This is a genomic window from Sanguibacter gelidistatuariae, assembly GCF_900096585.1.
Taxonomy (GTDB): domain Bacteria; phylum Actinomycetota; class Actinomycetes; order Actinomycetales; family Cellulomonadaceae; genus Sanguibacter; species Sanguibacter gelidistatuariae.
This window is the reverse complement of record NZ_FMYH01000009.1, coordinates 54995-112665: the sequence shown is the minus strand read 5'-3', so window position 1 is coordinate 112665 and position 57671 is coordinate 54995. Positions and strand designations below refer to the sequence as shown.

Sequence of the window (57671 nt, the reverse complement as noted above, 5' to 3'; positions counted from 1 at the left end):
GACTGCTTGGTCTCGGACGGCCTGGTCTCGTGCTGCCTGCTCGCGTGCTGCCTGCTCGCGCAGCAACGGAGCTGCCTGCGCGGCGTCGGCGGCGTTCGCGGACAGGGCGTTCGTGACCCGCAGGCCGCCCGGTCCCTGGGGCGCGAACGTCTGACCGATCTGGTCGCGAATGACGGGCGGGTGGGCGGCCGGAGCCGGCCAGGTGTGTCCCGGAGCCGACTGCTGCGCCGGAGGGCGTTGCAGCGACGGGCGTTGCGGCTCCGCGAGGGCCGGGCGCAGGCCGGGCTGAGGTGTTGCGGGCTTGATGGCCACGGGCTGAGCAGGGGCGGGGCGCGCGGACATCGGCGGACGACTCGACCCGAGGTCGCGGATCGCGGAGAGCGCACCCGTCTCGTCGATCGTGCGGATGCCGCTCGTCTGAGTGGGCGGAACGATGACGACGCGATGCGACGATGTCTGCTCCCGCAACGAACGACGTGACGGCACCGGGGACTGCGGAGCCAGGCCCGGTGCCTGAACGGGTGCCTGACCTGAGCCAGCCTGGGTGCCCTCGGGCCGCCCGACCCGACTGACCGGCGGGCCTGCGGGGCTCACCGCGCGCTGCGGCAGCGCCGTCGCGGGTCGTGCGCCTTGGGCTGGCTGGGCTGGCTGGACGGGGGCGGAAATGTGCTCCCCCGCTCCGGGGCGCCGGGTCGGCAGCCCATCGGCCTGGGGGTAACCGTGGGGAGCCGTCCGGGTACGCATGGGCTGCTGGGCCGGGGCGATGCCCGGCTGCGTTGCGACACGCGCCGGCGCCTGCTGGTGGGTCGCCGGCTGAGCGGCTGCCGCAGCAACCGGAGACACAGGCGCGACCTGCCCGGCCGGGGCTGCGTTCTGACCGGACGCCTGCGCCGCGAGCTCGCGAAGCTGACGCCGGGTCAGGGGGGCACCGTCGTTCGGATTCGTCATGACGCGACCTTCACAGCTGACTCCCGATACAGTCCATACTTCGCGATGTATTGCACAACACCGTCCGGCACGAGATACCAGACGGGGTCACCGGCCTTAGCACGTGCCCGGCAGTCCGTGGAGGAGATCGCCAGCGCCGGGATCTCCAGCGCGCTGACGACCGACGGCGGGAGCGCGGCGACCGAGAGGGTGTGACCGGGTCGGCTCACCGCGACGAAGTGTGCCATCTCCCACAGCTCCTCGGCATCCTTCCAGCCTGCGATCTGCTCGATCGCGTCGGCCCCCGTGATGAAGAAGAGATCGACGTCCGGGCGTTCGCTGCGCAGGTCACGCAGCGTGTCGACGGTGTAGGTCAGGCCCGCGCGGTCGATGTCCACCCGGCTCGTGGTGAAACGCGGGTTCGACGCGGTCGCGATCACCGTCATGAGATAGCGGTGCTCGGCCGGGCTCACGTCCTGGTCCTGCTTGAACGAGGACTGCCCGGTCGGCACGAATACGACCTCGTCCAGCTCGAAGCGCGCAGCGACCTCGCTCGCGGCCACCAGGTGACCGTGGTGGATAGGGTCGAACGTGCCGCCCATCACACCCACCCGGCGTCGCTGCACTGTCATCGGCCCAGGATCCAGGAGGTCGACGGACGCAACCGTCAGTGACGGGTCCACACGCTGCGGAACGCGTAGGTGACCACGAGCAGGGCCGTGAGGACGACAAATGCCGTAATGCCAAAGGCGATCGGGGGCATCGGGAGGTGGTTCACGACCTCGGACTCTTCAGCGGCGGCCAGAACTGTTGTGAGCACGTCATCCTCCAGAAATCGCTCGTTGAACGAGCCTTCGTTGCGCCTCGCTGCTCACCGTCGGCGAGCAGATCTTGGCGCCCAGTCTCTCACGTTCTCTGTCGGCACATCGACCCTCGGACTTGATGATCGGGCGCGTCAGGAACGGATGTGACCGTCTCCGTTGACGACCCACTTGGTCGTCGTCAGCTCGGCCAGGCCCATCGGCCCGCGGGCGTGCAGCTTCTGGGTCGAGATCCCGATCTCCGCTCCGAGACCGAACTGGCCGCCGTCGGTGAACCGGGTCGAGGCGTTGACCATGATCGCAGCGGAGTCGAGCTCGGCCACGAAGCGCTCGGAGGACCTCAGGTCCGCCGTGACGATCGCCTCGGTGTGTCCCGACGTCCACGTCCGGATGTGCTCGATCGCCTCGTCCAGGCCGGGCACGATCCGGACGGCGAGGTCGAGGGAGAGGTACTCCTTGGCCCAGTCCTCGTCGGTCGCCGCGACGACCGTCACCAGGTCGGGTGAGAGGCCGTGAGTCGCCGCGAGCTCGGCCGTCGCCTCGTCCGCGTGCACGACGACGCCCGCCGCACCGAGCGCCGCGAGCACGCCCGGGAGCACGGTCGGTGCCGCGTCGGCGTGCACGAGCAGCGTCTCGGCGGCGTTGCACACGCCTACCCGGTGCGTCTTGGAGTTGAGCACGATGTTGATCGAGCTCTCCAGCCCCGCGGAGGCGTCGAGGTAGACGTGACAGTTGCCCACGCCCGTCTCGATGACCGGGACCGTGGACTCCCGCACGACCGTCTGGATGAGGTCCGCACCGCCGCGCGGCACGAGCACGTCGACGAGGCCGCGGGAGTGCATGAGCGCGACGGCGCCCGGGCGCCCGTAGGCGTCGATCGACTGCACGAGGTCGGCCGGCAGGCCGCAGCCGGCGAGCGCCTCGCCGAGGACCCGGACGATCACCTCGTTCGAGCTTGCCGCCGCGCTCCCCCCGCGCAGGATCACCGCGTTGCCGCTCTTGAGCGCGAGCCCGGCCGCGTCGACCGTCACGTTGGGGCGGGCTTCGTAGATCATCCCGACAACGCCCATCGGCACCCGGATCTGGCGCAGCCGCAGGCCGTTGGGCAGGGTGGACCCGCGCACCACCTCGCCGACCGGGTCGGGCAGAGAGGCGAGCTCACGCAGGGCGTCGGCGATCGCGACGATCCGTTCCGGGGTGAGCGCGAGGCGGTCGAGCAGTCCGGGTGAGGTGCCGTTCCCGCGTCCGCGCGCGGTATCGACGTCGTTCGCCGCGACGATCTCGCTCGTCGAGGCGACGAGTGCGTCAGCGAGGGCGTGCAGCGCGCCGTCCTTGGTCGCGCGGGTGGCCGTGGCCAGCACGCGCGAGGCGACCTTCGCCCGTCGGGCGATCGCAAGGACCGCCTCCGACACGTCGGTAACCGCGCCGCCCGTCTGAACTGCCACGCCAGCCTGATCCGCAACCTGAGTCATCCCTCCAGGCTAGCGCTTGCGGTGCTGCCGCACGAGCACGAGGTCGTCTCGGTGCACGACGGCGCGGTCGTACCCCGCCCCGTGGGAGTCCCGCAGCGCTCCGGTGGACTGGCCCATGATGCCGGGGATCTCGCTCGCGTCGTAGGAGGTCAGCCCGCGGGCGACGACCCGGCCCCGGCTGTCGACGAGCTCGACCGGGTCGGCCGACTCGAAGTCGCCCTCGACGCCGGTGATCCCGGCGGGCAGCAGCGAGGCCGTCCCGCCGAGGACCGCGCGCACCGCCCCGTCGTCGAGCACGAGGCGGCCACGAACCTTGGCCGCGTAGCCGAGCCACAGGCGATGCCGTGTGGTGCGGCGTCCGGTCGCCACGAACCAGGTACCGACGTCTTCTCCGGCCAGGGCGCGGGCGACGTTGGAGGTCTTGGTCAGCACGACCGGGACGCCCGACGCCGTCGCGATCGACACGGACTCCAGCTTGGTGAGCATCCCACCGGTACCCACCGCGCTGCCGCGCCCGGTGACCTCGATGCCCTCGATGTCGCCGGGTCCGTTCACCTGTGCGATCCGCCGGGACCCGGGACGTGAGGGCGGGCCGTCGTGCAGGCCGTCGACGTCGGTGAGCAGCACCATGGCGTCGGCGCGCACGAGGTGGGAGACGAGGGCTGCGAGCCGGTCGTTGTCGCCGAAGCGGATCTCGTCCGTGGCCACGGCGTCGTTCTCGTTGATCACGGGCACCACGCCGAGGTCGAGCAGACGCTCGAGGGAACGCTGGGCGTTGCGGTAGTGGCCACGCCGGACCGTGTCCTCGGCGGTGAGCAGGATCTGGCCGACGCGCAGCCCGTGCGAGGCAAATGCCTCGGTGTACCGGGCGACAAGCAGGCCCTGGCCCACCGACGCGGCCGCCTGCGCGGTCGCGAGGTCCCTGGGCCGGGCGGACAGGCCGAGGGGGCCGAGTGCGGCCGCGATCGCACCCGAGGTCACCAGGACAACCTGATGACCGTCGGCGCGACGCGCGGCGAGCACGTCGACGAGGGCCCGCAGCGCGGCGACGTCGAGCCGGCCGTCGGGGGCCGTCAGTGACGACGACCCCACCTTGACGACGATCCGGTGTGCGGTGCGCAGGTGGTTGCGGGACAGGGTCTGGGTGACCTGAGGTGAGCTCACCGGACCATTCTCCCGCCTTTTGACCTGTGCCCTACTTGCTGTCCACCTCGGGGTCGATCCAGACGCCCGCCTCGCGCTCGGTCCACAGCTCGGCGCGGGCCTCGGCCTTGGCGTCCATCCGGACTGTGTAGTCCCGGCGCTTCTCCTCGCGGGTGGGGCGCAGCGACTCCGAGATGCGCGCGTCGGTCCCACGGGGACCGCCGAGCAGCTCGGCGCCGGTGATGAGGGTGGGCTCCCAGTCGAAGATGACGGAGTTGTGCTCGGGGCCGATCCGGACCTCGTCGCCGGCCACCGCGCCGGCCTTGAAGAGCTCACGCTCGACGCCGAGGGTGCCGAGGCGGTCTGCCAGGTACCCGACGGCCTCGTCGATCGAGAAGTCGGTCTGGCGGACCCAGCGCTCAGGCTTCGTGCCGCGGATCTCGTAGAAGGGAACGCCGCCCGACTCCTTGCGCTGGACCGTGAAGCCCGCGTCGTCGACCGCCTTGGGGCGGATGATCGTGCGTGCGGCACCCGGCTTGGGCGCGAACTTGCGGGCCCGCTCGACGTATTCCGCCAGCTCGTACGTGAGCTTCTTGAGGCCCTCGTGGCTGGCCGCAGAGACCTCGAACACCTTGACGCCGCGTGCCTCGAGGTCGGGGCGGACCAGCTCGGCCAGCTCGCGGGCCTCGGGGACGTCGATCTTGTTGAGCACGATGAGCCGCGGACGCTCGGTCAGCGGGATCCGCAGGCCGTCGGAGTTGAAGTTGAGGTCAGGGGCATAGGCCGCGAGCTCTGCCTCGATGATCTCGAGGTCGCTCAGCGGGTCCCTGCCGGGCTCGAGGGTCGCGCAGTCGATCACGTGGACGAGAACCGCGCACCGCTCGATGTGGCGCAGGAACTCCAGGCCGAGGCCCTTGCCCTCGCTCGCGCCGGCGATCAGCCCAGGCACGTCGGCGACCGTGTAGCGCGAGCCACCGGCCTGGACGACCCCGAGGTTGGGGACGAGGGTCGTGAAGGGGTAGTCGGCGATCTTGGGGCGCGCGGCGGAGATCGCGGCGATGAGGCTGGACTTGCCGGCGCTCGGGTAGCCCACGAGCGCGACGTCGGCGATGGTCTTGAGCTCGAGGACGATGTCCGCCTCGAAGCCAGGCTCGCCGAGCAGCGCGAAGCCGGGAGCCTTGCGGCGCTTGGACGCGAGGGCGGCGTTGCCGAGGCCTCCGTGCCCACCCTCGGCCACGACGTACTCGGCGCCCAGGCCGACGAGGTCGGCGATGATGTTGCCCTCGGGGTCCTTGACGACCGTGCCGTCGGGAACTGCCAGGACAAGGTCTTCGCCGTTGTGACCCTCGCGGTGGTCACCGGCGCCCTGGGTGCCCGAGGACGCGTGCCGGTGCGGCAGGTGGTGGAAGTCGAGCAGGGTCGTGACCTGGCCGTCGACGCGCAGGATCACGCTGCCGCCACTACCACCGTTGCCGCCGTCGGGGCCGGCCAGCGGCTTGAACTTCTCTCGACGGATCGAGGCGCATCCGTTGCCACCATTCCCGCCAGAGGCGTGCAGGACTACGCGGTCTACGAACGAAGCCATCGATCTACCAATCATCTAGCGCTGTCAGCTGCGAACTCACCAAGGCTGGATCGTCGGCTCCTGCCAGCAGGAAACGCATGAATGAAAGAGAGGGGCGCACCGCACGGTGCGCCCCTCTCCCAAGAACTACGGTGTGTCTGAAGCTCAGACGCCAGCCTCGACGATGTCGATGACCTTGCGGCCACGACGCGTACCGAACTGGACAGCACCCGCGGTCAGCGCGAAGAGCGTGTCGTCTCCGCCACGGCCCACGTTGTTGCCCGGGTGGAAGTGCGTGCCGCGCTGGCGGACGATGATCTCACCCGCGCTGACGACCTGACCACCGAAGCGCTTGACACCGAGGCGCTGTGCGTTCGAGTCGCGACCGTTGCGCGAGGAGCTCGCACCCTTTTTGTGTGCCATGGCCGAACCTGCTTTCCTGCTGAGAAGTGTGTGGAAGAACCGTTCGAAGCAGGCACAGCCCGCCGCGACGAGGAATCACTTGATGCTGGTGACCTTCAGGCGGGTCAGCTGCTGACGGTGACCCATACGCTTGCGGTAACCGGTCTTGTTCTTGAACTTCAGGATGATGATCTTCGGGCCCTTTTCGTCCCGAACGATCTCGGCGGTGACCTTCACCTTGGCGAGCGCTGCCGCGTCGGTGGTCACCTTCTCCCCGTCAACCAGAAGCAGCGCGGGAAGTTCGATGGACTCGCCAGCGTCGCCGGACAGTCGGTCGACGACGACGACGTCGCCAACGGAAACCTTCTCCTGGCGGCCACCGGCCTTGACAATCGCGTACACCACGTGCTGCTCATCTCTCTTAGTCTCTGCGGCGTGCTCATCACCGAGTGAATCTCGGGAGCACACGGGGACCAGCACGCAACACTCACGCGCCGACGTTCAAGATTACGGAATCTTGCGCTCAGGGTCAAATGCCAACGAGGGCATCCTGCTTGCAGGGCCGATCACGCCTTCGGATTCCAGGTGAAACCCTACGACCGCGGACGAACCACTTGCGAACTGAGGACAGAGTGAAACCACAAGGGCTCCGGTGCTAATCATGCCCTACTCCGGGCCATCCGGCGACCACTTGCCTACCGGGAGAGTGTGACGTGCGTTCTCAGCCCGCCCACACAGCCCAGTCCTCGCGAAGCACCCCGTAAACGACCGAGTCGTAGACCTCGCCCTCCACGACCCGGGCCCTACGGAAGGTCGCCTCCCGGACGAAGGCGAGGCGTTCGCCCACCCGGCACATGGCCGTGTTGCCCGACCACGTCGCGAAGTCGAGCCGCCGCCACGCGGTCGCCTCGAACAGGAGAGTCGTCCACTGGGCGAGGGCAGAGGTCCCGGCACCACGCCCACGCAGCCGGGACCGTGCAGGACGATCCCCATCCGTGCCCAGTCGGTCTCCCGCGACTCCCAGTACCACGACACCGTCCCGCAGAAGGAGTTGTCCTCTCCGCTGGCCACGACGAGCTGGGCCGGGGGCAGGCCCTCCTCCCGCATCGGGATCCCTCCGCGCTCGGCGACCGTCTCCGCGAGACGGGCCACCGTGGCGTCGGCCTCCGCTTCCGTAGGCCGGGCGTAGTACGGACCCTCCCAGCGGTGCCAGTCGTGGTGGGGACGCAGCCACTCGCGATAGACCGGCAGGTCCGTCGCCGTCCAGGGACGCAGGACCACCGGCGGGGACGCCGCAGGGGCGGACGACATGGTCGTCCGCCCCTGCGGGTTCTTGGCATGCGGAACTACCAAAACGCTACCTACCCCTGCGCCTCAGGCGCTGCCACAGACTCGCCCTGGGCGGCTTCGTCTCCTGCGGGAAACGAAGCCTCCGCGGGCACCGCCGCCTCAGCAGCCTCCCGCTGGGACGCCTCGACCTCGGCGAAGACGTCGAGTACGTCACGGGACGGCGCAGTGCGCGACGGGGCCGTACGGGTGGCACGGCGGCTGGTCCGCGCCGGGCGCTTGGGGGCTACAGGCGCCTCAGCGGGCTCCTCGACGACGACCGGGACGGTCGCCTCCTCGGGTGCGACCGCGTCGCCGTCGGCCTGCTGCTCGCTCTCGGCTGGCGCCTCGACGACCACAGGCTGCTCGACTACCACAGGCTGCTCGACTACCGGCTGCTCGTCGTGACGAGCGGCGTCGTGGTCGTGGTCGTGAGCATGAGCAGCAGCGGCTGCGATGGTCGCGAGGGTGGCCTTGACCGCCTCACGAGCCTGCGGCAGCACCGGGACGGCGACCGAGGGAGCCTCGACCACAGAGGTGCCGCCACGCTTGCGACGCGACCGCGAGGCGGCGCTGTCGTCGCTCTCCGCCGGCGCGCCGTGCGCCGACATCTGCGCGTTCGACGGCTCGGAACCACCCTGGAAGTGCTTCTCGTTCGGCTCGTCGTGGACGATGAACCCGCGCCCGTTGCAGTGGTCACAGGTCTCGCTGAAGGCCTCGACGAGGCCCTGGCCCACGCGCTTGCGGGTCATCTGCACGAGCCCGAGCGAGGTGACCTCGGCGACCTGGTGCTTGGTCCGGTCCCGGCCCAGGCACTCGACCAGACGGCGCAGCACGAGGTCACGGTTGGACTCCAGGACCATGTCGATGAAGTCGATGACGATGATCCCGCCGATGTCTCGCAGCCGCAGCTGGCGGACGATCTCCTCGGCGGACTCGAGGTTGTTGCGGGTCACCGTCTCCTCGAGGGTCCCACCGGAGCCGGTGAACTTCCCGGTGTTGACGTCGACAACCGTCATGGCCTCGGTCCGGTCGATGACCAGCGAACCGCCCGAAGGCAGGTAGACCTTGCGGTCCAAGCCCTTGGCGAGCTGCTCGTCGATCCGCGCCTCGGCGAAGACATCCTTCTCGCTCACCCAGTGCGTCACGCGGTCGGCGAGGTCCGGGGCGAGCTCGTTGACGTACTGCGAGATCTCCGTCCAGGCGTCGTTCCCGGACACCGTGAGGGAGGAGAAGTCGTCGTTGAAGATGTCGCGGACGACGCGGATCGCGAGGTCCGGCTCACCCTGCAGGAGCGCGGGGGCCGAGGCGGTCTTCGCCTTCTTCTCGATCGCGTCCCACTGGGCCTGCAGTCGGGCGATGTCCGCCCGGAGCTCGGCCTCGCTCGCGCCCTCGGCCGCGGTCCGCACGATGACGCCCGCCGTCTCGGGAACGACCTCGCGGAGGATCTTCTTCAGGCGGGCACGCTCGTTGTCGGGCAGTTTGCGGGAGATCCCCGTCATGCCACCGCCGGGCACGTAGACGAGGTAGCGACCGGCGAGGGTCACCTGAGACGTCAGGCGGGCACCCTTCTGACCGATCGGGTCCTTGGTGACCTGCACGAGGACAGAGTCACCGGACTTGAGCGCCTTCTCGATTCGTCGCGGCTGGCCTTCGAGGCCGGCCGCGTCCCAGTTGACCTCACCGGCGTAGAGGACCGCGTTGCGCCCCTTGCCCACATCGATGAAGGCCGCCTCCATGCTCGGCAGCACGTTCTGCACGCGGCCGAGGTAGACGTTCCCGGCCATCGACGCCTGTGACTGCTGGGAGACGTAGTGCTCGACGAGCACCCCGTCCTCCAGGACGGCGATCTGCGTGCGACCGGCCCGCTCACGAACGATCATCGAGCGCTCGACGGCCTCGCGGCGGGCCAGGAACTCGGACTCGGTGATGATCGAGCGACGACGACCGGCGTCGCGTCCCTCACGGCGGCGCTGGCGCTTGGCCTCCAGACGGGTGGACCCCTTGAGCGCGGTCACCTCGTCCGAGGCGACGCGCGGCGCGCGGGTCCGGGTCGAGGACTGCTGAGTGGTCGACGGCGCAGCGGAATCGGCCTCTCCCCCGCGGGTCCCGCGGCGACGACGACGGCGACGGCGGCTCGAGCTGGCGTCGTCGGAGTCATCAGAGTCGTCGGAGTCATCAGAGTCTTCCGAGTCGTCCCCGGCGTCCTCTTCAGTGGCAGCGGCTGCGCGGCCACCTGAACCGTTGCCACCTGCGCCGCGGGCGCGGCGACGGTTCCTGGACGGTGCGGCGTCGTCTGCGGGCTCGTCCGCGGTCTCCGCGGCAGAGTCGTTGGAGTCCGCAGAGTCATCGGAGTGCTCGGAGTCGTCCGCGTCGTAGTACTCGTCACGCTGGTTGTCCGAGCCGCCGCGGTTGCGACGCCCTCGTCCACCACGGCGACGGCGACGGCGCGGGGCGCCGTTCCCGTCGGAGTCGAGGTCGTTGTCCTCGTCGGACTCCTCCTCGGCGGTGTCCTCGTCGACGAAGTTGTCGACAGCGGCGTCCTCGTCGACGATCGCGTCGGCCGCCGGCGCGGCGTCGGTCGCGAGCGCCTCGGCGGCGTCCTCGTCGAGCTGGTCTTCATCCTCGGCACCGTCGGCCAGGTCGAAGACGGCCTTCGGCGGTCCAGCAGGCGAGACGGCGCGGCGACGACGCGGGGCCGCTGCCTCGGGGTCCGGCGCCTGGAAGAGGAGAGCAGTCGTCCGGCGGACGGGTGCCACCGGGGCGACCTCGGCGACGGGCTCCGCCGCGACGGCCTCGCTGGCAGCGGGCGCCGTGGTCACGCTGGTCGTCGTGTCCTCGGTCGAACGCGTCCGGCTGCCGCGGGCACTGCGACTACGGGTCTTGCGGGGCTCCTCGGCGGCCGGATCGGGGTCGGCCGGGGCGACCACGTCGAGCTCCGGCTGAACGGGCTCGGCCACTGCCGGCTGAGCCGCGCGGGAGGCGCGGGTCCGTCCGGTGGCACGGGTGCGAGGAGCGGGCGCCGTCTCCGGCTCAGGAGTGGTGTCGACCGGGGTCGCAGCGGTGACCTCGAGAGCGACCTCGGGGGCACGGTCGACGGCGACGTCGACCACGTCGGCCTGCGTGGGCGCGGCCGGCGGGCCAGCGGGCTTGGAGGCGCTACGGCTGCGGCGGCTCTTGGCGGCGGGGCGGGTTCCGTCCTCACCAGCCGAAGTCAGCGCCTCGATCGAGGCGACGACATCGAGCGTGGCAACCTCGGCCTCGTGTGCGATGGCGACCTGCTCGGCGGCGCTGCGTGAGCGCGAGCGGCGAGCCACCCGGGGCGCCGGGGCGGTCTCGGCCGCAGGCTCGCTGGCCTCGACGGGAGCCGGTGCGGCGGCCGGCTCGGTGACGGCGGCGTCGGACACCGCGGCAGCGTCGGACACGGCGGTGCGGACGGTGCCGGTGGACGTGGCCCGACGACGGCGCGGCGCCGCCTTGGGGGCTGGCTCCGCGACCGCGACGGCGTCGGACACGGTGGCGGCCGGCGTCGAGCCGGCGAACTCGGAGAGCACGTCGAGCATCGGCGCGTCCGTCAGGGAGACCGGGGCGGTCGACACGGTCGAGGCGCTCCGGGCCCGTCGCGCGCCGGTCTTCTTCGCGGGCGTGGCCGCTGCAGGGGCCGCCGCGGCGGCGTCGGGCTGGGTGGTGTCTGGCTGGGTGGTGTCTGGCTGGGCTACATCTGACTGCGCAGCGTCCGTCTGAGCGGGGGCCGCCTGGCGGGTCACGCGGCGTCGCGGGGCCTTCTTTGCAGGAACTGCGGGAGCCGCAGAGGATTCGGTTGAGGATTCAGGGGTGTTCGAGCTGTCGAGCGTCACGGGGTGTGCTCCATGTGCCCTCAGAGGGCTCCGCCCCACACGTGCGGCGCCCCAAGGGCGGTTCAGTCGTCGTCGGCGCCTGATGCGCCGCGACGGAAGTCGTCGGTTTCGGCTCGAGGCAACGGCGAGCGACGGTGTGCGCCAGGCGGTCGGGCCATTCTCCCGACTGCGGCGCGCCACAATCCGCGATTCGCGAATGCAACGAGCAGAATCTCAGCATCGAAGGCATGTGGGGTCCTTGAGCCTTGTCCAGTATCGCACAGAGGCCCTTGGCGAGGGCTGCGCCCGTTCCGCCAGGGCGTGTCGAAGTCAGACTGTGAAGATAGTGTCGAGACAACGCAGCTCCGAACACCGGCCGCGGAGACCTAGGTCACACGGCATCCAGCCTGCGATCCGGGCCAGCGGGACGTAGGTCCTACCGTGAGAAATCTTCGCGTCATAGCGTCAGATCCAGCAATTCTCGATCACTTCGCCGCAGCCTCCCCCCATCTTCCACACACGAGCACTCAGGAGCACCGTGGACGTCCTGGACATAGCACGGTGGCAGTTCGCCATCACGACCGTCTATCACTTCTTCTACGTACCGCTGACGATCGGGCTCGCCCCCATGGTCGCCATCATGCAGACCGCCTGGGTACGGACGGGCAACGAGCGTTGGCTCAAGCTGACGAAGTTCTTCGGCAAGCTGCTCCTCATCAACTTCGCGATCGGTGTCGTCACCGGCATCGTCCAGGAGTTCCAGTTCGGCATGAACTGGAGCGACTACTCGCGCTTCGTCGGTGACGTCTTCGGGGCACCGCTCGCCATGGAGGCCCTCGCCGCGTTCTTCATCGAGTCGACCTTCCTGGGTCTGTGGATCTTCGGCTGGGACAAGCTCAACAAGAAGATCCACCTCGCGTGCATCTGGGCCGTCGCGCTCGCCTCGAACCTGTCCGCGTTCTTCATCCTCGCGGCCAACTCCTGGATGCAGCACCCGGTCGGGGCGGTCTACAACCCCGAGACCGGGCGCGCGGAGATGACCGACATCGGCGCCGTGCTCTCCAACTCCACGCTCATGGCGGCGTTCCCGCACACCCTCACGGCCGCGTGGCTGACCGCGGGCACCTTCGTCGCGGGCATCGCCGCGTGGTGGATGGTCCGCGAGATCCGCAAGGGCCGCAAGGACGTGGCTCGCGACGTCTACCGCCCCGCGGTGATCTTCGGCCTCATCGTCATGATCGTCTCCGGGATCGGCATCGCTGTCTCCGGTGACTTCCAGGCCAAGCTCATGTTCCAGCAGCAGCCCATGAAGATGGCCGCCGCCGAGGGCCTGTGCCAGACGGAGACAGGTGCGTCCTTCTCGATCCTGACGATCGGCGACCTCTCCAACGACTGCGACGGCGTCACCCGGATCATCGAGATCCCCAAGCTCACGAGCTTCCTCGCCGACGGCACCTTCGACTCCGTCGTCAAGGGCATTCCCGAGCTCCAGGAGCAGATGACCGAGCGGTACGGCGACGTGGACGCGGCCGGCAACCCGGTCGACTACTCCCCCAACCTCGCCCTGACGTACTGGAGCTTCCGGCTCATGATCGGCCTCGGCGTCGGCTCTGCGGCCCTCGCGGTCTTCGCGCTGTGGCTCACCCGCAAGGGGCGGATCAGCGGCAACAAGTGGCTCGCGATCGGCGGCCTGGTCGCGATCCCGACGCCGTTCCTGGCCTCGTCCTTCGGCTGGATCTTCACCGAGACCGGGCGCCAGCCGTGGGTCGTGGCTCCGAACCCGAGCGGGATCGACGAGATCCGGATGCTCACCGAGCGTGGGGTCTCCACGGCCCAGGGGCCGGGGGTGATCCTCGCCTCGATGCTCATCTTCACGCTCGTCTACACCGTGCTGACCATCGTGTGGGCCCGCCTCATCTGGCGGTACATGGTCGAGGGTGCACCCGAGACGGTCCACGACGACTCCCCCGAGGCCCGCGACGACTCCGACGACGACGTGGACCGCCCGTTGTCCTTCGCCTACTGACCTGCCACCGAACGCGCGAGAAAGGCAACAGAGATGGATCTGCAGATCCTGTGGTTCGTACTGATCGCCGTCCTGTGGACGGGTTACCTGGTCCTGGAGGGCTTCGACTTCGGCGTCGGCATGCTGCTCCCGGTCCTGGGACGCACCGACAAAGACCGCCGCCTGATGATCAACACCATCGGCCCGCTCTGGGACGGCAACGAGGTGTGGCTGCTCACCGCGGGCGGGGCCACGTTCGCGGCCTTCCCGGAGTGGTACGCGACGATGTTCTCGGGCTTCTACGTCCCGCTGTTCATCATCCTCATCTCCCTGATCCTGCGCGGCATCTCCTTCGAGTACCGCTCCAAGATCAACGACCCGACGTGGCAGCGCCGCTGTGACCAGGGCATCATCATCGGCTCCTGGTTGCCCTCGATCCTGTGGGGCGTGGCCTTCGCGAACCTCGTGCGCGGCGTCGAGCTGGACGCCAGCCACGAGTACATCGGCGGCTTCTGGGCACTGCTGAACCCCTTCGCACTGCTCGGCGGCGTCGTCACGCTGCTGCTCTTCCTGCTGCACGGGTCGGTGTTCCTCGCGCTCAAGACGGACGGCGACATGCGGGTCCGGGCGAACCGGCTCGCCGGCTACTTCTCCGTCGCGAGCGTCGTGGCCGCGGGCGCCTGGGCCGTGTGGGCCCAGCTCGCCTACTCCGTCACCTGGACCTGGGCCGCCGTGGCTGTGGCTGCCCTCGCCCTCGTGGGCGTTGTCATCACGAACGCCAAGGGCCGTGAAGGCTGGGCCTTCGTCCTGTCGGGCGTGGCGATCATCGCGGCCGTCGTGCTGATCTTCGGGTCGATGTACCCCGACGTCATGCCCGCCTTCGACCCGGCGAACTCGCTGAACATCCGCAACGCGTCCTCGACGCAGTACACGCTCACGGTCATGTCCTGGGTCGCCCTCTTCCTGGTCCCGCTCGTGCTCGTCTACCAGGGCTGGACGTTCTGGGTCTTCCGCAAGCGCCTGGCCACCCACCACATCCCGGAGCCGATCGGCCTGGCGTCGCTCACCCCGCCTCGCGAGACCGTAGGCAAGCCGTCAGCGTGAAACCTCTCGACCCGAAGCTGCTGCGGTATGCGGCCCCCGCCCGCGGATACGTGCTGCTCACCACGGCCTTCGGCATCATCACAGCCGCCCTGGTGATCGCGCAGGCGCTGCTCATCGCGGCGGCGCTCGCACCGGTCATCTCCGACGGCGCCACCCTCCGCGACGTCGCGGGCCGCCTCGGGTGGCTCGCGGCGGTCGTCGCGGCGCGAGCCGTGGTCAACGGCCTCCAGGAGCGGTTCGCGCACCGCGCGGCCACCCGGGTGGTCGCCGACCTGCGGGAGAAGGTCGTCCTCCGGGCCGCCGAGCTGGGTCCCCGGTGGTTGTCCTCCGGACGCGGGACCGACGTCGTGACGCTCGCGACCAGGGGCCTGGACGACCTCGAGCCCTACCTCGTCCGCTATCTCCCGCAGCTGCTGCTCGCGGTCACCGTGACCCCGGCCGCCCTCGTCGTGGTCCTCGGCCTGGACTGGATCTCCGCCCTCATCATCACGGTGACGATCCCGCTGGTCCCACTGTTCATGATCCTGGTCGGCCAGCTCACCCAGAGCTACTCCCAGCATCGGCTGCTCGTCATGGCGCGCCTCGGCGCGCAGGTCCTCGACCTGCTCGCCGGGCTGGCGACCCTACGGGCCTTCGGCCGGGAGAAGGGACCCGTCGCCCGGGTCCGCGAGCTCGGCGAGGCCTACACCCGCTCGACCATGAGCACCCTGCGGGTCGCCTTCCTCTCCGGCATGGTCCTCGAGCTGCTCACCACCTTGTCCGTGGCGCTCGTCGCGGTCGGCATCGGGCTGCGCCTCGTGCACGGTGACATCGGTCTCGAGACCGGCCTCGCCGTCCTTGTGCTCGCCCCCGAGGTATACCTGCCGATCCGCCAGATCGGCGTGCAGTTCCACGCCTCGACCGATGGGATCACGGCCGCCCAGCGTGCCTTCGACGTGCTCGACGAGGCGCTGCCGATGTCCGGGACCATCCCGGCCCCGGACCTCGCCCGCACCCCGATCACCTTCGACGGCCTGAGCGTCGTCGCGCCCGGTCGCCTCGCGGTGGCCCCCTCGAACCTGTCCGCGACCATCCACCCCGGCCGTGTTGTCGCGCTCGTGGGTCCGTCCGGCTCAGGCAAGTCGACCGCGGTCCTCGCCCTGCTCGGCCTCCTCACCCCGGATGAGGGCCGGGTCCGCGCCGGCGACCTGGACCTCGCCACGATCGACCGCTCGACGTGGTGGTCCCAGATCGCCTGGCTCCCCCAGCGCAGCGCGCTGCCCCCCGGCACCGTCCGCGAGGCGCTCGCCGCCGATCCTCTGGCCCCCCCGAGCGAGGAGGTTCTCGCCCGGGCCATGCGTCTGACCGGCCTGGACGACGTCGTCGCGCACCTCCCCCGCGGCCTGGACACCGCACTCGGCCAGGGCGGGCTGGGCCTGAGCGTCGGCCAGCGTCAGCGAGTTGCCCTCACCGCCGCCCTGCTCGGTGACCAACCGCTCGTCGTGCTCGACGAGCCGACCGCGCACCTGGACGCCCTCGCCGAGGACCAGGTCTTGGCGACCATCAATGAGCTCCGTGTCGCGGGCCGCACGGTCCTCGTCGTCGCGCACCGCCCGGCGCTCGTGGCCCTCGCCGACGACGTCATCGAGGTGCGCTCGGCGAGCACCGAGAGCATGGTCACGTCATGAGTCGCTGGACGCGATGGAGGCAGGACCCGCTGCGGCGCGCCGTCGCCCTGCTCGACATCGACCGCAGACACGCCGCCGGGGCGGTCGGGCTCGGCGTGCTCGCCCTCGGCAGCGCGATCGCGCTCGCCGCGGTCTCCGCCTGGCTCATCGCCCGCGCCTCGCAGATGCCGCCCGTGCTGACCCTGTCGGTCGCCACGGTCGCCGTGCGCGCCTTCGGGATCTCCCGCGGAGTCTTCCGCTACCTCGAACGCCTGGCCTCCCACGCCGTCGCTCTGCGCGGCATGGCCAGCCTGCGCACCCGGATCTACGCCGATCTCGCCGCGGGCCGGATCGAGTCGGTGGCCGCGCTGCGTCGCGGCGATCTGCTCGCCCGGGTGGGCGCCGACGTCGACACGGTCGGCGACGTCGTCGTCCGGGGGCTGCTGCCGGCCGCGGTCGCGACCGTGCTCGGCGCGGGGTCCGTCGCCCTCATCTGCGCAGTGCACGCCGGCACGGGGATCGCCCTCGCGCTGTGCCTGGTCCTGGCGGGCATCGTCGGCCCGTGGCTCGCGGCTCGCGGGGCGTCCACAACCGAGAAGCGCTCGGCGCAGGCCCGCTCCGATCTGGCCGCGATCTCCCTGGACATCATCGACAACGCCGCCGCACTGACGGTCTCGGGCATGCTCGAGACCCGCCGGAAGGCGCTGCGCGAGGCCGACGCGCGGCTCGCCGCGGCGACCGACTCCGGCGCACGGACCTCCGGGCTGGCCTCGGCCGTCGCCGTCCTGGCCACCGGGCTCGCCGTGCTCACGGCGCTGGTCCTGGCCATCCCCTCGGTCACGAACGGGTCGCTCTCCCCCGTCTCCCTCGCGGTCGTGGTCCTCACCCCGCTCGCGGTCTTCGAGATCACCCAGGTGCTGCCGGCCGCGGCCATCCAGGTGCACCGCTCCCGCGAGGCAGCCACACGGATCATGGCGCTGCTCGACGCGGCGGCCGCGGGCGAGCCGGCGGCGCCGGACGACACCGTCGCACCTCCCGCGGCCACCTCCCTCGTCGCCTCCGGCCTGGTCTGCGGCTGGCCCGGCCAGCCGCCGACCCTGAGCGGACTCGACCTGACACTCACCCCAGGCCGGTCGGTCGCCCTCGTCGGCCCGAGCGGCACCGGCAAGACGACGGCGTTGCTCACCCTCGCGGGCCTCATCCCCTCCCGCGGCGGCAGCCTGCTCCTCGACGGCCGTCCCACCGCCCGTATCTCCCACGACCAGGCAGCGGGCTCGGTCGTGTTCACGGCCGAGGATGCGCACGTCTTCAACACGTCCATCCTGGAAAACCTGCGTGTGGCCCGGGGCAGCGTCACCGAGGCGGAAGCCGTCGGGGTGCTGCATCGGGCGGGCCTGGGCGGGTGGCTCGCCCAACTGCCCGAGGGTGTGCACACCCGCCTGGGAGCCGACGCCTCCTCGATCTCCGGCGGCGAACGACGACGCCTCCTGCTCGCCCGGGCGCTGTGCTCCCCCGCGCCGATCCTGCTCGTCGACGAGCCCGCCGAGCACCTCGACCCCGTCACCGCCGACGCGCTGCTCACGGATCTGCTCACGCTGGGCAAGAGTTCGCTCGAGGCGACTACCCAGTCCCAGCGCGCCGTCGTCGTCGCGACCCACCGGCTCAGCGCCCTCGCTGCTGCGGACGAGGTGATAGTCATCGACTCCGGCGTGGTCCGCGCACGGGGCACCCACGCCGAGCTCCTCGCCGCGGACCCGGCCTACCGCCAAGCGGTCGCTGGGGAGGACCAGCTCGTCTGAGCGATGATGGAGCCGTGCAAGAGCGCAACATCGTGCAAGACAGCAGCAACAGAACACACCGACACCGACGAACTGAGGACACAGTGAGACCACGGGAAGCCGACGCCGTCGAACGGGAACGCTGGCTCAGCGCAGGGGCGCACATCACGACGATGCTGCTCTCGGGAGCGCCCGAGGAGGACGTCCTCGAGCATATCGTCTCCGTCGCGCGGGAGATCTCCGACGCCGATGCCGCCGCCCTCGTGCTGCCCGGCCTCAAGGGCGAGCTGGTCATGGAGGTCGTCCGCGGCTGGGGCGCGGACCAGCTGCTCGGACTGACCATGCCCCGCACGGGCCTGTCCTGGGCGGCGCTAGAGACCGGGCGCGGACGTCTGGTCCCGTCGTTGCCGATCGCGCGCAATCTCGAGCTCCCACCCATGCGCAAGTACGGCCCGGCCCTCTACGCGCCGATGGGCACACCCGACAAGCCCGTCGGCGTGCTTGTTCTGCTGCGCAAGATCGGTGAGGAATCCTTCATCGGCAAGGACCTGGAGCGAGCATCGACCTTCGCCGACCAGGCCGCGCTCGCGCTCGTGCTGTCCGAGGCGCGCCAGGCCCAGGGCCTGACCAAGCTCGTCGAGGAGCGTGAGCGGATCGCCCGCGACCTGCATGACCTCGCGATCCAGCAGCTCTTCGCGACCGGGATGCAGCTCGAGATGGTCCGCCGGCGAGCGGCCCGCGGGCTCGACAAGGCCGGCCTGATCGCCATCCTCGACGAGGCGCTCGACAACATCGACAACTCCGTGCGGGAGATCCGCTCGATCGTGCACTCCCTGCGTGACCCGGACGCCGCAACCGGGGTCATCGAGCGGTTGCGCCGCGAGGCATCGTTGGCCCGCACCGGGCTCGGCTTCGCGCCCTCCCTCGTCATCTCGCTCAACGACCAGAGCCTGGGCGCGATCGACGACGACGAGGAGACGATCGACCGCCTGATCTCTCAGGCTCTCGCGGACGACATCCTCGCGGTGGTCCGCGAAGGGCTGGCCAACGCGGCCCGCCACGCCCAGGCGTCCTCGGTGTCCGTGCGCGTGACGGTCGCCAGCCTAGACGGCGTCGACCGGTCACCCGGAACCGTCATGGTCGAGGTCGAGGACGACGGCGTCGGGCTCGGTGCGCCGACCGGCCGTAACTCGGGGACGTGGAACGTCTTGGCCCGGGCCCGTCAGCACGGGGGGACCGCGTCGATCGAGAACGCGCCGTCGGGCCGCGGCACCCTGCTGACGTGGACCGCCCCGCTGACCTCCGCGCTGTCGTCGGCCTCGGCAGCCGATCAGGTTCCGGTGCAGTCGGCAGAACCGGCGCGGCCGGCAGGCCCGACATGGAACAGCTGGACCAGCTGACCAGCTGACCAGCTGGCGGTCGCACCGAGGACAGAGAGAAAAGCACCCCGAGCCGATACGGCTCGGGGTGCTTCACTGTCTCAAAGCCTCAGTGCTTGGTGTCCTGGGCCCACGCGTGGTGACGGCGCGCGGCGACCCAGGCGGCGACCTGCGTGCGGCGCTGCAGGCCCATCTTGGCGAGCAATGACGTGATGTGGTTCTTGACGGTCTTCTCCGCGATGCTCAGCCGCTCGGCGATCTCCCGGTTGGAGAGTCCCTCGCCGATCAGGTCGACGACCCGCAGCTCGCTCGGGGTAAGGTCCTCGGTCGGGTCGTCGTGCTCCTTGCGGCGACGCGTGACGGTCCGCTCGTCGAGCAGCACCCGCCCGGCGGCGACGGCCCGCACGACGTCGGCGATCTCGGCCCCGCGCACGCTCTTGAGCACGAAGGCCGCCGCGCCGACCTCGAGGGCTGCCGCCAGTGCGGAGTCGTCGTCGAAGGAGGTCAGGACGATCGCCCGGGTGTTCGGCTGCGTGCGGCGCACGGCGCGCATGAGGTCGATGCCGGTTCCGTCCGGCAGCTGCAGGTCCACGAGCATGACCTGCGGGTGCACCAGCTCGGCGCGGCGGATGCCCTCGGCGACGCTCCCCGCCTCGGCGACGATCCCCATGCCTTCCGACCGGTCGATCACCTCCGCGATACCTCGACGGACGACCTCGTGGTCGTCCACGATCATCACGCTGATCTGTTCGTCGGCTGTCTGACCCTCTAGGCTGTCCACCCCCCCATCCTAGACAATCTCTTGTCTCAGGACGGCTCCGGTCCACCAGATTCGCAACAATGTTTGGCATCGTGGGGGGATGAAGGTTCTCCTGCCCACGTCCCTGCCCCTAGATTTGACCGATCCATCTCCAGATATCACATTTGTCATGTACGACGCTACGTCCCCCGTGCCGGACGAGCACACCGACGCCGAGGTCCTCGTCGTCTGGGGCAACCCTCGGGGGCAGCTCACGGACAGCGCCACGCGGCTCACCCGGCTGCGGTGGATCCAGGCGCTGGCCGCGGGTCCCGACGTGATCCTTGCTGCCGGGTTCGCCCCCGAGGTGCGCGTGACCTCGGGCCGTTCCCTGCACGACGGACCCGTCGCCGAGCACACCCTCGCTCTGGCCCTGACGGCCGTCCGCCGCCTCGACCTCATGCACGACGCGCAACGCTCGGGGCGCTGGGCCCGCGAGCTCGGCGGTGTACAGTCCGCGCGCCCGTCGACCTTTCCCGGCCTGGGCACCCTGAACGGGGCCGAGGTCACGATATGGGGCTTCGGCTCGATCGGTCAGCGCCTCGCCCCGCTGCTCACCGCCCTGGGCGCGAACGTCGTCGGCGTCGCCACCACGCCCGGCACGCGGGCTGGCGTACCGGTCATCGCGGCCGAAGGCCTCCCCGCCCGGCTGGCCGAGACCGACATCCTCATCGGGATCCTGCCGGCCACGCCCGCCACGGCCCACGCGATAAGCGCCGACGTGCTGACCCAGCTGCCCGCCCACGCCTGGGTGATCAACGTCGGGCGCGGGGCGACCCTGGACGAAGATGCCCTCGACCACGCGCTGCGATCAGGCACGCTCGCCGGAGCCGCCCTCGACGTCTTCGACCGCGAGCCCCTGCCCGACGGCTCACTCCTGTGGACCACCCCGAATCTCATCATCACGCCGCACGCGGCCGGCGGACGGCCCCAGGGGGCGGAGGCGCTCATCAAGAAGAACCTGGCCGCCTATCTCGCCGGCGAGCCGCTCCTCAACCTCGTCGAGCGCTGAGCCAGACTCCCGCGGGCCTCAGCGCGAGGGGGTCCGCGGTCGCCGCTGGCAGGTCGGGCAGCTGAAGGCCGACCGGTTCATGAACTCGTCGCGCCGGATCGGTGTGCCACACCGCGGGCACGGCTGCCCCTCCTGGCCGTAGGCGTTGAGCGAACGGTCGAAGTACCCCGAGGCGCCGTTGACGTTGACATAGAGGGCGTCGAAGCTCGTGCCACCCTGGGCGAGCGCCTCACGCATGACCTGCTCGGCGGCAAGGAGCACCTGGGCGACCTGGGCTCGCGTGAGGGCAGCGGTGGGGCGCGCGTAGTGCATCGCGGCGCGCCACAGCGCTTCGTCGGCGTAGATGTTTCCGATGCCCGAGACCACGCTCTGGTCGAGCAGCGCGCGCTTAATCCCCGTCCGACGCCGTCGCACGGCGTCCACGAGCCCCGCCCGACCGGGCGTTCCCTGGGCGAGCGCGGGATCGAGGAGGTCGCGCGCGATGTGCGCAGCGGCGCCGGGGAGGGCGGCCCGCTGCGATCCGGCGCCGCCCGGCAACCCGTCCGGGGTGGGGACGAGCTCGCAGACGCTCAGGTGCCCGAAGGTGCGTTGGTCGACGAAGTCGAGGGCCATCGCGTCGCCGTCCGGGGAGCGCAGCCCGATCCGGACCCGCAGGTGCGGGGAGATCACGTCCAGACCTGCGCCCGTGCGGACCAGGAGCTGACCGGACATGCCCAGATGGCCGAGCAGCGCGTCGTCGGTCCCGTCGAGGGTGAGCCAAAGGTACTTGCCGCGGCGGGCGGCCTCGGACAGCGTCTGTCCGGTGAGCTGGGCGGCGAAGTCCATCGGTCCGCCGGCATGGCGGCGCACGCTGTAGTCGCGGCGCACATCGACCGACTCGACGACTGTGCCCAGCACGTGGCGGGCCAGTCCGTCGCGGACGGTCTCGACCTCGGGAAGCTCGGGCACGTGCTGGTCAGGCGTGCTGGCGCTCGGCCGGACGCGGCTCGCGGGCGATGAGCGTCTCGTATGCCTGCTGGGCGGCGACCTGCTCGGCGTGCTTCTTGGCCGAGCCCTCACCGGTTCCCAGGACCTCGGAGTCGATCGTCACCTGGGAGATGAAGTGGCGTGCATGGTCGGGGCCGCTGGCCTCGCTCGAGTACTCCGGGCTGCCTGCCCCGAGCTCGGCGGCCGCCTCCTGGAGGGAGGTCTTCCAGTCGAGCCCGGCGCCCAGGCCGGCGGCTGTGCTCAGGGTCTCGTCGATCAGCCTGTGCACAAAGTCACGGGCGACCTCGAGGCCGTGGCTGAGGTACACCGCACCGATGAGAGACTCCACGGTGTCGGAGAGGATCGAGTCCTTGTCGAAGCCGCGGGTGCCCGACTCGCCCTTGCCGAGCAAGATGAACTGCCCGAGGTCGAGCTCGCGGGCGACCGCGGCCAGCGCGCGCTGGGATACCGAGGCCGCGCGCATCTTTGCGAGGTCCCCCTCGGGGCGGTCCGGGTGCCTGCGGTACAGCGCCTCGGCCGAGACGAGGCCGAGGACGGCGTCGCCGAGGAACTCGAGGCGTTCGTTCGTGGGGATCCCGCCGGCCTCGTGGGCGAAGGACCGGTGGGTCAGGGAAAGCACAAGAAGCTCGGGGTCCAGATGGACCCCGAGCCTCTTGAGAAGTTCCGTTGCCGGGGAGACCTTGCGTTGCGCTCGTGATCCCACCGGACGTACTCCTTACTGCTGACTCCAGGTGCTAGGAGTCGTGTAGATCAGTTTGCGTGCTCGGTGCGCACTGCTTCGGCGTACTGGCGACCCTTGTAGGTGCCGCACGTCGGGCAGGCAGCGTGCGACAGCTTGTCGCCCTTGCACTGCGGGCACGTGGTGAGGTTTGCAGCGGTAGCCTTCCACTGCGAACGGCGCGCACGGGTATTGCTGCGCGACATCTTGCGCTTCGGAACAGCCACGGCTAGCTCTCTTTCGTCTCGTCGATAATGCTCTGCAAGGCCGACCACCGGGGATCGACTACGTCATGACTGTGCTCAACCTCATCTGCCAGATGCACTCCACAGATGGAGCACAGACCCGGGCAGTCCGGCGAACACAACGGTTGGAATGGTAGTGCAGTGACCACCGAATCCCTAAGCACGGGTTCGAGGTTGATCATATCGTCCTCGAGCTCACGTACGTCTTCTTCTTCGTCGCCGTCATCCTCAGCGGCCTGTGCACGCTCGGGGTAGACGAACAGCTCCTGGATCTGGATGTCGACATCCTCGACAACCTCGTCCAAGCACCGCCCGCACTCACCGATCGCCTGACCGACTATGGATCCGGAGACAAGAACCCCCTCCATCACGGCCTCGACCCTCAGATCAAGGTCAAGATCGCTACCTTCGGGGATGCCGATCACCACAGTTCCGAGATCGGCTGGTGCGGAGACAGTGCGCGTGACCGTACGCATCGAACCGGGATGCCGACTGAGCTCATGGGTATCGAGGACAAGAGGCGAACGAGGATCGAGTGTGATGGGACGCTTCACAGTATTCCGAACGTAGTGATCTCGGTACATGCCGCGACTGGCAGGACCAACAGGTAATGCTACGTCATGGAGGGACGTGCTCCCAATCCGCGGCTGGTAACCAGCCTGGTGACTACTCGAAGGACTCCTCTTCGCGCGGTTCACCAAGCCGCTCGGCGAGCTTGTCGCGGCCGGCGTGCACCTGGGCGAGCACCTTGCCGAGGTCGATCTCGAACTCCGCGAGCCTGCGGTCGCAGTAGTCGTCCGCCTCATGGCGCAGGGTGGCCACGGTCGCCTCGGCGTGGGCGATGAGCTCGCGCGCGTGCACCTCGGCCTGCAGCACGACCTGCTCGGCGTTGACCAGCTCGGCGGCTCGCGCGCGTGCGGTCGCAATGAGGTTCTCCGCCTCCACGTGGGCGTCCTCTAGGACCTGGTCGGCGTCGGAGAGCACCTCGTCCGCGCGGCTCAGCTGCGAGGGCAGCGCGTCACGCAGCTCGTCGATCAGGTCGAGGGCCTCGTTACGGTTGACCAGGACCGATGAGGACATAGGCATCGACCGCGCGCGCTCGATGACATCGGTCAGCGCCTCCAGCAGGGCGGGGACACCAAGGCGTTCACCCTCGACAAACGTCTCGGTCTCGTCGTGGCTGCTCATGACACTCCTTGCTTCGGGGGGTTGCGACTGCCGACCACGGTGCCATCCAGAGCCGCCCGGAGGACGGAAGAAACGCCGTCGGGCACACAATCGTCGATGCTGCCGCCGAACCGGGCGACGTCCTTGACCAAGGACGAGGCGATGTGAGCGAGGGCCGGGTCACCGGGGATGAAGACCGTCTCCACGCCCACGAGGTGGCGGTTCATGAGCGCCATCGGCAGCTCCGCGTCGAAGTCCGCTCCCCCGCGCAGCCCCTTGGCGATCACGGTCGCACCGATCTCGCGGCAGAAGTCGACGAGCAGCCCGGGCACGAGCTCGACCCGGACACCGGGGATGTCGGCGCAGGCGGTCTCGGCGAGCGCGACCCGCTGGTCGGCGTCCAGGAGGGCGGACTTGGACGAGTTCTTCGCCACACCGACGACGACCTCGTCAAAGAGGGCGGCAGCCCGGCGGATGATGTCGAGGTGCCCCAGGGTGATCGGGTCGTACGATCCGGGGCTCACGGCGATGGTCACGCCTTCACGGTAGTGCACAGCCCGGCGCCGGGTGATGATGCATGCATGTCTCGCTCCAGCGCTCCCCCCCCGCCGGCCGGCCCCGACGGCCCAGCCGGCGTCGACGTCGTTGAGCTCACCGACCCCGCGGCGCTCACCGCCCTGCACACCCACGTGCTCGCCCCGTCCTTCCCCCCGGCCGAGCTCTGCAGTCTCGACGAGCTGCTCGAGGGATGCGCGAGCGGGGAGCTGCAGGCGGTGGGCGTGCTCCGCGAGGGGCGAGTCATCGCCGGGGCTGTGGCAAGCGGTACGCCCGGCGGCGTCGTCCTGCTGGCCTACCTCGCGCTCGCCCCGGGGGAACGCGGCGCCGGCGTGGGCGGCGCCCTGCTGGAGGGCGCGTTGGCTCGGTGGGTCGCCACCGTCCGCCCCGCCTACGTCCTCGCCGAGGTCGAGCACCCCGGCCACCACGAAGGGAGCGTCGAGCACGGGGACCCCGCGGCGCGACTGCGCTTCTACGCCCGCCACGGTGCGCGGCTGCTCGCGGTCCCCTACTTCCAGCCCAAGATCGGTCCGCAGGGCACCCGGGTTCCTGCGCTGTTGCTCGTGACGCTCTATGTGGACCCGACCCTCGAGTTCGCCCGCCCGGACGGGTCCGGCGGGGCGGTCACCGAGGTGAGCGCTCCCCCACTGCGGGACTTCCTCGTGGCCTACCTGCGTAGCTCTGAGGGCGCGCTGGGCGAGGACGACGCCGTCCGGTCGTTGCTCGGCGCGGTGTCCGGGGAGAGGGTGGCACTGCTGGGCCCAGGCGAGCTGGACCGGGTCCCGGTCGGCCTGCTCGGACGCGGTGTCTCGCCACCCCCGGGGTCGGCGCGACCCGGGGGAAAGGCGGGCTAGCGTAGGCGCATGGGATTCTTCTCTTCCGCAAAGAAGCGCGTTGAACCGTACGGCCTGCTCAAGCCCGACGCCGAGCACCTGGCGCACCTGCAAGCGCGGGGCGTCGACGTGACCGCCCCGCGCGAGAGCGAGTTCGCGGTCTGCTTCACCACTCAGGATCGCGCCGACGCCGCGTCGTCGGCGCTGCGCGCCGACCGTGTGCGCCACGAGCTCGTCCAGCCCAGTCACGACATCCCCGACTGGACCATCCTGCTCGCGGCCCGCAACCAACCGCTCGTCCCGGACTTCCTCCGCGAGCGCGTGGACCTCTGTCGAGCTCTCGCCGACGCTCATCAGGGCGACTACGAGGGATGGGTCGCACTGCTGACCGAGGAGGAGAAGGCCGCCGGGTAGCGAGGCCTCGGCTGGCTGAATCTCCTCCGGCTCCTCGGGCACTAGGGGGTTACGCTCGAGGTGGCGACGCGATGGGGCTGCGCTTCATGTCCGCCACCTCTGCCTTGATCCGAAGGAGTAGACATGCGGACGAACAGTTTCGGTGCGCGAGGCCAGCTGGCTGTCGGCGACGCAACCTACGACATCTATCGGATCGATCGGGTCGAGGGTTCGCAGCGGCTTCCCTACAGCCTCAAGATCCTGTTGGAGAACCTGTTGCGCAACGAGGACGGGGCGGTTGTCACCGCCGACCAGGTACGCGCGCTGGCAGCGTGGGACCCGGCCGCTGAGCATGGCAGCGAGATCCAGTTCACGCCCGCACGGGTGTTGTTGCAGGACTTCACCGGCGTTCCGTGCGCAGTCGACCTGGTGGCCATGCGCGACGCGATGACGTCGTTCGGTGGGGACCCGACGAAGATCAACCCGCTGGTGCCGGTCGAGCTGGTGATCGACCATTCCGTGATCGTCGACGTGTTCGGGCGACCCGACGCCTTCGAGCGAAACGCGGCCCAGGAGTTCGCCCGCAACCAGGAGCGCTATCAGCTGCTGCGGTGGTCCCAGCAGTCCTTCGACGACTTCCTCGTGGTGCCACCGGACACCGGCATCTGCCACCAGGTCAACCTGGAGTATCTCGCCCGTGTGGTCTTCACCCGCGAGAGCGAGGGCGCCATGGTGGCCTACCCGGACACCCTCGTCGGAACCGACTCACATACACCGATGGTGAACGGGCTGGGGGTCCTCGGCTGGGGTGTCGGCGGGATCGAGGCCGAGGCCGCGATGCTCGGCCAGCCGATGAGCATGCTCATCCCGCAGGTGCTCGGATTTAAGTTGACCGGTGAGCTTCCCGAGGGTGCCACCGCAACCGATCTGGTGCTCACCGTCGCCCAGCTGCTGCGCCAGCGTGGAGTGGTCGGGAAGTTCGTGGAGTTCTACGGACCGGGAGTGGCTAACGTGCCGCTGGCGAACCGAGCCACGCTGGGCAACATGAGCCCCGAGTACGGCTCGACCTGCGCAATCTTTCCCATCGACGACGAGACCCTGTCGTATCTGCGTCTGACTGGCCGCACGCCCGAGCAGATCGCGCTGGTCGAGGCCTACGCGAAGGAGCAGGGGCTCTGGCACGATCCCGCTCACGAGGCACGCTACTCCCAGACCCTGGAACTGGACCTCAGCACCGTCGAGCCATCGATCGCCGGGCCAACGCGTCCCCAAGACCGCATCGCGCTGTCGTCGGTACCCCGAGAGGTCCAGCGGTTGTTGGCGAATCAGCACGGGTCATCGCCGAGCCTAGGGCTCAGTAGTCTCGACAAGGCCTCTGCCGACTCCTTCCCCGCGAGCGACCCGGTCTCGATCAGCAGAGACCATGAGCTCGACGTTCCGCGGGACGCTCCCGTTGCCGACGACGCGCAGGAGTGGCCCTCCCGGCCCACGTCCGTCACCATCGACGGGTGCCAGGCCTCGATCGACAACGGCTCGGTGGTGATCGCGGCGATCACCTCGTGCACCAACACGTCGAATCCGTCGGTGATGATGGCCGCGGGTCTGTTAGCCAAGAAGGCGGTCGAGCGGGGGCTGACGAGCAAACCATGGGTGAAGACCTCACTGGCACCCGGGTCGCGAGTGGTCACTGACTACTACGACGAGTCCGGCCTCACCCCTTATCTCGATGCGCTCGGATTCAACCTCGTGGGCTACGGGTGCACGACCTGCATCGGCAACTCCGGACCTCTCATCCCCCAGGTCAGCGATGCCGTCGGGGAGAACGACCTCACTGTGAGCTCGGTCCTGTCTGGCAACCGCAACTTCGAGGGCAGGATCCACGGCGAGGTGAAGATGAACTTCCTCATGTCGCCGCCGCTCGTCGTCGCATACGCCCTGGCAGGCACGATGCACGTCAATCTCACCTGCGATCCCCTCGGCGACGACGCAGATGGCCAGCCGGTCTATCTGCGTGACATCTGGCCGACCGCCCACGAGGTACGCGTACTCGTCGACGAATACGTCGAAGCACAGATGTTCACGACCGGCTACAGCGACGTCCTCTCCGGCGATGAGAACTGGACCGGGCTGGACATCCCCTCGGGGGACAGGTTCGCCTGGCAGGACAGCTCGACGTACGTACGTTCCCCGCCATTCTTCGATGGCATGCCGCGAGAGCCCGAACCCCTCGAAGACATCGTCGACGCGTGCGTCCTGGTGATGTTGGGCGACTCGGTGACCACCGACCACATCTCTCCTGCCGGCGCCATCACGAAGGACTCGCCCGCGGGTCGCTACCTGATCGAGCACGGAGTCGCTCCCGGTGACTTCAACTCCTATGGATCCAGGCGAGGAAACCACGAGGTCATGATCCGTGGGACCTTCGCCAACATCCGCCTGCGCAACCAGCTCCTTCCCGGGGTAGAAGGCGGGTTCACACGCCATCCGAGCGACGGTAGGCAGACGACGATCTTCGACGCGGCGATGGCCTACGCAGCCGATCGTGTGCCGTTGATCGTCATCGCCGGGGCGGACTATGGCTCTGGCTCCTCGCGCGACTGGGCTGCCAAGGGAACGCTTCTGCTCGGGGTGAAGGCTGTGCTCGCGACCTCGTTCGAGCGGATCCACCGATCCAACCTGATCGGCATGGGGGTGCTGCCGCTCCAGTTCGAGGAAGGTGAGTCAGCACAAAGCCTCGGCCTGACGGGACGCGAATCCTATTCGGTCGCCGGAATGGCGGGAGCCGAGGCTGTCCCTGACCTGGTCACCATCCGTATCCAGGACGACGATGGCCTGAGGGAGGTGTCCGCGAGGGTGCGCATCGATACCCCCGCCGAGGCCGAGTACTTCCGTCACGGAGGCATTCTTCAGCGCGTCTTGCGCACGCTGCTCGATGCCGAGGAACCCACACTCGAACCCCCGGATACCCCGTCGCGATGACCCGTGACTGATAGCCTGGGAGCGTGTATACGGGACTTGTGAATCGATTGCGTCACGCAGTCGAGACGCTCACGCCCGGCTATTTCGCATTCGTCATGGCGACCGGCATCATCTCGATCGGGATGAAGTTCGAGAACTTTCCGACTCTGTCATTCCTCTTGTTAGTCCTCTGCGCGGCGGCATATATCACCTTGCTCGGCTTGACGGCATGGCGGCTCGTTGCCTACCGGAGCGCGATCACAGCCGATTTCCTCGATCCTGCTCGCGCCTTTGGCTTCTTCACCTTCGTCGCCGGTACGAACGTGCTCGGTGTTCGACTCGGCATGGAGGGAAACTACACACCGACCGCGGTGCTCTTGGTCGTGTCCGGCCTCGCATGGCTGCTGCTTGGCTACGTGATCCCCTGGACTGCGGCCTTCGGTCGAGCAGAGCGGCCCCTCGTCGCGACCGCGAACGGCACCTGGTTCATCTGGGTGGTCGCAAGTCAGACGGTCGCCATCGCCGCAGCGACGATCGAGCCGGTCTTCGAGACCGGGCGGCGGGAGCTGGCCCTGCTGGCGGTGATGTCGTGGTCGGTAGGCGTCCTGCTCTATGTCGTCACAGCGATGATTGTCACGTTGCGGTTGATGCAATACAAGTTCGGTCCCGAAGACCTCACGCCCGCGTACTGGGTTGCGATGGGCGCCCTGGCCGTGACAGTGCTGGCCGGTGCGCGCATCGTCGAGATGGCTGATGCCCCGACGGTAGCCGTGACACGCGGACTAGTCGCTGGGCTCGCGGTGGTGTTCTGGGCGTTCGCTACGTGGTTGATACCCGCGCTCGTCGCGGCCGGGTGGTGGCGGCACGTTGTTCGTCGAGTTCCGCTGAGATACGACGCGACGTTGTGGAGCATGGTCTTCCCGCTCGGCATGTACGCCGTCGCCGGCATCTATCTCGGGGAGGCGGACCACCTGCCGATCGTTGCATCGATCGGGAGCGGTGCGCTCTGGATCGCCTTCTGCGTCTGGCTCGTGGTGGCTGCGGCCATGGCCTTCCATGTCGTCCGGACCGTGGTCGTGCGCCACCGCTGACCCGTCCGCACCGACCGCCAAATCCGACGGACGGCAGAACCTATGGCACCCGCTGGCAAAGATGTGATCTACATCACGTCTGTTAGCGTGTAGTCGCAAGGGTGGTTCGGCGCGCTTGTGCACGCGCCGTCGTTGCCTCGGGCTCAGCCGAAGGGGATCTGCATGAGCGACACGATGAACGGCCCGCTGACCGAGGCCTTGATCAAAACCCGGCATTTCTTCACGAAGAACCAGCCCGTCTCCGCGGACGGCCGCACCCTGCTCAAGGCCGGTGGGCGGTCAGGTGATTCTTTCTACCGCGACAGGTGGAGCCACGACAAGGTGGTGCGCTCCACCCACGGAGTGAACTGCACGGGCTCGTGTTCATGGAACGTCTACGTCAAGGACGGGATCATCACCTGGGAGACCCAGGCCGTCGACTATCCGAGCACCGGACCCGACACGCCTGAGTACGAGCCACGAGGCTGCCCCCGCGGGGCGTCGTTCTCGTGGTACACCTACTCGCCCACCCGTACGCGCTATCCCTACATTCGCGGAATCCTGCTCGAGATGTATAGGGAGGCCAAGAGCCGGCTCAAGGATCCCGTCCTCGCCTGGGCCGACATCACCGAAGATCCGGAGCGCTCGGCACGGTACAAGCGCGCCCGTGGCAAGGGCGGTCTAGTCCGGGCATCCTGGGACGAGGCCATCGAGATTGTCGCTGCCGCCCATGTGCACACGATCCGCAAGTGGGGGCCCGACCGGGTCGCAGGATTTTCCCCCATCCCAGCGATGTCGATGGTCTCGCACGCTTCAGGAGCGCGGTTCGTCAACCTCATCGGCGGGTCGATGCTGAGCTTCTACGACTGGTACGCCGATATGCCGGTCGCGTCGCCCCAGATGTTCGGCGACCAGACCGACGTACCCGAATCTGGCGACTGGTGGGATGCAGGCTATCTGATGATCTGGGGCACCAACGTTCCGGTGACCCGCACGCCAGATGCGCACTGGATGGTCGAGGCCCGCTATCGGGGCCAGAAGGTGGTTGTCGTCTCACCAGACTTCTCCGACAGCACCAAGTTTGCCGATGAGTGGCTGCCCGCCGAGCCAGGCACCGACGGCGCACTGGCGATGGCGATGGGGCACGTGATCCTCAAGGAGTTCTACGTCGATCGTCAGACCCCGTACTTCACTGACTACGTCAAGAAATATACGGACCTGCCGTTCTTGGTCACCCTCGACGAGACCACAGACTCCGCTGGGCACACCGTTTTCACCGCGGGCAAGTTCTTGACCGCATCGGACCTCACCGACGAGATAGAGCCCGAGCAGGAGAACGCCGAATTCAAGACCGTGCTGATCGACGCAGCCACCGACAGACCGGTCGTCCCCCCAGGCACCCTGGGCCACCGCTACGGTGAAACAGGTGAGGGCAGGTGGAACCTCGACCTCGGCGACATCGATCCCACCCTGTCACTGATCGATAGTGCGGATGAGCGTGTTGCCATCGACATGCCTCGCTTCGATTCGGATCAGGGCACCATGGGCGTCATCCGCCGCGGTGTACCCGCACGCCGCATGGCTGGCCGACTCGTCACCACGGTATTCGACCTGTTGCTGGCACAGTATGGCGTCGGTCGACCTGGGCTCCCGGGCGTCTGGCCGAGCGGCTACGACGACGCCACCTCTCCCTACACTCCAGCGTGGCAGGCGCGGATCACCGGCGTCACCGCGGAGCAGGCTGAGCGCATCGGTCGTGAGTTCGCCCAGAACGCCGAAGACTCCAAGGGCCGGTCGATGATCCTCATGGGGGCTGGCACGAATCACTGGTTCCACTCGGACACCATCTATCGCACCTTCCTCACGATGACGACCATCACCGGCTGCCAAGGGGTCAACGGAGGCGGTTGGGCGCACTACGTCGGCCAGGAGAAGGTCCGCCCGCTGACCGGTTACACCCAGCTGGCGAACGCCCTGGACTGGAGCCGCCCACCCCGCAACATGGTCCAGACCGCCTATTGGTACCTGCACACCGACCAGTTCCGTTACGACCAGTTCGGCGCCGACACGCTTGCGGCCCAGACCGGTAGAGGCCAGCTGGCCGGCAAGACCACCGCTGACGTGATCGCTCAGTCAGCCCGCTTGGGCTGGATGCCCTCGTATCCCACCTTCGACCGTAACCCGTTGGTGATTTCCGCCCAGGCGCGCGAAGAAGGCAAGACGACCCCGGAGTACGTGGTCGAGGAGTTAAAGGCCGGGCGCCTCAGCTTCGCGGCCGAAGACCCCGACGCGCCGGAGAACTTCCCCCGCGTGCTCTCGCTCTGGCGGTCCAACCTGTTCGGTTCGTCGGCCAAGGGCAACGAATATTTCTACAACCACCTGCTGGGGACGTCTCACACGGTCAGCGCCACGGAGACCCCCGAGAGGCATCGTCCCAAAGACGTCAAGTGGCACGACAAGGCGCCGATCGGCAAGCTCGATCTGATGCTGACGCTCGACTTCCGCATGACGACGTCCACGCTGCTCTCAGACATCGTGTTGCCAGCCGCGACGTGGTACGAAAAGTACGACTTGTCGACGACGGACATGCATCCCTTCGTCAACTCGTTCAACCCGGCGATCTCACCCCCGTGGGAGTCGCGTACGGACTGGGATGCGTGGCAGCAGATCTCGCGGGTCTTCAGCGAGCTCGCTGTGCGCCACCTCGGCAAGCAGACCGACGTGGTCGCCGTGCCGCTGACCCACGACACGCCCGACGCGATGGCATCCCCGCATGGACGCGTTCGCGACTGGAAATACGGTGAATGTGAGCCGATCCCGGGTGTGACGATGCCAAAGATCGTCGAGGTTGAGCGCGACTACACGGCGGTCGGGGACATGATGCGCGCTGTCGGCCCACTCCTGGACACCTTGGGCGCCACGACAAAGGGGGTCACGTACGAGCTCGGTCGCGAGATCGCCGACCTCAAGGCGAAGAACGGTGTCGTCCGGGGCGGGCCGGCCGACGGCCGACCCGACATCCTTCGCGACATCCAGGCATGCGAGATGATTCTGGCCCTCTCCGGAACCACGAACGGGCATCTAGCCACCCAAGGATTCAAGACGCTCGAGAAGCGGACCGGGCGGCTGCTGCACGACCTGGCTTCTGAGCATGAAGGCAAACGCATTACATTTTCCGACACCCAGCGCGGCCCCGTTCCGGTGATCACGTCCCCCGAATGGTCCGGTTCTGAGAGTGGCGGGCGCAGGTACTCGCCGTTCACGATCAATGTGGAGCGGCTCAAACCATGGCACACGCTGACGGGACGGCAACACTTCTACCTCGACCACGACTGGATGACCGAGCTCGGTGAGGGACTGCCGACCTTCCGCCCCCCTCTGGACATGACCGCGCTCTTCGACGAACCTGCAATCGGCGCGACGCCGAGCGACGGCATCTCAGTCCGCTATCTCACGCCCCACAACAAGTGGTCGATCCACTCCGAGTACCAGGACAATCTCTTCATGCTCTCCCTCTTCCGCGGTGGGCCCGGCATCTGGATGAGCCCGCAGGACGCGGAGAAGATCGGTGTGAAGGACAACGAGTGGATTGAAGCAACCAACCGCAACGGAGTGGTCGACGCCCGCGCGATCATCTCCCACCGGATGCCCGAGGGCACGGTGTTCATGTATCACTCACAGGACCGTCTCATCGACATGCCTGTCTCCGAGACGACCGGTCAGCGTGGAGGCAACCACAACTCGCTGACACGACTGATGATCAAGCCCACCCACATGATCGGGGGTTATGCCCAGCAGACGTTCGCCTTCAACTACATGGGCCCCACCGGCAACCAACGCGACGAGGTCACCGTGATTCGGCGTCGCAGCCAGGCGGTGAGGTACTGATGAAGGTCATGGCCCAGATGGCGATGGTGATGAATCTCGACAAATGCATCGGGTGTCACACCTGTTCCGTCACGTGCAAACAGGTATGGACCAACAAGTCGGGAGCCGAACACATCTGGTTCAACAATGTGGAGACCCGGCCCGGACAAGGGTATCCGCGGACCTATGAAGACCAGGATAAATGGAAGGGGGGTTGGACACTAAACAGACGCGGTAAGCTCACGCTCAAAGCTGGTGGTCGGCTCAAGAACCTCGCCACCATCTTCTCTAACCCGCACCTTCCCGGCATCGATGACTACTACGAGCCGTGGACCTATGACTATGAAAACCTGACGACAGCCCCCGCTCAGGAACACCTGCCCGTGGCACGCCCGAAGTCTCTGCTGACCGGCGAAAATACGAAGATCAGATGGTCATCGAACTGGGACGACAACCTTGCCGGCTCGGTCGAGCACGGCCACAACGACCCGATACTCCAACAAATCGGCGACAAGATCAAGTTCGAGTACGAGCAGGCATTCATGTTCTACCTCCCCCGAATCTGCGAGCACTGCCTTAACCCCTCGTGTGTGGCCTCGTGCCCGACGGGGGCAATTTACAAGCGCGAGGAGGACGGGATCGTCTTGGTCGACCAGGACCGTTGCCGCGGCTGGCGACAATGCGTGACCGGATGCCCGTACAAGAAGATGTATTTCAACCACAAGACCGGCAAGGTCGAGAAATGCACATTCTGCTATCCACGTATCGAGCTCGGACAGCCCACCATCTGCTCCGAAACCTGCGTCGGACGACTGCGCTACCTCGGCTTGATGTTCTACGACCAGGATCGCGTTCTGGATGCCGCCTCGACGCCCGACGATCACGGCCTGTACGAAGCTCAGAGAAACGTGTTCCTGGACCCGAGGGACCCCGCGGTCATCCGTGCGGCGCGCCTCGCCGGCATCCCCGAAGACTGGATCGAGGCCGCCCAGCGCTCGCCCATCTGGGCGTTGATCAACGACTATCAGGTAGCTCTGCCGCTGCATCCCGAATACCGCACCATGCCGATGGTCTGGTACATTCCGCCGCTCTCACCGGTCGTGGACGCGGTGAGCGAGACCGGAGAGGATGGCGAGCGCAAGGACAACCTGTTCAACGCGATCGACCGTCTGCGGATCCCGATCGAGTACCTCGCCGGGCTCTTCACCGCGGGAGACGCCGCGCCGGTCGACAAGGTGCTGCGCAAGCTGGCCGCGATGCGCTCCTATATGCGTGACATCAACATGGGCTGGGAAGAGGACGAGTCGATCGCCGCCTCGGTGGGTATGACCGGGCAGGAGATCAAGGACATGTACCGACTCCTCGCTATCGCGAAGTACGAGGAGCGCTACGTCATTCCCCCGGCACACTACGAGGATGCCCACAAGCTCGAGAACATCGCGACCGAGTGCTCGCTCGACGTCGACGGCGGACCAGGGATGGGCGGCATGGACGGATCCTTCGGCACCGACCCTGAGATGGTGAGTGACCCCGGGGTGGGCACGCCCGGCGGCCCTGCACGTCCCGAGGGGTTGCGGATCAACCTGCTCAACTGGGACGGCAAGGGCACCCCGGAGGGGATCTTCCCGACCTCGCACGGGGCACCCAGATCCTCCCTCGACTCCGGCAGCGAGCCGTGATGATGCGCGGCGCTAGTCCCGCATATGCACCGGACCAGCTGACCCGGACATGGCAATCTGCCTCGATCCTGATGGACTACCCCGGCGATGAGCTCTTCGGGCGACTGGATCTTCTGAGCGAGGTCGCCGCCTCGCTACCCGCCAGTCTCGGCTCCGGCCTGCAGTCGACGATTGAGCACCTTCGAGGCCAATCCCTATGGGACTCCCGGAGCGACTACGTCGACACGTTCGACAACCGTCGGCGCGGTTGCCTGTTCCTGACCTACTTCTCCAACGGTGAGACCAGGAAACGGGGTCTGGCCCTGCTGCGGATCAAGCAGGTGTACACCAAGGCGGGGCTGGTCCTCACCGACGATCAGCTCCCTGACCACCTGTGCGTCGTGCTCGAGTTTGCGGCGACGACCGACCAACGTGCCGGCGTCAAGATCATCGTGGACAACCGTGCGGGTCTCGAGCTCCTGCGACTGCACCTCGTCGAGATCGACTCCCCATGGAGGGGTGCGTTGGAATCAGTCTGTGCAACCTTGCCGGCGCTGAAAGGCAAAGACCACGAAGCGGTGGAACGCTTGATCGCGCAGGGGCCCGAAGTAGAAGAAGTTGGACTCAACCCCTATGGGATGCCGGACCTGGCACCGATGCCGGGAGGCACATGATGGATAGCGCGCTCGACACGTTCTTGTGGTTGATCTTCCCCTACATCTGCCTCTCCATCTTCGTCTTGGGTCACATCGTGCGTTACCGCTATGACAAGTTCGGTTGGACGTCGAGGTCCAGCCAGATGTATGAGGACAGCATTCTCCGGTGGGCAAACCCGATGTTTCACTTTGGCATCTTGGCGGTATTCCTCGGTCATGTGATGGGCCTGGGTGTCCCGCAGAGCTGGACCGACAGGGTTGGCCTCTCCGAGGGCGCGTACCACTTCATGGCAGTCACGGTAGGCGCAGTGGCCGGCCTGTTCACGATCGTGGGCCTGATCGGCCTGCTCTATCGACGCCGGTTCACGAAGGCGGTACTCGGCGCGACGACCAAGACGGACAAGGCGATGTATCTCATGCTCACGGTCGTGATCCTGACCGGCCTGATCAACACCGGTTCGGGTGTCGTCGGTGACTATAACTATCGCCAAGGGGTGTCAGTCTGGTTCCGCGGCATCTTCTACTTCAACCCGCAGCCCGAGCTGATGGCTGACGCGCCGCTGAACTTCCAGATCCACGGCTTCTTGGCGATAGCACTGTTTGCCATGTGGCCCTTTACGCGTCTGGTTCACGCATTCACCGCCCCGCTGGGCTATTTCTTCCGCCCCTACATCCTCTATCGCACCCGTGATGATCACGAAGGATCGCGGTCACGTCGACGCGGCTGGGACAAGGTCGACACGATACCGCGTCGCCGATAGGCCACTCATCGCAGTGGCAGTCGCAGCGGGAGCCCGCCGGCCGGTCAGGAGTCCTGCGTCACGGCGGCCACGCGCGCAGTCCCATCCTCGATCGCGCTCTCAGTCGCGCCCTCGGCCTCGCGGTCCGGCTCGGCGTAGTACACCCTGGTGTCGCCGTGCTTCGAGGAGGTGATGAGCCGCCACGTCGCCGGCCACGCGGGTTCTGGGGACCGTGAGGAGCGCTCGACGACCACGACTGCGTCCGGGGTGACGTGGGCCTCGAGGCCAGCGAGCACCTCGGCGACGTCGGCGTCGCTCGCGTCATAGGGCGGGTCGAGGAACACGAGGTCCCACACCGTCGTGCCCGTGACCGTTCCCCGGACGAACCGTTCGACCGTGTCGGTGACGACACGCACCCCGGGCAGTCCTAGCGCGTCGACATTGCGCGCGCAGACCTGGGCTGCCTCCGCGGCGGCTTCCACGAGGACCACCTCGACAGCCCCCCGGCTAGCCGCCTCGAGCCCGAGGGCCCCCGAGCCCGCGTACAGGTCGAGGACCCGCGCGCCGTTGAGCACGCCGTAGTGCATAAGGCGGGAAAACATCGCCTCCCGCACCTTGTCGCTCGTGGGCCGAGTACCCCGCGGGGGTACCTCGAGACTTCTGCCACCTACGCTGCCAGCCACGATCCTCGTCACGAGGCCAGCCTACCGACACCGGCGGCGCTCACGTTCGCTCGAGGAAGTCGGCCCGCTCCCCCGGCAGCCGCTCGGCGATCGCCTCGCGCAGCACTGGGTAGCCGGTCAGCTCCGGGTCGACCGAGACGATCTCGGCCGCGTCCTCCCGGGCCTCGCCGATCACCTTGGCGTCGTGCACCACCCGCAGCAGCCTCAGTGAGCTCGCCGTCCCGGACTGCGCCACGCCGAGCACGTCACCCTCCCGGCGCAGCGAGATGTCCGCGGCCGCAAGCTCGAAGCCGTCCGACGTGCCGGCCAGGGTCGCCAACCGCTGGCTCGCGGGCGACGCTCGGGCGAACTCTTCCTTCGTCGCGCTCACCGGGAGCAGCTCCTCCGCCGCGATCGCCGAGACCAGCAGGCAGATGCCCGCATGCGCGCCACGCCCGACGCGGCCGCGCAGCTGGTGCAGCTGAGACAGGCCGAACCGGTCGGCGTCCAGGACGACCATCGCCGTCGCCCGCGGGACGTCGACTCCGACCTCGATCACCGTCGTGGAGACGAGCAGGTCGATCTCGCCGGCCGTGAAGGCCGCCATCGTCGCCTCCTTCTCCGCCGGGGGCAGCTGCCCGTGCAGGACGCCGATCCGGACGCCCGCGAGCGCGGGCAGCCCGCGCAGCTCGTCGGCCACCCCGTACACCGCTCGCAGGGGGCGCCGGGGACGCTCCTGCGCATCCGAGCCGGCCCCGCCGTCGATCCCGTCCTCCCCCTCCAGGGCGGACCCGTCGAGGTCGTCGTCGTCGGGCCCGGCGCCTGGCTCATCGGCCGTGATGCGGGCGCACACGACGTAGGCCTGACGCCCCGAGGCGATCTCGTCGCGCACCCGGGACCAGGTGCGGGCCATCCACGCAGGCTTCTCGGCGGGCACCACGTGGGTCACCACCCCCGCTCGACCGGCCGGGATCTCGCGCAGGATCGACGTCTCCAGGTCGCCGAAGACCGTCATTGCCACCGTCCGCGGGATCGGGGTGGCCGTCATGACCAGCATGTGCGGAACCTTCGTGGCCTTCGCCCGCAGTGCGTCCCGCTGTTCGACGCCGAAGCGGTGCTGCTCGTCGACGACCACGAGCCCGAGCTCGGCGAACTGCACCCCGGCGCTGAGCAGCGCGTGCGTGCCGACCACGATCCCGGCGGCGCCGCTCGCGGCGTCGAGCAGGTTCTGCTTCTTGGCCTTGGCGTTCTGGGACCCGGTCAGCAGCGCGACCCGCGTGCCGTGCGAAGACCCACCGAGCAGCCCGCCCGCGGCTAGGTCGCCGAGCAGCGCGGTGAGCGTGCGCGCGTGCTGGGCGGCGAGCACCTCGGTCGGGGCAAGCAGCGCGGCCTGGCCTCCGGCGTCGACCACCTGGAGCATGGCCCGCAGCGCCACGACCGTCTTGCCCGACCCGACCTCGCCCTGCAGCAGGCGCTGCATCGGTCGGGTCGTGGCGAGGTCCCCCGCGATCTCCTGCCCGACGGCGCGCTGCCCGGCGGTGAGCGTGAAGGGCAGCGAGGCGTCGAAGTCGTGCAGCAGGCTCGGCAGGTCACCGTCGGCGAGCAGCAGCGGGCGCGAGACCGCCTCGAGCTGGGCTGCCCGGGACCTGCGCTGGGCGAGGGCGACCTGGAGGACGAAGGCTTCCTCGTAGCGCAGCCTCTTGGTCCCGCGCGCGACCTGTTCCTTGTCCTGCGGCTGGTGGATGTCCAAGAACGCCTGGTGCAGGTCGACGAGGTGGCGACGCCGACGGACCTCCTCGGGGATCGGGTCCGGGACATCCTGGGCCGTCAGCGGGTCCAGGACGACCGACACGCACTGGGCGATCTTCCACGAGGCGATCGAGGCGTTCGCCGGGTAGATCGGGATGATCCGGCTGGCCTTGGCCCGGGCCGTCTCCTCGTTCTCGGTGTCCACCCCGACGAAGAAGTAGTCCGGGTGGGTCAGCTGACGTACCTCGCGGTACTCCGAGACGATGCCGGTGAAGAGCCCCGTGAGCCCGGGACGCAGCTTGAACTCGTGGCCGTGCAACGCACCCTTCGACTTCCCGAAGAACGTCAGGGACAGCTTGTGCTCGCCGTCGGTCACGACGGCCTGGAGCATGGCCCCGCCACGGGAGGCCATCGTGCGCACCGTGGCGCTCACGACTCGCGCCATGACCGTCACGTGCTCACCGACCACGAGGCTGGACAGGTCCGTCATCGTCCCCGGCTCGCCGTAGCGACGCGGGTAGTACCGCAACAGGTCGCCGACGGTCCCCAGGCCCAGCTTGGCGAATCCTGCCTTCTTCTTGCTCTCTCCAAGCACCTTCGCGAGCGGCTCCTGCAGGCGCGCCACCCCGGTTCCGCGCCAGGGCTCGACGCCGGTCCCGGCCTCCGGGTGACCGTCTGTGATGACGATCACCTCCGGGCGGTGAGTCTCCTGGTGTCCCGTCACTGCTCGTCCACTCCCATCACGAGGGACGCCGAGCGGCGTCCCGAGGACAGCACGACGATCTCGATCCCCGGGCATCGTCGTGCGGCTGCTACCGCGAGGTCGTCGGTGACCTGGACGGGGACCAGGTCACCGACCAGCATCGTGAGCACCGCGGCCGGGCCGTCGCGCACGTCGGCGAGGATCTCCGCGAGCCCGGCGCGGAGCGCTGCCGGGTCGGAGCCGTCGACCGTGACGGCCCGCACCGCCAGGACGGCCGTGCGCATGCCGGCAAGCCGGAGCGAGGGCGCGGGTACGGGTACGGGTACGGGTACGGGTACGGCAGCGCCGCCCGTGTCCGGCTCCCCCGCGCCCGGCCCCTGCGAGGTCGCCCACGCCGACATCGCCGCGACCACATGCAGATCGCTCACGCTCTCCACGACGTCCATCCCCGGCAACAGCCCATGCCCTGGAAGCACCGACCCGGCCAGCTCGAGGGCCTGCCGGACGGTGCTCGCATCGGCTGGCACCAGCGTGACGCGCGCGGCCGTGGTCTCCAGCGCACCGCGACGGAGATCGTCGCGACCGATCGGCGCCGTCCCCCGCAGCACCACGACCGCCCCGCTGCGCGCGAGATCGGTCACGAGACCGGGCGAGGCGATGCATGCCACGACGCCGTGCGGCGGCTGCGCGCCATGAGCGCGCGCTGCGACCTGGTTCGGCAGGCTACGGACCACGATCTGGCGCTGGCTCCAGCCGTCGGCGACGCGCAGAGCCGCGAGCGGATGGTCGGTGTGCACGTGCACCTGCCACGTCCCGTTCGTCTCGGCGCTCTCGGCAGCAGCGGACTCGTCCGCGCCGCCGACCACCACGACGGAGTCCCCGACCTGGATCAGCCTCTCGCGCAGGGTCGAAGCGATCGTGTCGATCTCCTGCCGATCTGCTCCCACGTGCCCGACGACGAACATCACCTCGAACTCGCCGTCCGACGCCGTGTGGTCGGCCTGGGCGACGCCGGCATGGGCATGGGCCACCTGGGCATCGGCGGGGTGCGTGACGGCGTCGGCCACGGCGAGCGAGTCCATGATCGTGATCCTGCCTGCCGCCTCTGACACCACCGACGCTGAGGCCGCGTCGAGGCTGAGCCCCAGCGCGTCGAGGATGAGCACCAGGCCGTAGGCGCCGGCGTCGAGCACACCGGCCGCGGCGAGCACGTCGAGCTCCTTGACGCTGCGCTCGAGCGCAACCTGGGCGCCTGCCCGGGCCACGTCGACGACATGGTGCAGCCCCACGACCGGGGAGGGCGCTCCCGGCGCCACCCGAGCCGAGTGCGCTTCGAGCGCGTGGGCGGCCGCGCGGGCGGCGCCGGTCGCCGCAGTGAGGATCGTGCCCTCCCGGGGGCGACCGACGGCGTCATAGGCGCAACGCGAGGCCTCGACGAGGCCGGCCACGACGGCAGCAGCGCTGGCGCCCCCCGCCCCCGCACGGCCGGCGATCCCGAGCGCGAAGCCGCGCAGGTACTCGCTGAGGATGATCCCGGAGTTGCCGCGCGCACCCATCAGGGCGCCGCGGGCGAGCGCGCGCAGCGCCTCGTCGAGACCAGCCGTGGCTCCGAGCGCGTCTAGGGCGTCCCGTCCGTCACCGAGCGTGAGGCACAGGTTGGTCCCGGTGTCGGAGTCCGCGACCGGGAACACGTTTGCCTCGTTGATCACCGGGCGGGCCGCGGTGAGCAACTCCATCGCGAGAACCACCCACGTCCGCACGACCGCGACCGTCAGGAGGTCGCCTCCTCCCTCTGATGACACGTCGTCGCTCGTCGTCACACCTCTCCCATCGCCTGCCTTCAACCTCACATGATGACGCACACGGGCCGCCGGGGTGCATCGGGCGGCCCGCGAGGGACCGCTCGGACCGGCCAACGACCTCCCCGGGACCCGCCGCGGATCGGCTCAGTCCAAGCCTCTGCGGCCCCCTGGAGCCGTGCCAGAGCCCCGATCTCGAGCCGCATTTGAGAACCGGGCCAAAAATCGGCTACTCTATCGAGGTTGCCCGCATTCACCAGGGCATGCGCGAACCACACCGCAGCCGTCAGGTCATACTGCCGGAAACCGTGGCTCCGCATCCACAGACCATTGAATTCGCGCCCCTAGCGGCGTGCACGACGATCAGGAGAGACCGTGGCTGCCAACTGCGAAGTCTGCGCCAAGAGCCCGAGCTTCGGGCACAGCATCTCGCACTCGCACGTGCGCACGAAGCGCCGCTGGAACCCGAACATCCAGCGCGTTCGCGCAATCGTCAACGGTGCGCCCAAGCGCCTTTACGTGTGCACCTCCTGCCTCAAGGCAGGCAAGGTTACGCGTCACATCTGAGCCCTCCTCACGGAGAGCGCAGAAGGAAGCCCGTCGGATTCGGTCCGGCGGGCTTCTGTGTTGTCTGCACATCGCTGTGTGCACATCGCGACGATGTCCGCCTTCTACAGTTCGCCCCTCTTCAACTGTTGGCCTAGGGCACTTCTCGTGGCAGGCTGACTCCATGGTGGACCAACTCGAAGACGTGACGATCCGGACGGCGACCCCCGACGACGCTCGGGCGATCGCCCGCGTGCACATCGCATCCTGGCGCGAGGCCTACGCCGGCATCGTGCCCGACGAGTACCTCTCCTCCCTCGACATCGACGCGCGCGAGAAGCGTTGGCTCGATGTCATCTCCGACGGGACCTCGAGCACGTGGCTCGCCGAGATCGCTCGACGGACCGTCGGCTTCGCCAACATCGGTCCGTGCCGCGACGAGGACGCCGAGGAGGGCGACCTCGAGCTCTACGCGATCTATCTCGACCCCGAGGCCTGGGGCCGTGGGGTCGCCCGCGACCTCATGCGCACCCTCCTGGCCGAGGTGCCGCCCACGACCCCCGTCTCCCTCTGGGTCCTCGCGGACAACGACCGTGCCCGCCACTTCTACCGGCGTCACGGATTTGCCCCCGACGGCGTGGAGAAGATCGAGGAGTACAGCGACAAGGGCCTGACCGAGGTGCGCTACCGCCGTGCCTGAACGCGCCTGACCGGGCTCGCCCAAGCTCCCCGGTCAACCCGCGAAGTGGTCCCATCCCGGTCCCGTGACCGGGGGCTCCGCCCCCGCGACGGTCACTCGCGCTGTGCTGCTGGCGCCAAGCTCCCGCACCGACCCGATCACCCGGAACCCGGCCGGCAGTTCGACACCGGCCGGGAAGGTCGCGAGCATGCCGTGATCCTCGCCACCGGTGAGCACCCAGGTCAGCGGGTCGATCCCGAGCCGCCCGGCTGCCTCGCTCAGCGCGGCCAGGTCGCCCGGGACGGAGTCGGCCGGGTCGAGGAGGTCGATGGTGACCCCGCTCGCCCGAGCGATCCGGCCGGCGTCGCGCAGCAGGCCGTCGGAGATGTCGAGCATGGCGCTCGCACCGGCCACACCCGCGCGTACACCGGCCTCGAGCGGGGGGTCAGGTCGCAGGAACGCGGCCACGAGGGTGGGGTCCGGATCGGCGACGGCGGCGCCCAGCAGCGCAAGCCCTGCGGCCGACCGGCCGAGCACGCCTGCGAGGGCCACCGTGTCACCGGGCTGCGCGCCCGACCGCAGGACCGGGGGGCGCCCGGCCAGGTCACCGTGCACGGTGACCGCCACGACTATCATCTGCCCCCCGGACAGGTCCCCGCCGACGACGGCCGCTCCATGCGCCCCGCACGCATCGGCCAGGCCGCGCGCCAGGTCCGTCACCCAGGACACCTCGAGGTCGCCGGGGATGACCAGGGACACCACGAGCGACGTGGCCCGGGACCCCATCGCGGCGCAGTCGGCGAGATTCTGCATGGCAGCTCGCCATCCGACGTCGTAGCCCGTCGACCAGGCGCGAATGAAGTGCCGGTCCTCGACGAGGACGTCGGTCGAGACGACGAACCGGCCGTCGGGGGCGGACACCACGGCTGCGTCGTCGCCGGGTCCGACGATGGTCGAAGCGGCGGTCGGCAGGAGCGGGACGAAGCGGGCGAGCAGCTGCTCCTCCGAGAGGTCCCGGACGAGTTCGAGGTCAGTCACGCAGCAACTTTACCGCTGCCCGGGCGGGCGACCGGCGGACGTTACAGTGGCTGCGTGCCTTCCCCTCACGTCCGTGCCCACAATGGCTCTGCCCACACCAGCCCTGCCCGACGCCGTCCGCTCACCCGCTCCCGCCGCGCCGCCCTCGCGCTGCTGGTCGCCGCCGTCGGTTCAGCGGTCGCCGGCTGCACCCCGACGATCAACGTGACCGCGGGCGAGGACGCCGGCAATCCCCTGTGCGCCCGGACGGTGCTCATGGTCCCGGCCGAGGTGGGTGGCCTGCCCAAGGTCAAGGCGTCGAGTCAGGCGACCGCCGCCTGGGGAGAGCCGGGTGCGGCGATCACGCTGCGCTGCGGCGTCTCGCAGCCCGCCGTCGGGGTGGGCAACTGCCAGGAGATCGTGGTGCCGATCAGCGGGGTCGACACGGCCTTCGACTGGATCACGTCCTCGGACGAGAAGGGATGGACATTCACGACCTACGGGCGCGAGCCCGCCGTCTCCGTCCAGGTCCCCGCAGCGATCTCGGGACAGCCCACCGCCGCCCTCGTCGACCTCGCCTCCGCGGTCAACGAGATCCCGGTCACCAAGCGCTGCGTGTAGGTCGACCTCAGCGCAGCCCGGTCGGCCGTTCGAGGGCCAGCTCGAGCAGCTCTGTGATGAGGTCGGAGTAGCCGAGGCCGCTCTTCTCCCACATCCGCGGGTACATCGAGAATGGCGTGAACCCGGGCATCGTGTTGATCTCGTTGACAATGACCTTCCCGGTCGGGGTGACGAACACGTCCACGCGGGAGAGCCCCTCGGCGGCCACCGCCTCGAAGGTGCGCACCGCTACGTCCTGCACCTCGGCGATGATCTCGGACGGCAGGTCCGCGGGGCAGGTGAGCACGACGCTCGCCTCGTCGAGGTACTTGGCCTCGAAGGTGTAGAAGTCATGATTGAGGTCGGTGACCTCGATCTCACCGGGCAGCGAGGCACGCGGACGCTGACCCGTGCGCCCGCCGAGCACGGCGCACTCGATCTCGCGCCCCACGATGCCCGCCTCGACGATCACCTTGGGATCGTGCTTGCGGGCCTCGGCGATGGCGGCCGGCAGGTCGGCCAGGTCGTTGACCTTGGAGATGCCCAGGCTCGACCCGGCCCGGGCGGGCTTGACGAAGACCGGCAGGCCGAGGTTCGCGATCGACTCGGTCCAGGCCTTGGGGTTCGCATCCCACTCCCCCGGACGGATCACGGCGAACGGGCCGATCGGCAGCCCCTGGCCGGCCAGCACGAGCTTCATGAAGTGCTTGTCCATACCGACCGCGGAGGCCAGCACCCCGGCGCCGACGTAGCGGACGTCGGCGAGCTCGAGCATGCCCTGGAGCGTGCCGTCCTCGCCGAAGGGGCCGTGCAGCAGCGGGAAGACGACGTCGACGTCGCCCAGGATCGCCGGGAGCTCACCGGGGACGAGCTCGCGCAGCGCGCGCTCACCGGTGGCCATGGGCAGCAGGACCTCACGGTCGGTGGCCACCACCTCGGGCAGGTGCCCCTCGGAGATCGCCCACAGGTCGGGGTCGTCGGCGGCCACGACCCACTGACCCGAGCGGGTGATGCCCACCGGGATCACGTCGAAGCGGTCGCGGTCGATCGCGCGCATGACGCCGGCGGCCGTCGCGCAGGAGATGACGTGCTCGCCGGAGCGGCCGCCGAAGAGCAGCACGACGCGCGCGCGCCGGGGCGCGGTGGTCTTGGAGGTGGGTGGCAGCTGGGGTTCGGGCACGGTAGGCATCGCGTGCGACTTTACCGGAGTCGACGGCATAGTCTCAGTCCCATGACCGACGCGCCACACAACCCCGCAGCCACCGGACCTCGTTCCCACCCCGCCACGCTCGCCCGGGCCACCGTGGCCGTCACGGCCGGCCGGCCGCCGCGCGTCCAGGGCGCGCCGGTCAACCCGCCCGTGGTGCTCTCCTCGACGTACGTCTCCGCGGGTGTCGCCGGCCCGGGTGAGAAGCTCTACACCCGCATGGATACCGAAACCTGGGGACCCTTCGAGGACGCCGTCGCCGCCCTGGAGGGCGCCTCCCAGCCCGGCGTCGTGTTCGGATCCGGCATGGCCGCGATCGCCTCCGTCCTGTCGATGGTGCCCGACGGCGGCAAGGTCGTCGTGCCCCGCCACGCCTACCAGGTGACCCTCGGCTTCGTCGACGACATGGCGCTGCGCCACCGGGTCACGGTCGTGCGGGTCGACGTGGCCGACTCCGAGGCGACGATCGCCGAGTTCGCCGGCGCCGACCTCGTGTGGATCGAGTCCCCCACCAACCCCATGCTCGAGGTCGCCGACCTGCCCGTGCTGATCGACGCCGCGCACCGCGCGGGCGCCCTGGTGGCCGTGGACAACACCTTCGCAACTCCCCTCGTGCAGCGTCCCCTCGAGATGGGGGCCGACATCGTCGTGCACTCCGCCACGAAGTACCTCGCCGGGCACTCAGACGTCGTGCTCGGGATCACGGTGACCAGCTCGGCGCACCTGAACGCCACGATCCGCGCCTACCGCACCCTGCACGGGGCGATCGCCGGGCCGTGGGAGGTGTGGCTCGCGCTGCGCGGGCTGCGCACGCTGTCGCTGCGCGTCGAGCGCGCCCAGGCCAACGCCGCCGAGCTTGCCCTTCGACTCTCGACCCACCCCGCCGTCGAGCAGGTGCGCCACCCGAGCCTGCCGGGCGACCCGGGGCACGAGGTCGCCTCGCGGATCATGGACGGCTACGGCGCGATCATCGGCCTGCGTCCGCGCGGGGGCGCCGCGGCGGCCGACGCCGTCGTCGCCGCGCTCGCGCTGTGGACACCGGCCACGAGCCTGGGTGGCGTCGAGTCGACCCTCGAACGCCGACGCCGCTTCCCGACCGAGTCCGTGACAGTGCCGGAGGACCTGCTGCGGATGAGCGTCGGGGTCGAGGACGTCGAGGACCTGTGGGCCGACCTCGACCAGGCGCTCAACCACGGGCTTGACCAGCTCTGACCCCGAGTCGCGATCGCCGCCAAGATGTGACGCTTTCTTGACCGACGCAGGCGCGGTCGGTCCTATCGTGAGAGAAAGGCCGACTGCGAAGCGATCCATTGGATCGCTGGGTCCGCCCAGAGTGAGTGCCGGAGGCGCACGATGGATGCCCACACCTCGCGAAGCCGACGCCAGCGCAAGCCGGTCTCGATCCGGGTCGCCGCGATCGCTGTCGGAGGGGCGCTGACCCTGGTCGGCTGCGACGGCTACGTCAATCCCGGGACCCCCAGCTACTCCACGGCAGAACCAGCACCGACCACGTCCTCGCCTTCCGAGCCCGCGCCGCCGGACAGCTCGACAACCACACCTGAGGGCGGGGCGACCACCACGGCGCCACCCGCCGACGACGTCACCGCACCACCGCCGTTCCCGGCCGACACCTCACCGGACACAGCCGAGGCATCAGAGGGCGCGATGCTCACCGTGACCGACGTCCGCGTGGCCCACCACCCCGGCTTCGACCGCGTCGTCTACGAGATGGCCGGGACCGGGACGCCCGGCTGGACGGTCGCCTACGTCTCCGAGGCGGTCCAGGACGGCAGCGGTATGCAGCTCTACCTCGCCGGTGAGGCCAGGCTCTCGGTCGCGATCTCCGGAAGCGCCTACCCGAGCGACTCGGGAGCCACACAGTTCACACATTCCACCGCCGTGCGCGGGGACGGCACGACGATCGTGACCGAGGTCGTGGGATGGAGCGTCTTCGAGGGGATCACCGGGTCCTTCATCGGGATCACCGAGCCCGGTCACCCCTTCCGGGCCTACCTCCTGGACGACCCAGTCCGAGTAGTCGTCGACGTCTCGGAGACGCGCGAGTGACCTGCTTCAGGCGACGTGGCCTACGTCCGAACGGCCGGTTCCCTCGGCTCGCTGCGGACGGGCGAGAAGGCCACGTGCCATGTCCTCGACCGGCAGCCCAGCGTGGAGCACACCCACGACGGCCTCGGTGATCGGCATCTCTACCCCGACAGAGCGGGCCAGTTCAAGCACGGACCGGCACGACTTGACACCTTCTGCGGTCCCACCGGTCGCCACGATGGCGTCCTCGAGGGCCATACCCTGGCCCAGGTGACGACCCAGGGTGTGGTTGCGGGAGGACGGCGAGGCGCAGGTGGCCATGAGGTCCCCCATACCCGCCAGCCCCGGGAAGGTCTCGCTGTCGGCTCCCAGGGCGAGCCCGAGCCGCGTGATCTCGGCCAGTCCGCGGGTGATGACCGTGGCGGTCGTGTTGTACCCGAAGCCGCGCCCCTGGGCCATCCCGACCGCGAGGGCGATGACGTTCTTCACGGCCCCGCAGAGCTCGACGCCCACGACGTCGGCATTCGTGTAGGGACGGAAGTACCCCGACGAGCAGGCCTTGGCCACGAGGGCGGCCGTCGCCGGGTCCGTCGAGGAGACCACGGTCGCGGTCGGCTGCCGCTGGGCGATCTCGCCGGCGAGGTTGGGGCCGGAAACCACCGCGACGCGCCTGGCGTCGATGTCGAGGGCCTCCGCGACCACCTGGCTCATCCGCTGGTCGGTGCTCAGCTCGACGCCCTTCATGAGGGACACCGCGACGGCATGGGCGGGCAGGAAGGCGCGCAACGGCTCGAGCGTGGCGCGCGCGCTCTGGGAGGGGATGGCGATCACCACGAGGTCGGCCCCGGCGAGGGCCTGGGCGGCGTCGGTCGTCGCGGTGATCGTCTCCGGGAGCACGACCCCGGGCAGGTAGCGGCCGTTGACGTGGTCGGTGTTGACCTGCTCGGCCGTCTCGACGCTACGACCCCACAGGCGCACGGAGCACCCGGCGTCGGCGAGCACCTGGGCGAAGGTGGTGCCCCAGGCACCGGATCCGAGGACAGCGGCGATCATCGGGCGGCTCCGCCGTCGGCGTCGGGGTCTGTCGAGGTCTCCGGCGCGACTGTCTCCGGCGCCGCCGACTTCCCAGACTTGCGCATGTCGAAGCGGACGGCCGGAGCGGCCTCGCCCCGGAGCTCGACGAGCAGGTCGGTGATCGCCGTCATGATCCGCTCCGTGGCTTCCCGGAGCACCGCGGCGTCCATCGGGCGGTCGTAGAGGTCCGCGAGGTCGACCGCGGGGCCGGCGTGGACGGAGACCTTCTTGCGCGGGAAGGGCCGCAGCCGCTTGGAGTACTGGCCCAGGATGTTCTGCGGTCCCCACTGGGCCACCGGGATGACCGGGACGCGGCTGCTGAGCGCGAGGCGCGCGGCCCCGGTCTTGCCGACCATCGGCCACAGGTTCGGATCGCGGGTCAGGGTGCCCTCGGGGAAGACCGCGACGCACTCCCCGTTCTGCAGCTGCGTGACGGCGTCGGCCAGCGAGGAGGCCGCGCCGGCGGAGTTGCGGTGCACGGGGATCATGCCGGTCTTGTCGAGCACCGTACGCAGCACGGGGATCTTCCACAGCGACGCCTTCGCGAGGATCCGCGGCGGGCGGGAGGAGTCGTAGAGGTAGTGCGCGAACGTCAACGGGTCGATATTCGTCATGTGGTTCGCTGCGGCGATGTACCCGCCCGTGGTGGGAAGGTACTCGGTTCCCTGCCAGTCCAGCTTGCACACCGCCCGCAGGAACGGCTTCACGACCCCCGCAACGATGCGGTACGTGAGGTCTCTGTTCTTGCGGCCGGACGCGCTTGTCTCAACTGTCACGGGGCAAGATTACCGCTACCGTGCCGACGCCGGTCCCTTTCCGAGGTGGAACGGGACCGGCGCCGATCGAGTCACGTTCTAGTCCCGGGAGAACTCGGCGCCGAGTGCCTCGAGCTTTTCGGTAAACCGCTCGTAGCCGCGGTCGATGAGCTGGATGCCGCGGACCGTGGAGACACCCTTGGCGGTCAGGGCCGCGATGAGGTGGCTGAACCCGCCCCTCAGGTCCGGGACCTCGATCTCGGCGGCGGCGAGCGGCGTCGGGCCGGAGATGACGGCGGAGTGGTAGAAGTTGCGCTGGCCGAAGCGGCACGGGCGCCCGCCGAGGCACTCCTTGTAGACCTGGATGTTCGCGCCCATCCCCACGAGCGCCTCGGTGAAGCCGAAGCGGTTCTCGTAGACCGTCTCGTGGACGATCGAGAGGCCCTTGGCCTGGGTCAGCGCGACGACGAGCGGCTGCTGCCAGTCGGTCATGAAGCCGGGGTGGACGTCCGTCTCCAGGACGATCGACCGGAGCTCGCCGCCCGGGTGGAAGAACCGGATGCCGTCCTCCTCGACCTCGAACTCGCCGCCGACCTTGCGGAAGGTGTTGAGGAAGGCAGTCATCTCGGGCTGGGTGGCGCCCTTGACGAAGATGTCACCCTGGGTGGCCAGCGCCGCCGAGGCCCAGGACGAGGCCTCGATCCGGTCGCTGAGCGCGGTGTGGCGGTAACCGGAGAGACGCTCGACGCCCTCGATGCGGATCACCCGGTCGGTGTCGACCGAGATGATCGCGCCCATCTTCTGCAGCACGTTGATGAGATCCATGATCTCGGGCTCGATCGCCGCGTTGGACAGCTCGGTGATGCCCTCGGCGCGGACGGCCGTGAGCAGCAGCTGCTCGGTCGCGCCGACGCTCGGGTACGGGAGGGAGATCTTGGTCCCGTGCAGGCCGTTGGGCGCGGTCAGGTGGATGCCCTGCTCGCGCTTGTCCACCTGGGCACCGAACTGACGCAGGATGTCGAGATGGAAGTTGATCGGGCGGTCGCCGATCCGGCAGCCGCCGAGGTCGGGGATGAACGCCTCGCCGAGACGGTGCAGCAGCGGGCCGCAGAACAGGATAGGGATCCGGCTCGAGCCCGCATGGGTGTCGATGTCGGCCACGTGGGCGGACTCGACGTTGCTGGGGTCGAGCTTGAGCACCCCGGCCGGCGCGTCGTAGTCGACCGCGACGCCGTGCAGCTCCAGGAGACCGGAGACGACGTTGACGTCGCGGATCTCGGGGACGTTGCGCAGCACGCTGGGGCCGTCACCCAGCAGGGAGGCGACCATGGCCTTGGAGACGAAGTTCTTCGCGCCACGGACGGTGATGGTTCCGTTCAACGGGTTTCCGCCGTTGACGTAGAGCAGATCTGTCATGACGCTATCGTCGCCTATCGATCGGGCTGCGTCCTACTCAGAGCGCAGGCGTACACGGGGTCTTCACCGCTCGAACGCAACCGCGAGGCCACCTATTCCTAGGTGACCTCGCGGGTTCATGCAGGTCGTGCGGTCAGGACACGGGGCGGGCTGCCACGATCTCGACCGGCGGGAGGTGCTTGGCGGGGAGCGTCGTGGGACGCCAGGCGGCCCGCGTCGTCTCGAACTCGGCGATCTCGTCCGAGTGCTGGAGGGTCAGGCCGATGTCGTCGAGGCCCTCGATGAGGCGCCAGCGGGTGTAGTCGTCGACCTGGAAGGGCACGACGACGTCGTCCGCGGTCGCGGTGCGGTCGATCAGGCTGACCGTCACCTCGGTCCCGGGCTTGGTCTCCAGGACCTTCCACAGCAGCTCGATGTCTTCCGGGGCAACCTGGCCGGCGAGCAGACCCTGCTTGCCGGAGTTGCCGCGGAAGATGTCCGCGAAGCGCGTCGAGAGGACGACCTTGAAGCCGTAGTCCTTGAGCGCCCACACGGCGTGCTCACGCGAGGACCCGGTCCCGAAGTCGGGCCCGGCCACGAGCACGCTGCCGGTCGTGTACGCCGGCTGGTTGAGGACGAAGGACTCGTCGCTGCGCCAGGCCGAGAAGAGCGCGTCCTCGAAGCCCGTGCGGGTCACGCGCTTGAGGTAGACCGCAGGGATGATCTGGTCGGTGTCGACGTTGCTGCGACGCAGCGGGACGCCCACTCCGGTGTGCGTGGTGAACTTCTCCATGATGACTCCAGAAACTCTTGTTCGGGGCGCGATCAGGCGGACGCGAGGGCGTCGGCTGCGTCCTTGGCGAGGTCGGACGGCGAGGACAGGGTTCCGCGGATCGCGGTTGCGGCAGCCACGAGCGGAGAGACCAGGTGGGTGCGACCACCCTTGCCCTGACGGCCCTCGAAGTTGCGGTTCGACGTGGAGGCGCTGCGCTCCCCCGGTGCCAGCTGGTCCGGGTTCATGCCCAGACACATCGAGCAGCCGGCGTTGCGCCACTCGGCACCGAAGTCGAGGAAGACCTTGTCCAGGCCCTCGGCCTCGGCCTGCAGGCGCACGCGCGCCGAGCCGGGGACGACCAGGACGCGGAGCGTGTCGGCCTTCTTCTTGCCCTCGACGATCTCGGCGACGGCCCGCAGGTCCTCGATCCGGCCGTTGGTGCACGAGCCGATAAAGACCGTGTCGATCGCGATGTCGCGCAGCGGGGTACCGGGGTTGAGTCCCATGTACTCGATCGCACGCTCGGCCGTGAAACGGTCGTTCTCGTCGGCGATCTCGGAGGGGATCGGGACGTTGGCGGACAGCGGCAGGCCCTGGCCCGGGTTGGTGCCCCAGGTGACGAACGGCTCGAGGTCGGTGGCCTCGAGGAAGACCTCGGTGTCGAAGGTCGCGTCGTCGTCCGTCTTGAGCGTCCTCCAGTACTCCACGGCGGCGTCCCAGTCGGCGCCCTCGGGCGCGTGCGGGCGGCCCTCGAGGTAGTCGAAGGTGATGTCGTCCGGAGCGATCATGCCGGCGCGGGCGCCGGCCTCGATGGACATGTTGCAGATCGTCATGCGACCTTCCATCGACAGCGCGCGGATGGCCTCGCCGCGGTACTCCAGGACGTAGCCCTGGCCCCCACCGGTGCCGATCTTCGCGATCACGGCCAGGATGATGTCCTTGGCCGTGCTGCCCTCGGGGAGGGCGCCGTTGACGGTGATCGCCATCGTCTTGAACGGTGCCAGCGGCAGCGTCTGCGTGGCCATCACATGCTCGACCTCGGACGTGCCGATGCCGAAGGCGAGGGCACCGAAGGCGCCGTGCGTGGAGGTGTGGGAGTCGCCGCAGACGACCGTGAGCCCGGGCATGGTCAGACCGAGCTGAGGGCCGACGACGTGCACGATGCCCTGGTCTGCGTCACCGAGGGAGTGCAGGCGGATGCCGAACTCCTTCGCGTTGTTGCGCAGGGTGTCGATCTGCGTGCGGCTCGTGAGGTCCGCGATCGGCAGGTCGATGTTGAGCGTCGGGGTGTTGTGGTCCTCGGTCGCGATCGTCAGGTCCGGGCGACGGACCGGACGTCCAGCGAGGCGCAGTCCCTCGAACGCTTGGGGACTGGTGACCTCGTGGACGAGGTGGAGGTCGATGTAGAGAAGGTCAGGTGCACCATCACTACCTCGGCGCACCAGGTGCGCATCCCAGACCTTCTCTGCCAGCGTGCCGGCCATCACTGTTCCTCTCGTACACCGTCTCCCCCGGCCCTCGGCGGCCCGTGCGGGTGACATGTGCGGTTTTTTGGGGGGCTTTCGGAGAGTCCATTTGCGTCTCAGCCTTCGAGACTGCAATATCGACCTATGGACAATTCTAGCGGAGTCGGAGTGCTCGACAAGGCAGCATCCGTTTTGGGTGCTCTTGAGGCAGGACCGGCCACCCTCGCACAGCTCGTCGCAGCCACGCAACTGGCCCGCCCAACGGCCCATCGCCTTGCTGTGGCGTTGGAGCACCACCGTCTCGTCACTCGAGACATGCAGGGCAGGTTCGTGCTCGGACCGCGGCTCAACGAGCTCGCGACCGCGGCCGGCGAGGACCGTCTGCTCGCCGCCGCGAACCCGGTTCTGACCGCATTGCGAGACCACACGGGCGAGAGCGCCCAGCTCTACCGTCGCCAGGGCGACCAACGCATCTGCGTCGCGGCCGCCGAGCGTCCGGTCGGTCTGCGCGACTCGATCCCGGTCGGGGCCACCCTGACGATGCACGCCGGCTCGGCCGCGCAGATCCTTCTCGCCTGGGAGGAGCCAGACCGCCTGCACCGCGGGCTCCAGGGAGCGAAGTTCACCGCGACCATCCTCTCCGGCGTCCGACGCCGCGGCTGGGCCCAGTCCGTCTCCGAGCGCGAGGTGGGGGTCGCCTCCGTCTCGGCGCCCGTCCGCGGGCCGTCCGGCCGCATCGTGGCCGCCGTCTCCATCTCCGGCCCCGTGGAGCGCCTGAGCCGCCAGCCCGGCCGCCTGCACGCCGGCTCCGTGGTCGCCGCCGCCAACCGCCTCACCGAGGTCCTGCGCCGCTCGGGCGAATAGCCCTCCGCGTCACCTCTCCGCTCCCCGGGCGCGGCACCCTCAGGTGCCGCGCCCGAGCCATCTCCGGATGCGGCAGGGCTCTCGCAGCCCCAGGCCCACCTCCGATCCCCCTCCGATCCCCCTCCCCCGTCGCCCCCCCGTCGCCGGACTCGTGAGCCAGGCGGGTCCGCCTCCGGATAACTGGCGTCATTCACGAGTTCGGCGGGGCTGGGGGCACGAAGCTTGCGGACGGGTGAGCGAGTGAACACGGGACGCAGGGCGCACTGTGACGTGTAGCACAACTGCGAGTGGCGGGCTGGGGTCGGCCGTGATGGGACGACGGTGCGCGAGGCTCTCGCGGCCGAAAACAAACAAAGGCCCGACCAGCGAACCGGTCGGGCCTTACGTTGTACCCCCAACGGGATTTGAACCCGTGTTACCGCCGTGAGAGGGCGGCGTCCTAGGCCGCTAGACGATGGGGGCCTAAGAACCTGATCACCTGCTGTGCAGCCGGTGGATCAACTTCCGATTGAGAACTCTACATCATGTTTCTCGGCGGTTTTGCGCCGTATAAAACCGTAGAAATTCTCCGCTGGGGTACCAGGACTCGAACCTAGAATGTCGGTACCAGAAACCGATGTGTTGCCGATTACACCATACCCCAATGAGCACTGACTTCCGGTGAATCGTCCCGCTTTCGCAGGGCGTTTCCGTGAGCCGCACCGAACGGAAACATTACCGGACGGTCGCCCGATCCACCAAACCGGCCGTCCCCGGCGGTCCGTTCGGCGGGTTCTCGGTGTGGTGACCAGCGTCCCTCCAGCGGTAGACCAGCCCGCGCCGACATGGCACGGTCAGATCATGACTTCGAACCTCGCGGGCGACGGCCCGGCTCCGACCACAGCGGCCGCCATCGCCCCGCCGCACGCCCGCCAAGGGGTGGACCCTGCCTCGCGCACGGACCGTGCGCAGTCCTTCGAGCAGGGCGCTCAGGTCTACGCCCAGGTCCGTCCCGAGTACCCGCCCGAGGCCGTGGACTGGTTGCTGCCCGCCGGGGCCGGGCCTGGCACGCACGTGCTGGACCTCGCCGCGGGCACGGGCAAGCTCACCCGGAGCCTGGTCGCACGCGGACTGCAGGTCACCGCGGTCGAGCCGTCGCAGGCCATGCGGGCCGAGCTCGAACGCGCGCTCCCCCAGGCCACCGCGCTGCCCGGGACCGCCGAGTCGATCCCCCTGGAGACCGCGAGCGTCGACACCGTCGTCGTCGGGCAGGCCTGGCACTGGTTCTCCCCCGAGCCCGCCGCGGCCGAGATCGCCCGGGTGCTGCGCCCGGGCGGACGGCTCGGGATCGTGTGGAACGTCCGGGACAACTCAACCGACTGGGTCCGCGCCTTCACCGAGATCATCCACCGCGGCGACACCCTCGCCCCGAGCTACCAGCCGCCGACCCTCGACCTGCCCGACGGCGCCCTCTTCGGACCGCCCGAGCACACGACCTTCCGCTGGCACGCCGCCATGACGCCCGCGGGCCTGCGGGCCCTCGCCGCCTCGCGCAGCTACCTCCTCACCCTCGACGCGGCCAGCCGTGACGCACTGCTCAACGCCGTCGACCACCTCACGAGCACGCACCCCGACCTGCGCGGCAAGGACCTCATCGACCTCCCCTACGACGCGCAGTGCTGGCGCGCGGACCGCCTGCCGTCGCCGTTGACCTCCGGACCCGGCCGTGGCTGACCTCATCGAGTCCGGCCCCGTCACCGCGGACGACGTGCGGGAGAGCGCGCGATGGTTCACCCAGGTGCTGCGTACCGGCGCCCAAGGAGACTTCGACGCCCCCGCAGGCAACCTGGCCTGGTCGTGCTGGCGCACGGGCGAGCACGTGGTCGACGACATGCTCGCCTACGCCCTTCAGCTCGCCGGGCTCCCGCGGCTCGATTACCTGCCGCTGGTCGCCGCTGACGGCGGCGACGACATCGCACGCGTGGACCGCTCGAGCGGGGTCGGCGGACTCAGCGAGACGCTCACGGCGAGCGCTGAGCTGCTCGCCACCCAGGTGGCCAGCGCCTCGCCCGACGCACGCGCCTTTCACCCCTATGGCCTCTCGGACGGACCCGGCTTCGCCGCCATGGGCGTGGTCGAGCTGCTCGTCCATGGGTACGACACGGCGCAGGGGCTGGGAGTCGACGTCACCCCCGCTGGGCGTCTGCCGATTCCGGAGGGGCCCGCGCTGCGGGCCACCCACCGGCTGTTCGTGCACCCGCCTGGCGCGCGGCCGGCGGCCGCGCTGCTGTGGTGCACCGGCCGCATCGCCCTGCCCGGGCGTTCCCGGCAGACCCGATGGACGTGGGACTCCACGGTCAGATGAGGGGTGTCACACGGATCTCACATCCGGGTGCAAGGCATTGCGTCAGCCGAGAACGAGGACCCCCACGAGGCTGACGCCGACCGCGATCGTCGCCGATATCGCGCCGAGGGCCAGCGGACGCCCGCCGGTGGCGATCAGCCTCCGCAGGTCGACGCCCGTGCCGAGAGCGAACATCGCTGCCGTGAGCATGAGATTGCTCACAGTCTCGGCCCCGACGAGCAGGGCCCCAGGGAGCACTCCCGTCGAGCGGACCAGGACCGCGGCAAGGAAGCCGAGCACAAAGAGCGGGACCGGCGCGACCCTGGTGCGGTTCGCCTGCCCGGGCTCGATGGCCCGGCGGACCATGGACACCCCTGCGGTGAGCGGGGCGAGCAGGACCACCCGCGCGAGCTTCGCGACCGTGGCTGCGGCCAGCGCCGTGGTCGAGACCATCCCGGCCGCGGCGACGACCTGCGCGACCTCCTGCACGCTCGCCCCGATCCACAGCCCGGCCTGGGCGTCGTCGAGGCCGATGACCGAGACCAGCCACGGCAGCACGAAGATCGCGAGCGACCCGTAGATCGTCACGAGCGCGAGCGAGGTGCCCAGCGCATCGGCAGCCTCGGTGTCAGCGCCGGCGAGCGCTGCCGCGCCAGGACCCCCAGGCTGCCTCGTGACGGCCTCCCGGGGCCCGGCCGTCCCTGCCATCGCGGCGATCGCCACGGCCCCGCAGATCGAAAATCCGGTGGCGACGTAGAGCCGGGTCAGGCGGGCCACGCCCAGAGCCTTGCCGACAAGGAGCGTTCCGATGAAGGTGCAGGTCACCGTCACCGCGATGACGGTCACGCCGCGCCACCCCAGGTCGACCACCTGGCCCAGGGAGAGCTTGAGGCCGAGCAGCACCACCCCGGCACGCAGGACGTGCTTGGTGGTCCACCCTAGGCCCGTGG

At 69.2% G+C, this 57671-nt stretch carries 50 protein-coding genes and 2 tRNA genes (2 of these 52 running past the window's edge); 22 read left to right on the top strand and 30 right to left on the bottom strand.

All coding sequences use genetic code 11. The annotated features are described in order from the left end of the window. The 10 genes from BLQ50_RS16745 to BLQ50_RS16705 all read right to left on the bottom strand — a co-directional run. On the bottom strand, positions 1-948 hold the 5' portion of the coding sequence (locus tag BLQ50_RS16745; RefSeq protein ID WP_139185862.1) for a hypothetical protein. 483 nt of this gene lie to the left of the window's left edge; 948 of the gene's 1431 nt are visible here — the first part of the coding sequence; it begins with the start codon at positions 946-948; its stop codon lies off the left edge, out of view. Continuing rightward, the gene (nadD, locus tag BLQ50_RS16740) at positions 945-1559 is read right to left on the bottom strand and encodes a nicotinate-nucleotide adenylyltransferase (protein ID WP_093186199.1); all 615 of its coding nucleotides are present in this window, start codon (positions 1557-1559) and stop codon (positions 945-947) included. Before nadD ends, BLQ50_RS16745 begins: the two co-directional genes overlap by 4 nt. A gap of 35 nt (positions 1560-1594) precedes the next feature. Continuing rightward, positions 1595-1747, bottom strand: coding sequence for a hypothetical protein (locus BLQ50_RS18720; protein WP_175559176.1), 153 nt, complete (start codon positions 1745-1747; stop codon positions 1595-1597). A gap of 135 nt (positions 1748-1882) precedes the next feature. Beyond that, positions 1883-3220: a glutamate-5-semialdehyde dehydrogenase gene (locus BLQ50_RS16735; RefSeq protein ID WP_093186196.1), complete on the bottom strand. Its 1338-nt coding sequence runs from the start codon at positions 3218-3220 to the stop codon at positions 1883-1885. 9 nt (positions 3221-3229) lie between these two features. Next, positions 3230-4384 carry a glutamate 5-kinase gene (proB, locus tag BLQ50_RS16730; protein WP_093186193.1) on the bottom strand — a complete coding sequence of 385 codons (1155 nt, stop codon included), beginning with the start codon at positions 4382-4384 and terminating at the stop codon, positions 3230-3232. Positions 4385-4415: 31 nt separating this feature from the next. Beyond that, on the bottom strand, positions 4416-5948 hold the full coding sequence (obgE, locus tag BLQ50_RS16725; protein WP_093186190.1) for a GTPase ObgE: 1533 nt from the start codon (positions 5946-5948) through the stop codon (positions 4416-4418). A gap of 144 nt (positions 5949-6092) precedes the next feature. Then, positions 6093-6350 (bottom strand): 50S ribosomal protein L27, encoded by a 258-nt coding sequence (rpmA, locus tag BLQ50_RS16720; protein ID WP_056131185.1) that lies wholly within the window; start codon positions 6348-6350, stop codon positions 6093-6095. Positions 6351-6425: 75 nt separating this feature from the next. Continuing rightward, entirely contained in the window at positions 6426-6734 is a 309-nt protein-coding gene (gene rplU, locus BLQ50_RS16715; protein WP_093186187.1) for a 50S ribosomal protein L21, read from the bottom strand. Positions 6735-7050: 316 nt separating this feature from the next. Continuing rightward, a complete protein-coding gene (locus BLQ50_RS16710) occupies positions 7051-7359 on the bottom strand; it encodes a GNAT family N-acetyltransferase (protein WP_093186184.1) in 309 nt (102 codons plus the stop codon). Positions 7360-7690: 331 nt separating this feature from the next. Then, positions 7691-11422, bottom strand: coding sequence for an Rne/Rng family ribonuclease (locus BLQ50_RS16705; RefSeq protein ID WP_245701330.1), 3732 nt, complete (start codon positions 11420-11422; stop codon positions 7691-7693). Positions 11423-12029: 607 nt separating this feature from the next. On the opposite strand from BLQ50_RS16705, the gene BLQ50_RS16700 reads away from it, so the two are divergent. From BLQ50_RS16700 to BLQ50_RS16680, 5 genes are all read left to right on the top strand, one after another. Then, on the top strand, positions 12030-13517 hold the full coding sequence (locus BLQ50_RS16700; RefSeq protein WP_093186178.1) for a cytochrome ubiquinol oxidase subunit I: 1488 nt from the start codon (positions 12030-12032) through the stop codon (positions 13515-13517). A 33-nt stretch (positions 13518-13550) separates the two neighbouring features. After that, positions 13551-14600 carry a cytochrome d ubiquinol oxidase subunit II gene (cydB, locus tag BLQ50_RS16695; RefSeq protein ID WP_093186175.1) on the top strand — a complete coding sequence of 350 codons (1050 nt, stop codon included), beginning with the start codon at positions 13551-13553 and terminating at the stop codon, positions 14598-14600. Continuing rightward, on the top strand, positions 14597-16267 hold the full coding sequence (gene cydD, locus BLQ50_RS16690) for a thiol reductant ABC exporter subunit CydD (protein ID WP_093186172.1): 1671 nt from the start codon (positions 14597-14599) through the stop codon (positions 16265-16267). The genes cydB and cydD overlap by 4 nt, the downstream gene beginning before the upstream one ends. Then, positions 16264-18045, top strand: a complete 1782-nt coding sequence (gene cydC, locus BLQ50_RS16685) for a thiol reductant ABC exporter subunit CydC (RefSeq protein ID WP_093186169.1) — start codon at positions 16264-16266, stop codon at positions 18043-18045. Before cydD ends, cydC begins: the two co-directional genes overlap by 4 nt. A gap of 83 nt (positions 18046-18128) precedes the next feature. Continuing rightward, a complete protein-coding gene (locus BLQ50_RS16680) occupies positions 18129-19424 on the top strand; it encodes a sensor histidine kinase (protein ID WP_093186166.1) in 1296 nt (431 codons plus the stop codon). 88 nt (positions 19425-19512) lie between these two features. Here the strand turns inward: BLQ50_RS16680 and BLQ50_RS16675 are convergent, their stop codons facing one another. Then, positions 19513-20139, bottom strand: a complete 627-nt coding sequence (locus BLQ50_RS16675) for a response regulator (RefSeq protein ID WP_093186249.1) — start codon at positions 20137-20139, stop codon at positions 19513-19515. Between the two features lie 193 nt (positions 20140-20332). On the opposite strand from BLQ50_RS16675, the gene BLQ50_RS16670 reads away from it, so the two are divergent. Then, complete coding sequence (locus tag BLQ50_RS16670; RefSeq protein ID WP_342672068.1) at positions 20333-21214, top strand: NAD(P)-dependent oxidoreductase; 882 nt, start codon at positions 20333-20335, stop codon at positions 21212-21214. Between the two features lie 18 nt (positions 21215-21232). Here the strand turns inward: BLQ50_RS16670 and mutM are convergent, their stop codons facing one another. The 6 genes from mutM to coaD form a co-directional block, all read right to left on the bottom strand. Beyond that, positions 21233-22162: a bifunctional DNA-formamidopyrimidine glycosylase/DNA-(apurinic or apyrimidinic site) lyase gene (gene mutM, locus BLQ50_RS16665; protein WP_093186160.1), complete on the bottom strand. Its 930-nt coding sequence runs from the start codon at positions 22160-22162 to the stop codon at positions 21233-21235. A 7-nt stretch (positions 22163-22169) separates the two neighbouring features. Then, positions 22170-22904 carry a ribonuclease III gene (rnc, locus tag BLQ50_RS16660; protein ID WP_093186157.1) on the bottom strand — a complete coding sequence of 245 codons (735 nt, stop codon included), beginning with the start codon at positions 22902-22904 and terminating at the stop codon, positions 22170-22172. Positions 22905-22951: 47 nt separating this feature from the next. After that, a complete protein-coding gene (gene rpmF / locus BLQ50_RS16655) occupies positions 22952-23146 on the bottom strand; it encodes a 50S ribosomal protein L32 (RefSeq protein ID WP_093186154.1) in 195 nt (64 codons plus the stop codon). Between the two features lie 2 nt (positions 23147-23148). Continuing rightward, positions 23149-23718, bottom strand: a complete 570-nt coding sequence (locus tag BLQ50_RS16650; protein ID WP_093186246.1) for a YceD family protein — start codon at positions 23716-23718, stop codon at positions 23149-23151. Positions 23719-23830: 112 nt separating this feature from the next. Next, positions 23831-24352, bottom strand: coding sequence for an ATP synthase subunit B family protein (locus tag BLQ50_RS16645; RefSeq protein WP_093186151.1), 522 nt, complete (start codon positions 24350-24352; stop codon positions 23831-23833). Continuing rightward, on the bottom strand, positions 24349-24867 hold the full coding sequence (gene coaD, locus BLQ50_RS16640; RefSeq protein ID WP_093186244.1) for a pantetheine-phosphate adenylyltransferase: 519 nt from the start codon (positions 24865-24867) through the stop codon (positions 24349-24351). The genes BLQ50_RS16645 and coaD overlap by 4 nt, the downstream gene beginning before the upstream one ends. A 45-nt stretch (positions 24868-24912) precedes the next feature. Between coaD and BLQ50_RS16635 the strand changes: the two genes are divergently transcribed. The 8 genes from BLQ50_RS16635 to narI all read left to right on the top strand — a co-directional run bounded on the left by BLQ50_RS16635 (position 24913) and on the right by narI (position 37082). Next, positions 24913-25740 carry a GNAT family protein gene (locus BLQ50_RS16635; RefSeq protein WP_093186149.1) on the top strand — a complete coding sequence of 276 codons (828 nt, stop codon included), beginning with the start codon at positions 24913-24915 and terminating at the stop codon, positions 25738-25740. 9 nt (positions 25741-25749) lie between these two features. Next, complete coding sequence (locus BLQ50_RS16630; RefSeq protein ID WP_093186146.1) at positions 25750-26133, top strand: ribonuclease E inhibitor RraB; 384 nt, start codon at positions 25750-25752, stop codon at positions 26131-26133. A 123-nt stretch (positions 26134-26256) separates the two neighbouring features. Then, positions 26257-29091: an aconitate hydratase gene (acnA, locus tag BLQ50_RS16625; protein WP_093186143.1), complete on the top strand. Its 2835-nt coding sequence runs from the start codon at positions 26257-26259 to the stop codon at positions 29089-29091. Positions 29092-29114: 23 nt separating this feature from the next. Next, a complete protein-coding gene (locus BLQ50_RS16620; RefSeq protein WP_245701329.1) occupies positions 29115-30161 on the top strand; it encodes a tellurite resistance/C4-dicarboxylate transporter family protein in 1047 nt (348 codons plus the stop codon). Positions 30162-30323: 162 nt separating this feature from the next. Continuing rightward, on the top strand, positions 30324-34028 hold the full coding sequence (locus tag BLQ50_RS16615; RefSeq protein ID WP_093186140.1) for a nitrate reductase subunit alpha: 3705 nt from the start codon (positions 30324-30326) through the stop codon (positions 34026-34028). After that, positions 34028-35686 carry a nitrate reductase subunit beta gene (gene narH, locus BLQ50_RS16610; protein ID WP_093186137.1) on the top strand — a complete coding sequence of 553 codons (1659 nt, stop codon included), beginning with the start codon at positions 34028-34030 and terminating at the stop codon, positions 35684-35686. The genes BLQ50_RS16615 and narH overlap by 1 nt, the downstream gene beginning before the upstream one ends. Positions 35687-35757: 71 nt before the next feature. Continuing rightward, entirely contained in the window at positions 35758-36339 is a 582-nt protein-coding gene (gene narJ, locus BLQ50_RS16605) for a nitrate reductase molybdenum cofactor assembly chaperone (RefSeq protein ID WP_245701328.1), read from the top strand. Then, the gene (gene narI, locus BLQ50_RS16600; RefSeq protein ID WP_217629196.1) at positions 36339-37082 is read left to right on the top strand and encodes a respiratory nitrate reductase subunit gamma; all 744 of its coding nucleotides are present in this window, start codon (positions 36339-36341) and stop codon (positions 37080-37082) included. Before narJ ends, narI begins: the two co-directional genes overlap by 1 nt. Before the next feature lie 44 nt (positions 37083-37126). Here narI and rsmD read toward each other — a convergent pair whose 3' ends face one another. From rsmD to BLQ50_RS16585, 3 genes are all read right to left on the bottom strand, one after another. Beyond that, the gene (rsmD, locus tag BLQ50_RS16595; protein WP_342672069.1) at positions 37127-37744 is read right to left on the bottom strand and encodes a 16S rRNA (guanine(966)-N(2))-methyltransferase RsmD; all 618 of its coding nucleotides are present in this window, start codon (positions 37742-37744) and stop codon (positions 37127-37129) included. Between the two features lie 40 nt (positions 37745-37784). Further along, entirely contained in the window at positions 37785-40097 is a 2313-nt protein-coding gene (locus tag BLQ50_RS16590; protein WP_425424111.1) for an ATP-dependent DNA helicase RecG, read from the bottom strand. A 95-nt stretch (positions 40098-40192) separates the two neighbouring features. Next, positions 40193-41977: a DAK2 domain-containing protein gene (locus BLQ50_RS16585; RefSeq protein WP_139185861.1), complete on the bottom strand. Its 1785-nt coding sequence runs from the start codon at positions 41975-41977 to the stop codon at positions 40193-40195. Positions 41978-42349: 372 nt separating this feature from the next. Here BLQ50_RS16585 and rpmB point away from each other — a divergent pair, with 372 nt between their 5' ends. Together rpmB and BLQ50_RS16575 are read left to right on the top strand one after the other, a co-directional pair. Then, positions 42350-42541 (top strand): 50S ribosomal protein L28, encoded by a 192-nt coding sequence (rpmB, locus tag BLQ50_RS16580; RefSeq protein ID WP_066461686.1) that lies wholly within the window; start codon positions 42350-42352, stop codon positions 42539-42541. Positions 42542-42704: 163 nt separating this feature from the next. Next, positions 42705-43220 (top strand): GNAT family N-acetyltransferase, encoded by a 516-nt coding sequence (locus BLQ50_RS16575; protein WP_093186123.1) that lies wholly within the window; start codon positions 42705-42707, stop codon positions 43218-43220. Between the two features lie 33 nt (positions 43221-43253). Here the strand turns inward: BLQ50_RS16575 and BLQ50_RS16570 are convergent, their stop codons facing one another. Continuing rightward, positions 43254-44237, bottom strand: a complete 984-nt coding sequence (locus BLQ50_RS16570) for a thiamine-phosphate kinase (protein ID WP_093186120.1) — start codon at positions 44235-44237, stop codon at positions 43254-43256. Between the two features lie 54 nt (positions 44238-44291). Between BLQ50_RS16570 and BLQ50_RS16565 the strand changes: the two genes are divergently transcribed. Next, the gene (locus tag BLQ50_RS16565) at positions 44292-44837 is read left to right on the top strand and encodes a DUF3515 family protein (RefSeq protein WP_245701327.1); all 546 of its coding nucleotides are present in this window, start codon (positions 44292-44294) and stop codon (positions 44835-44837) included. A gap of 7 nt (positions 44838-44844) precedes the next feature. Here the strand turns inward: BLQ50_RS16565 and BLQ50_RS16560 are convergent, their stop codons facing one another. Further along, positions 44845-46005: a D-alanine--D-alanine ligase family protein gene (locus tag BLQ50_RS16560; RefSeq protein ID WP_093186117.1), complete on the bottom strand. Its 1161-nt coding sequence runs from the start codon at positions 46003-46005 to the stop codon at positions 44845-44847. Between the two features lie 42 nt (positions 46006-46047). Here BLQ50_RS16560 and BLQ50_RS16555 point away from each other — a divergent pair, with 42 nt between their 5' ends. Both BLQ50_RS16555 and BLQ50_RS16550 read left to right on the top strand, forming a co-directional pair. Beyond that, positions 46048-47235, top strand: coding sequence for a trans-sulfuration enzyme family protein (locus BLQ50_RS16555; RefSeq protein ID WP_093186114.1), 1188 nt, complete (start codon positions 46048-46050; stop codon positions 47233-47235). Positions 47236-47376: 141 nt separating this feature from the next. After that, entirely contained in the window at positions 47377-48090 is a 714-nt protein-coding gene (locus BLQ50_RS16550; protein WP_093186111.1) for an AMIN-like domain-containing (lipo)protein, read from the top strand. Between the two features lie 6 nt (positions 48091-48096). On the opposite strand, the gene BLQ50_RS16545 is transcribed toward BLQ50_RS16550, so the two are convergent. The 5 genes from BLQ50_RS16545 to leuC all read right to left on the bottom strand — a co-directional run bounded on the left by BLQ50_RS16545 (position 48097) and on the right by leuC (position 53552). Then, positions 48097-49122: an NAD(P)H-dependent glycerol-3-phosphate dehydrogenase gene (locus BLQ50_RS16545; protein WP_093186108.1), complete on the bottom strand. Its 1026-nt coding sequence runs from the start codon at positions 49120-49122 to the stop codon at positions 48097-48099. Beyond that, positions 49119-49919 carry a lysophospholipid acyltransferase family protein gene (locus BLQ50_RS16540; RefSeq protein ID WP_093186105.1) on the bottom strand — a complete coding sequence of 267 codons (801 nt, stop codon included), beginning with the start codon at positions 49917-49919 and terminating at the stop codon, positions 49119-49121. Before BLQ50_RS16540 ends, BLQ50_RS16545 begins: the two co-directional genes overlap by 4 nt. 78 nt (positions 49920-49997) lie before the next feature. Continuing rightward, a complete protein-coding gene (murA, locus tag BLQ50_RS16535) occupies positions 49998-51314 on the bottom strand; it encodes a UDP-N-acetylglucosamine 1-carboxyvinyltransferase (RefSeq protein ID WP_093186102.1) in 1317 nt (438 codons plus the stop codon). A gap of 133 nt (positions 51315-51447) precedes the next feature. Next, a complete protein-coding gene (leuD, locus tag BLQ50_RS16530) occupies positions 51448-52086 on the bottom strand; it encodes a 3-isopropylmalate dehydratase small subunit (RefSeq protein ID WP_093186099.1) in 639 nt (212 codons plus the stop codon). A gap of 32 nt (positions 52087-52118) precedes the next feature. Beyond that, positions 52119-53552 carry a 3-isopropylmalate dehydratase large subunit gene (gene leuC, locus BLQ50_RS16525; RefSeq protein ID WP_093186096.1) on the bottom strand — a complete coding sequence of 478 codons (1434 nt, stop codon included), beginning with the start codon at positions 53550-53552 and terminating at the stop codon, positions 52119-52121. 126 nt (positions 53553-53678) lie between these two features. On the opposite strand from leuC, the gene BLQ50_RS16520 reads away from it, so the two are divergent. After that, on the top strand, positions 53679-54398 hold the full coding sequence (locus BLQ50_RS16520) for an IclR family transcriptional regulator (RefSeq protein ID WP_066461661.1): 720 nt from the start codon (positions 53679-53681) through the stop codon (positions 54396-54398). Positions 54399-54787: 389 nt separating this feature from the next. Here BLQ50_RS16520 and BLQ50_RS16515 read toward each other — a convergent pair. Beyond that, a tRNA-Glu gene (locus BLQ50_RS16515) sits at positions 54788-54860 on the bottom strand. A gap of 109 nt (positions 54861-54969) precedes the next feature. Next, positions 54970-55041: transfer RNA gene (locus BLQ50_RS16510), tRNA-Gln, on the bottom strand. A 197-nt stretch (positions 55042-55238) separates the two neighbouring features. On the opposite strand from BLQ50_RS16510, the gene BLQ50_RS16505 reads away from it, so the two are divergent. Beyond that, positions 55239-56111, top strand: a complete 873-nt coding sequence (locus BLQ50_RS16505) for a class I SAM-dependent methyltransferase (protein ID WP_093186094.1) — start codon at positions 55239-55241, stop codon at positions 56109-56111. Continuing rightward, positions 56104-56742, top strand: a complete 639-nt coding sequence (locus tag BLQ50_RS16500; RefSeq protein WP_093186091.1) for a hypothetical protein — start codon at positions 56104-56106, stop codon at positions 56740-56742. Before BLQ50_RS16505 ends, BLQ50_RS16500 begins: the two co-directional genes overlap by 8 nt. A 42-nt stretch (positions 56743-56784) precedes the next feature. On the opposite strand, the gene BLQ50_RS16495 is transcribed toward BLQ50_RS16500, so the two are convergent. Further along, positions 56785-57671, bottom strand: partial view of a YeiH family protein gene (locus BLQ50_RS16495; protein WP_093186088.1) — the 3' portion only. The gene runs 187 nt beyond the window's last position; only the last 887 of its 1074 coding nucleotides appear in the window; its start codon lies beyond the right edge, outside the window — the gene reads right to left on this strand; its stop codon occupies positions 56785-56787.

What these genes read in the sequence shown, in the direction of transcription:
- cydB (WP_093186175.1), top strand. Translation starts at nt 13,551, where the DNA reads ATGGATCTGCAGATCCTGTGGTTCGTACTGATCGCCGTCCTGTGGACG.
- BLQ50_RS16630 (WP_093186146.1), top strand. Translation starts at nt 25,750, where the DNA reads ATGGGATTCTTCTCTTCCGCAAAGAAGCGCGTTGAACCGTACGGCCTG.
- BLQ50_RS16545 (WP_093186108.1), bottom strand. Translation starts at nt 49,122, where the DNA reads ATGATCGCCGCTGTCCTCGGATCCGGTGCCTGGGGCACCACCTTCGCC.
- leuD (WP_093186099.1), bottom strand. Translation starts at nt 52,086, where the DNA reads ATGGAGAAGTTCACCACGCACACCGGAGTGGGCGTCCCGCTGCGTCGC.
- leuC (WP_093186096.1), bottom strand. Translation starts at nt 53,552, where the DNA reads ATGGCCGGCACGCTGGCAGAGAAGGTCTGGGATGCGCACCTGGTGCGC.
- nadD (WP_093186199.1), bottom strand. Translation starts at nt 1,559, where the DNA reads ATGACAGTGCAGCGACGCCGGGTGGGTGTGATGGGCGGCACGTTCGAC.
- BLQ50_RS16735 (WP_093186196.1), bottom strand. Translation starts at nt 3,220, where the DNA reads ATGACTCAGGTTGCGGATCAGGCTGGCGTGGCAGTTCAGACGGGCGGC.
- BLQ50_RS16670 (WP_342672068.1), top strand. Translation starts at nt 20,333, where the DNA reads ATGTACGACGCTACGTCCCCCGTGCCGGACGAGCACACCGACGCCGAG.
- BLQ50_RS16635 (WP_093186149.1), top strand. Translation starts at nt 24,913, where the DNA reads ATGTCTCGCTCCAGCGCTCCCCCCCCGCCGGCCGGCCCCGACGGCCCA.
- cydC (WP_093186169.1), top strand. Translation starts at nt 16,264, where the DNA reads ATGAGTCGCTGGACGCGATGGAGGCAGGACCCGCTGCGGCGCGCCGTC.
- BLQ50_RS16550 (WP_093186111.1), top strand. Translation starts at nt 47,377, where the DNA reads ATGGATGCCCACACCTCGCGAAGCCGACGCCAGCGCAAGCCGGTCTCG.
- BLQ50_RS16505 (WP_093186094.1), top strand. Translation starts at nt 55,239, where the DNA reads ATGACTTCGAACCTCGCGGGCGACGGCCCGGCTCCGACCACAGCGGCC.
- narH (WP_093186137.1), top strand. Translation starts at nt 34,028, where the DNA reads ATGAAGGTCATGGCCCAGATGGCGATGGTGATGAATCTCGACAAATGC.
- obgE (WP_093186190.1), bottom strand. Translation starts at nt 5,948, where the DNA reads ATGGCTTCGTTCGTAGACCGCGTAGTCCTGCACGCCTCTGGCGGGAAT.
- BLQ50_RS16615 (WP_093186140.1), top strand. Translation starts at nt 30,324, where the DNA reads ATGAGCGACACGATGAACGGCCCGCTGACCGAGGCCTTGATCAAAACC.
- BLQ50_RS16575 (WP_093186123.1), top strand. Translation starts at nt 42,705, where the DNA reads ATGGTGGACCAACTCGAAGACGTGACGATCCGGACGGCGACCCCCGAC.
- rpmA (WP_056131185.1), bottom strand. Translation starts at nt 6,350, where the DNA reads ATGGCACACAAAAAGGGTGCGAGCTCCTCGCGCAACGGTCGCGACTCG.
- BLQ50_RS16555 (WP_093186114.1), top strand. Translation starts at nt 46,048, where the DNA reads ATGACCGACGCGCCACACAACCCCGCAGCCACCGGACCTCGTTCCCAC.
- narI (WP_217629196.1), top strand. Translation starts at nt 36,339, where the DNA reads ATGGATAGCGCGCTCGACACGTTCTTGTGGTTGATCTTCCCCTACATC.
- BLQ50_RS16645 (WP_093186151.1), bottom strand. Translation starts at nt 24,352, where the DNA reads ATGAGCAGCCACGACGAGACCGAGACGTTTGTCGAGGGTGAACGCCTT.
- narJ (WP_245701328.1), top strand. Translation starts at nt 35,758, where the DNA reads ATGGACTACCCCGGCGATGAGCTCTTCGGGCGACTGGATCTTCTGAGC.
- BLQ50_RS16560 (WP_093186117.1), bottom strand. Translation starts at nt 46,005, where the DNA reads ATGCCTACCGTGCCCGAACCCCAGCTGCCACCCACCTCCAAGACCACC.
- BLQ50_RS16675 (WP_093186249.1), bottom strand. Translation starts at nt 20,139, where the DNA reads ATGATCGTGGACGACCACGAGGTCGTCCGTCGAGGTATCGCGGAGGTG.
- murA (WP_093186102.1), bottom strand. Translation starts at nt 51,314, where the DNA reads ATGACAGATCTGCTCTACGTCAACGGCGGAAACCCGTTGAACGGAACC.
- BLQ50_RS16520 (WP_066461661.1), top strand. Translation starts at nt 53,679, where the DNA reads ATGGACAATTCTAGCGGAGTCGGAGTGCTCGACAAGGCAGCATCCGTT.
- acnA (WP_093186143.1), top strand. Translation starts at nt 26,257, where the DNA reads ATGCGGACGAACAGTTTCGGTGCGCGAGGCCAGCTGGCTGTCGGCGAC.